A 54,084-nucleotide genomic window follows, 5' to 3' on the forward strand; every position below is an offset into this window, starting at 1 on the left:
ACGACCGGGTTGGTCAGCGGAAAGTTCGCCGGGCTCAGCGCCTCGGTCAGCGTGCGGGTGGCAAAGCGGAGCTGCTCCTTGCGGTCAGGCTCCAGCCCCTCGGCCTTGTCGGCCAGCTGGGTGAGCTGCTCGGAAAACAGCAGATAGGCCTGATGAATCAGCGCGAAGACCGGCTGTTCACGCCAGCGCGGGTCCTTGAAGCGACGGTCGGTGCGGGGTAGCTCAGGCCCGGCATCATCGTTTGGCTTGCCGCCGGTGAACTGGCCAAGCACGCCTTGCCACAGCTTGACGCTGTCATCCCACATGCGGCCCTGCGTTTCCGCATCGGCGAAAGGCATCTTCTTGTACCAGCCCTCGACCATTTCGAGCCACGTGGCCGGATCAGTCACCTGCTTGGGCGGATTGGCGAGCGACAGGTCGGGCCGGAATGCGAGCAGCTTGTCCTGCATCCGCTGCATCACGCTGGCCCATTGGGTGAATTCGGCCGGATCGGTGGCGAGCGGCGTGGCGGGAGGGGCGCCGGCAAAGCTGGCGAACCGGCCCAGCATGGCCTGAGTCGCCTCGGCCTGCATTTTGAGCATTTCGGCAAAGGGATCGCTACCGCCCGGTTCGCCCGGCTTGTCGCTGCTGCTATCGCCCATGATTGCCTCGCCCAGTTATGCTGCACTGCACAATTACGCGGAGGTAGCGCGAACCGCAATCCCGCATTTGCCTTGGCGGCGATAATGCAGCAAAGCGACATTTGCGGCAAATCCGCCGCGAGCAACGGAATTTCGAGGTCATGGAAGAAGAGTTCTACCGCATCAAGCGCCTGCCGCCCTATGTCATCGCCGAAGTGAATGACATGCGCGCCGCAGCCCGCGCGGCGGGCAAGGACATCATCGACCTCGGCATGGGCAACCCTGATCTGCCGCCGCCCCAGCACGTCATCGACAAGCTGTGTGAAGTTGCGCAGAAGCCTTCGGCGCACGGCTATTCAGCCTCTTCGGGCATCCCCGGCGTGCGCAAGGCACAGGCCAATTACTACGCCCGCCGTTTCGGCGTGGAGCTTGATCCGGCGACCGAAGTTGTCATGACGATGGGTTCGAAGGAAGGCCTTGCCAGCCTTGCCACCGCGATGACCGCGCCCGGCGATGTCGTGCTTGCGCCGAACCCCAGCTATCCGATCCATACCTTCGGCTTCATCATTGCGGGCGCGACGATCCGTTCGGTGCCGACCACGCCCGACGATAAGTACTGGGCCGCGCTGGACCGCGCGATGGCCTTCACCGTGCCGCGCCCGTCGATTCTGATCGTCAACTATCCCGGCAACCCGACGGCCGAGACGGTCGACCTCGCTTTCTACGAGCGGCTGGTGGCCTGGGCGAAGGAAAACAAGGTCTGGATCCTGTCCGACCTCGCCTATTCCGAGCTCTACTACGACGGCAACCCAACCGTTTCGATCCTGCAGGTGCCCGGCGCCAAGGATGTGGCGGTGGAATTTACTTCGATGTCGAAGACCTTCTCGATGGCTGGCTGGCGAGTCGGCTTCGCGGTAGGCAACCCGCGCCTGATCGCCGCGCTCAAGCGGGTGAAGAGTTACCTCGATTACGGAGCGTTCACGCCAATCCAGGCAGCAGCCTGCGCGGCACTCAACGGCCCGCAGGACATCGTCGAGAAGAACCGCGAGCTCTACCAGAAGCGCCGCGACGTGATGGTCGAAAGCTTTGGCCGCGCCGGGTGGGAAATCCCCAGCCCCAAGGCATCGATGTTCGCCTGGGCCCCGCTCCCTCCCGCGCTCAAGGAAATGGGCAGCCTGGAGTTTTCAAAGCAGTTGCTCACCCATGCCGATGTCGCGGTGGCACCGGGTGTCGGATACGGCGAGGATGGCGAAGGCTTCGTCCGCATCGCCATGGTCGAAAACGAGCAGCGGCTCCGTCAGGCAGCGCGCAACATCAAGCGCTATTTGTCCACAATGGGGGTAAATAGCTCGGCCGCATGATGGCGGAACATGGTTAATAGATTTGGGATTCCCGTGTCGCTGACAGCGTCTTCAGGGGAATCCCGATGCCATGGGCGCAGGATCCTGTTAGGCAGACTACCGTTTCCGGCGCGGCACACCATGCCGCGTACGGCAGGGCAAGACGTGCCTGACAATGCAGCGCTTCGGCTGGATCTGCGATGAGCCGCTACCTGCAGACTGGGACTTGCGGCAACGCGGCTGGCTGCTGGTCGAAGGTGATGATGCCGCCCCCTATCCTGCTCTGCTAAGCGATACGCAGCAGGCCCGGTCGATCGCGGCCCGGCGCCAGCGAGCGCAGGTGGTCCTGATCGGCATCGACGACAGCACCGAACGGGCAGATTGGCTGCGTGAGGGTTTTGGCGAAGTGCTACCGGCCAGGGTTTCCCTGAGCGAACTGGAAATGCGCGCCCTGCGCGTGCGCCTGGCCGCCGAGGCTGAGCCTCGCCGCAGTCGGCACGGCGCGCTCGAGCTCGACCTGCTCCTGCGCAAAGGCACCGTGGACGGGCGGCGGCTGGGATTGCACCCGCGCGAGTTTTCGCTGCTGTGGCGGCTGGCGCAGACCCCGGGTCGCTCGGTCGCACCGCAGGACCTGCTTGGCGAAGTCTGGCAGATGAGCTTCAAGCCCGAGACCAACAGTCTTGCCGTCCACGTTTGCCGACTGCGCGCCAAACTGGCCTCCGCAGGGTTGGGCAGAATCGTCTCGACCACGCCCGATGGCGGCTATGCGCTGTCACCCGAGCGTGATGGACCCGACCCGCTGCGACGCAGGCTTGCGGAAGGCCGGGATGCGCTGCAATCAGGCGCGGACCCCAGCGTCCGGAAGAACCTGCATGAGACATGACCTGCCGAGCAATGACCGTATCGCTTTCGCCCTCGCAGCGGACGGTGTCGGCCACCTGAAGCTCGCCCGCGCGGACAAGCTCAACGCGCTCGACTCGGCGATGATCGAGGCGCTGCTTGCCGCGGGTACCGCGCTCCATGACATGCCGGGGCTGCGCTGCCTCGTCCTGTCGGGCGAAGGGCGCGCATTTTGCGCCGGACTGGACCTCGCCTCGATGGCATCGGGCCTCGCCAATGCGGGAGACCTTGCCGCGCGCACCCATGGCAATGCCAATTCCTTCCAGCAGATGGCGATGCAGTTCCGCAAGCTACCCGTACCGGTCATCGCCGCGATTCACGGCGCGTGCCTTGGCGGCGGTCTGCAGATCGCCGCCGGGGCCGACATCCGCATTGCCGCCCCCGATGCCAAATTGAGCGTGATGGAACTGCGCTGGGGCATCGTCCCCGACATGGGTCACTTCGCCCTGTGGCGCGGACTGGTGCGCCCCGACCTGCTGCGCGAACTGACCTATACCCACCGCGAATTCAGCGGCGAGGAAGCATTGGCCATGGGTTTTGCCACCCGCTGCGACGCCGACCCTCTGGCCTGCGCCATGGCCCTTGCCACTGAAATCGCCGCCAAGAGCCCCACCGCGATCCGCGCTGCCAAGGCCCTGTTCGCCCGCAGCGATGATGAGGCGACCGACGCTATCCTGCTGGCGGAAGCCATCGAACAACAGCGTCTGATCGGATCACGCAACCAGATCGAGGCGGTAGCCAGCCAGATGGCCAAGCGGCCTGCGGATTTTGTCGATCCTTGAGAGCCACTTGACTGATGCACTCATATGCGCGCGGCTAGCCCGTCGACTCATCAACCCTTTGCTGGCGCTGAAGTATTGAGCCACACCGCGTCTAGGGAAGACGAACTTCGCTCTCGGAGGGCTAGCTGGATCCGACCGTCTGGCCTGCTGTTGCTGCTGGCCGGGCTGGTAGGAGTGGCTTTTTACGGAAGCACTCGCTTTGCGGGACTTTCCGTACTTGGCGGGCTGATTGTTCTCATTGAGCCTAACATAACTCGGCGAAGATAGTTCGGCTAATCCCGCTGCGCCCGCAAGGCCTCCACCCGCAAGCGCACCTGTTCGTTGAGGTGGCGGCAGAGCATTTCGTGCTCTTGAAAATGGATCACGTCGACCGCGCCGGAACCAAGGCCGCCCTGCCCGGCCTCAATCACACCGCGATCTTCGGCGTGGACGTCGCGGACCGAGGCCATGTTGAATTCGCGCGCGAACCGCGTTGAGGCGTCGGTCGCGCGATTGGGCCAGTAGAAGCGGATCACGCCGCGCGTCTTGTTGACGCTGACGGGATAGATCGTGTGGGTGAACACGTGGCTGGCAAGGCCGAGCACGAAGGTCGCCGGGAACAGTTTGAAATCGGTCTTGCGCGGCGGAAAGCCATCGCGTCCTGCTGCCCTGATGCCGCGCTCCATCGCCATGCGCAGCACCGGCGGCAACACCGGCGGTTCGGGATTGCGCCACAGCGTTTGCCCCCGATGCGCACCGGAAAAGCCGTAATGCGTGGGATAGGCCAGCGGGTTGTCCGGCCCGATTGCCGGGGCGCCGGTGCGCGGGTGGATGAATTTCAGGTGGTAGTTTTCCTGGAAATTGTCGACGTAGATCTTCCAGTTGGCGTCGATCTCGAACACGTATTCGTCGAACTCCACCGTGCGCGACAACGGCAGTTCCTCCAGCTCGTCGGCAATCGCGCCGAGGAATTCGCGCAGGCTTTCCTTAGGTGGCTTGGCGAAGTTGACGAACAGCAGCCCGGCGCAGCTTTCCAGCGCAACCTGTTTCAGCCCGCAGGCGCTCTTTTCCAGCCCGAAGCGTTCGAATTCGGGCGCGGACAGCAGCGCGCCGTCCAGCCCGAAGGTCCACATGTGATAGCGGCACGAAAAGGTCGCGCGCTTGCCTTCGGTGTCATCGGTGAGCTGGGTGCCGCGGTGGGTGCAGACATTGTGGAAGGCACGGACTTCGCCGTCGCGCCCGCGGACGATCAGCAGCGAGGCGCGCGCATATTCCAGATCGCGGCGGATGAAGCAGCCGGGTTTCGGCACTTCGCAGGCGTGGCCGACGTGAATCCATTCGGCCTTGAACACCGCCTCGCGCTCGTCCTCGAACCAGGCGGGGTCGTGATAGACGCTGGCATCGATCGGCCCGGAGCCGAGGCGCTTTGCCGCCTCTTCCGGGGTGAACATTTCCAGCGCTGGACGTTTCGCCATGGCCTGCTCCCTTGGAAAGGAGCCTGCCACAGCGACGGCGCGTTCAACAGCGCCGATCGTCCAGCCCGGATGCCCTCAGCCCCGCTTCATCGCGCAGAGCTTGTTCCCATCGGGATCACGCAGGTAGGCGAGGTAAAGCTTGCCGAAGCCGCCTTCGCGCCAGCCCGGAGCATCCTCGATCGATGTGCCGCCGTTCGCCACGCCAGCCGCGTGCCAGGCATCGGCCATTTCCGTGCTGTCCATACCGAAGCCAATGGTGCAGCCGTTGCCGACCGTAGCCGGCTTGCCATCGATCGGCGGGGTGACGATGAACACGCCGCCGTTGTGCATGTAGACCGTGCGGCCCTTTTCGTCAGCGAAGCCGGGCTTGCCGCCGATCGCCGTGAACAATGCATCGTAAAACGTCTTGGACTTCGCCGGATCATTGGTGCCGACTGTGTTGTGCGTGAACATAATGCTCTCTCCTCAAAAGACTACGACCGAGCGGATCGACTTGCCCGCGTGCATCAGGTCGAAGGCAGTGTTGATTTCCTCCAGCCCCATGACGTGGGTGATCATCGGGTCGATCTCGATCTTGCCGGTCATGTACATGTCGACGATCTTCGGCACGTCGGTGCGGCCCTTGGCGCCGCCGAAAGCCGTGCCGCGCCAGTTGCGCCCGGTGACCAGCTGGAACGGGCGCGTGGAGATTTCCTTGCCCGCTTCAGCCACGCCGATGATGATCGAGGTCCCCCAGCCGCGGTGGCACGCTTCGAGCGCGGTGCGCATGACTTCGGTGTTGCCGGTGGCGTCGAAGGTATAGTCCGCACCGCCGTCAGTCATGGCGACGATCTTGGCCACGGTGTCCTCACGGCTCAGCCCGCGCGAATTGAGGAAGTCGGTCATGCCGAACTTGCGGCCCCATTCTTCCCTGTCCGGGTTTATGTCGACGCCGATGATCTTCGCCGCTCCTGCCAACCGCGCGCCCTGGATCACGTTGAGGCCGATGCCGCCGAGGCCGAAGACCACGACATTGTCACCCGGCTGGACCTTGGCCGTGTTGAGCACCGCACCAACGCCCGTGGTCACGCCGCAGCCGATGTAGCAGCTCGTCTGGAACGGCGCGTCCTCGCGGATTTTTGCCACGGCAATTTCAGGCAGCACGGTGAAGTTCGAGAAGGTCGAGCAGCCCATGTAGTGGAAAATGGTCTGCCCTTTGTAGCTGAACCGACTGGTGCCATCGGGCATCAGACCCTGGCCTTGGGTGGCGCGGATCGCGGTGCACAGGTTGCTCTTGCCCGAAAGGCAGGTTTTGCACTTGCCGCATTCGGGCGTGTAAAGCGGGATCACGTGGTCGCCGGGCTTCACCGAGGTTACGCCGGGTCCGATTTCACGGACAATCCCAGCGCCTTCGTGGCCGAGGACCGAGGGGAACAGGCCTTCGCTGTCCAGCCCGTCGAGCGTGTAGGCATCGGTGTGGCACACGCCCGTCGCCATGATCTCGACCAGCACTTCGCCCGCCTTGGGCCCTTCAAGGTCAAGCTCGACGATTTCGAGCGGCTTTTTCGCTTCGAAAGCAACGGCGGCGCGAGTTTTCATTGAGCGATTCCTCCGGACTGTTCGCGCGTCCCGCTTGCCGTGCGGCTCGCCGCTTGGCAAGCGGGGAGGGATGAAAACACTGCGCGATCCCGATTGCCTGCTGGCCGATGGACTGAACGCCATCCGCGAGCAGTTCCAGGTTCCCCAAGACTTCGCGCCCGAGGTGGAAGCGGCGGCGCAAAAGGCAGCCCAGCGCGTGCCCAGCGGGCACCGCGACCGCGCCGACATGCATTACGTCACGCTCGATCCGGGCAACTCGACCGATCTGGACCAGGCCTTTGCAATTGAGCCGGCCGGCAGAGACTGGCTGCTGCACTATGCCATCGCCGATGTCGGCTTTTTCGTCGATCCGGGTGATCCGCTCGATCTTGAAGCATGGCGGCGCGGCACGACTTGCTACCTGCCGGGTGCCAAGGCCTCGCTCTATCCCAAGGCGCTGAGTGAAAAGGCGGCGAGCCTGCTGCCTGACGGTGATCGTCCAGCCACGGTCTTTGCCGTGCGCGTTGGCCCCGATGGTAGCACCCGGCTCGAGGGTGTCGAAAAGGCGCTGATCCGCAGCCGCGCCAAGCTGGCCTACGAAAACGTCCGCGATGATGAGCTGCCAGCCGGTTTCGCCGCAATTGCGGGTCGCGTAAAAGCGGCCGAGGAAGCGCGTGGGGCGATGCGCGTCGATCCGCCCGAACAGGAAGTCGCGCGCGACGCCCTTGGCCACTATATCCTGCAACTGCGTCCGCAGACATTGGCCGAGCAGCGCAATGCCACGCTCAGCCTGGCGACCAACCTCGCCGTCGCCGACGCGCTTTGGCAGGCGCAGACCGGGCTTTTCCGGGTGATGCCGGGGGCGAGCGATCGCGCCATCACCCGCCTGCGCGGCACGGCCAAGGCCTTTGCGCTCGACTGGCCGGCTGACATGGCGCTCGCCGAATTCGAGAAGCGGCTTAACCCTTTCGACCCGCGCGAAGCCGCCTTCCTGATGGCAGCGCGGCGTGGCGGCGGCGGAGCGAGCTACGTACCCTTCATGGCCGGCGAAAAGCCGTGGCACGCCGCCATGGCGGCAACCTATTGCCACATCACCGCGCCGCTGCGCCGGCTGGCTGATCGCCACGTCATCGCCGCCGCCATGGCCGTCGCGAATGGCCAGCCGGTGCCGGATTTCGCCGCCGACGCCTTTCCGCTCCTGCCCAAGGTCATGGCCAAGGCCGAGGCGCGCGATAACCAGGTCGACCGCGCGGTGGTCGACCTTGCCGAAGCGGTGATGCTCTCGGGCCGCGAGGGCGAACGCTTTGCCGCCGTCGTCACCGATCTGGGCGAAGCCGGAGCCCGCATCCAGCTTTGCGAGCACCCGGTCGTGTCGCGCGTCACGGCCAATGGCGTGGTGCCGGGAGCGGAAGTCACCGTCCGCCTGACCCGCGCCGACCCGGTGCGCCGAGAGATCGTGTTCGAGCAAATCGCGTGAATCCCGTTGCGCGCCAGCGCGCCTGTTGTTAGGGGCCGCCTTCCCGAAAGGGATCGTCTCGGAATCAGGCCCGATGGCGGAGTGGTTACGTAGCGGACTGCAAATCCGCGCACGCCGGTTCGATTCCGGCTCGGGCCTCCATCCGGACGAATTGCGCAGGGCCGCCACGCGGCGATTGGCCAGCCATGACTATGACGCCTCCTCCGACGAACCAGCCCGTCCGCGTTGCCGCGCTGTATCGCTTTGCACCGCTGGACGATTTCGCCAGCCACAAGGCGCCGCTTGAGGCCTTGTGCCGAGCGAATGGCGTGCGCGGCACGCTGTTGCTGGCGCATGAGGGCATCAACGGCACGATCGCCGGCCCGGACAAAGGTATTGCCGAAGTCGTCGCCCACATCCGCGCCCTGCCCGGCTGCGAAGGGCTCGACGTCAAGTATTCCGCCGCGCCGACCATGCCGTTCCACCGCATGAAGGTTCGGCTCAAGCGCGAGATCGTGACCATGGGCCAGCCCGGCATCGATCCGCTCGCCGTGGTCGGCACCTATGTCGAACCGCAAGACTGGAACGCACTGATTTCCGATCCGGGCACGATCCTGATCGATACCCGCAATGATTACGAAGTGGCGATTGGCACCTTTTCCGGAGCGATCGACCCGGAAACACCGACCTTTCGCGACTTCCCCGAATGGTTTCGTGAGCACCGGGGCGAACTGCTCGGCGATGGGCCGCCGCCCAAGGTGGCCATGTTCTGCACCGGCGGCATCCGCTGCGAAAAGAGCACCGCTTTCCTCAAGGCCGAGGGCGTGGGCGAGGTGTTCCACCTCAAGGGCGGGATCCTCAAGTACCTCGAGACCGTGCCCGAGGCCGAGAGCCTGTGGCAGGGCGAATGCTTCGTCTTCGACCAGCGCGTAGCCGTGGGCCATGGCCTTTCCCAAGGCACCCATGCCCTGTGTCACGCCTGCCGCCGCCCGGTGACTGTCGCCGATCAGGCATCACCGCTTTACGAGGAAGGAGTGAGCTGCCCCGCCTGCCACGCCGAGCGCAGCGACGAGCAGCGCTCCGCCTATCGCGAACGGCAAAAGCAGGAAATGCTCGCGGCCGAGCGCGGCGAAAGCCATGTCGGCGCCGTGCTGCCGCCGAGGCAGAGCGAGGACTGTGGGGGCTGATCCCATCCTCTACAGCTTCCGCCGCTGCCCCTATGCTATGCGGGCGCGGCTGGCCTTGGCGGTGAGCGGCCTGCGCCACGAGCGCCGCGAAATGAAGCTGGCGGCAAAGCCCGCCGAAATGCTCGAAGCCTCACCCAAAGGCACGGTCCCCGTGCTGGTCCTGCCCGATGGCGCGGTGATCGACGAAAGCATCGACATCATGGTCTGGGCACTGGGACACAGCGATCCCGATGGCTGGCTGGCCCGCCACGATCCGGCGCTCGTCGCCGCCAATGACGGGGGCTTCAAGCATGATCTTGACCGCTACAAGTACCCCGAACGCCATGACTCTGATCCGGCAGCGCACCGCGCGTCTGGGTTGGGATTTCTCGCAACGTTGGAAGCTCGACTGGCTACGAGCGCGAATCTCTGCGGCGAATCGGAAGGTCTGGCCGATGCCGCAATCATGCCCTTCGTGCGCCAGTTCGCTGCGTTGGAGCCCGAATGGTTCGCCGCGCAGCCCCTGCCGCACCTGCAATCGTGGCTCGCGCGTCACCTCGCCAGCCCGCGATTCGCGGCGGTCATGGATCGCCATGCGCCTTGGCAACCGGGCGATGTGCCTGTGATGGTCGGTGAGAAAGGCTGGAGCGGGTAAGGGGAATCGAACCCCTCTAGCTAGCTTGGAAGGCTAGTGCATTACCACTATGCTATACCCGCTTGTCCGGCGTACCGGCAGTACTTGGCCGCGTGCCGGGCGCACTGCCATCGGCGCGGCGCGAGGTCAACGATTTTGAACGCGCAGCGGCGCGACGAGAGGATGCAAAGACCATGGCAACCCAGCTTCACCGCCCGATCGAATGCAGCGCCGAGGAATGGGAAGCGCGCCAGCAGCTTGCCGCCTGTTACCGGATTTTCGACCTGCTTGGCTGGTCCGAATCGATCTACAACCACATCTCGTTGACCGTCCCCGGTGAGGACGGCGCGTTCCTGATCAACCCTTTCGGCCTGCTCTATTCCGAGGTTTGCGCCTCCAACCTCGTCAAGATCGACATCGATGGCAACACGCTGGATGGCAGCACCTATCCGGTGAACAAGGCGGGCTTCACGCAGCATGCCTATTTTCACCGCCACTTGCCGCAGGCCAAGGCGATCTGCCACGTCCACACCAGCGAGACGATGGCCGTATCCAGCTATGAACACGGCCTGCTCCCTTCGAACTTCTACGCCTGCGCCTTCGTCGGCCAGATCGGCTACCACGATTTCGAAGGCGTCACCGTGCGGGCGGAGGAGGGCGAGCGGCTGCTGACGAACCTTGGCCAGCACAAGATCCTGATGCTGCGCAACCACGGCCCGGTGGTCATGGGCAAAACGGTGCCCGAGATGTTCTTCACTATGTGGGCGCTGCAGCGCGCCTGCGAGATCCAGTGCGCCACGCTGGCCATGGGCAAGCCGGTTCTGGTCTCAGACGAGGTGCTGCGCGTACACCAGCGCGACCTCAGCCAGGTCCAGCTCCCCGGCGGCCCCGGTGCGCCCGATTTTGCCGCCTGGGTGCGCAAGGTGGACCGTGTCGACCGGAGCTGGCGGGACTAGGGCGGGGCTCCCCTTTCCTACATCGCGGCGACGTGTCATCGCTGACGGATGACAGTAATACGCCCAAATTCTCGCATCTTGGCAGCAACCTCTGGCAAGGTGACACGTTAACTCTGGACTGTGTCCATAGTGTCCAGCCCATGCTGACTCTTCCCCTTCGCTTCCGGATTCCCTAGACCGACTTCATGGCCGTCCTGCCAATCACCCCCGCGCCGTTCTTCGCCAACAAGAATCAGGCCTTCTGGCGACTCCAGGCAATCGGCTGGGGCGGGGCCATGCTGCTGCGCGCCATGTCGTCGATTGCCGGCGGGCAGGAGTGGTCGTTCCTCGTCTTCGTCGCGATCGAGGCGGTAACCGGCTTTTCGATCTCGCTGATCCTTTCGGTGATTTACCGCCAGATTATTAGCCGCCGCCCGCTGGTGACTTGGGGGGTAACCGCACTGGTCCTGCCACTGGCGGTGATGCTCTATGCCTTCATCGATGCCTGGGTGTTCAGCCTGGGCCAGACCGACGGAAACAACAACTTCGCGCGGCTGCTGATCGGCGTTTTCTACCTCAACGCCACGCTGCTCGGCGCATGGTCGGCGCTGTACTACATGATCAATTTCTACGTGCAGATTGAAGAGCAGAACGACCAGATGATCCAGCTGGAAAATCAAGCGACCAGTGCCCAGCTGGCCATGCTGCGCTACCAGCTCAACCCGCATTTCCTGTTCAACACGCTCAATTCGATCTCCACCCTGGTGCTGCTCAAGCAGACCGAGCCGGCCAATGCCATGCTGACGCGGCTGTCCTCGTTCCTGCGCTATACGCTGGCCAACGAGCCCGCGGGGCGGGTGACCGTGGCGCAGGAAGTAGAAACTCTGAAGCTCTACCTCGATATCGAACGGATGCGCTTTGAAGAACGGCTCCGCACCCGTTTTGAAATCGATGATGCCGCGAAACCCGGGCTGTTGCCTTCGCTGCTGCTCCAGCCGCTGGTGGAAAATGCCATCAAATATGCGGTCAGTCCGCAAGAGGCCGGGGCCGAAATCACGGTTACCGCGCAACTCGTCGGAACTGCGCTTCGCATCACCGTCTCCGATACCGGTCCGGGATTGCAAAGCGGCGGTATCGACAACAGGCTGGCCGGCGTGACATTCGATGGCGGCGAACAGGTATCGACAGGGGTTGGCCTCACCAACACGCGCGACCGGCTGGCTCAGGCCTATGGTCCGGCGCACCGGTTCGAGATCGTTGATCCGCCCGAAGGCGGCTTCAGCGTGCTGATCGAAATACCCTATGAGGAGCGCGAGGCGCCGGCGCCGTTTGCGAGTGCGGGGGCGGGCTCAGGGCCAAGCGCGGGAACGCCACGCCTTGCCGTTCCGGCCGGTTGACCCCACATGGGGCATCTAAAAATTCGGGGGCGTTTGGAAAAAGGACTGCAATGACCATCCGCACCATTCTGGTCGATGACGAAAAACTGGCGATCCAGGGGCTCATGCTCCGGCTCGAAAAGTTTGCCGATGTCGAAGTGATCGAAACCTGCTCGAACGGGCGCGAAGCGATCCGCAAGATCAAGACTGAAAAGCCCGATCTGGTGTTTCTCGACATCCAGATGCCCGGTTTCGACGGATTCTCCGTGGTCAAGGGCGTGATGGATATCGAACCGCCGCTGTTCGTCTTCGTCACCGCCTACAACGAATACGCCGTGCGCGCGTTCGAGGCGAATGCCGTCAATTACCTGATGAAGCCGGTCGACGAAGACAAGCTGGCCGACACGCTCGACCGCGTGCGCACGCGCCTCGCCGAAAAGCGCTCGTCCGAAGAGGCGGAGAAGCTCAAGTCGGTGCTGGCCGAAGTCGCGCCGGACGCGATGGATGCCATGCCCGAGGAAGAGGACCCCAATGCCGGCCACGGCGCGGCCCGCTTTGAAAAGCTCATCAATATCAAGGATCGCGGCCAGATTTTCCGCGTCGATGTCGATTCGATCGAACATATCGAGGCGGCGGGCGATTACATGTGCATCCGCACGGCCGATAACAGCCTGATCCTGCGCGAAACGATGAAGGACCTTGAACGTCGGCTCGATCCGCGCGTGTTCCAGCGCGTCCACCGCTCGACCATCGTCAACCTCAACCAGGTCCGTCAGGTCAAGCCGCACACCAACGGCGAATGCTTCCTCGTGCTCGAATCGGGCGCGCAGGTGAAGGTGAGTCGCTCCTACCGCGACGTTGTCGCGCGCTTCGTGCACTGATTCTCGGCCCCGGCTCCACCCGGGAGCCTATCATTTGCGGCCAAGGTCCAGCCTGACTGATAGTCATTCCGGCTTGCGCCGGGATGACTATCATTGGCGCAGCTTCAGGTCGTTTCCAGGTATTCTGCCTCTTCCATGGAGATCAGCAGTTCAGCCAGCGCCCAATAGGCCTCGCCCCATGCCGCTAGCACTTCGTCGGTCGCAGCTTCGCCCAGCACGTCGCGAATCGCGGGCAACAGGGCTTCGGCGACATAAGGATAGTGTTCGCGGCGCACGCCGGTTTCCACATGGCGGGCGACCATGCGCGAGACAGCTCCGGTCAGATTCTCCAGTTTGTCGATGTTTTGCGCATAGGCAAGGATCGCTGCGGCAAGGCGACGCGGTTGCTCACCCGATTCCTGAGCCGCCTGATCGAACAGGGCCTTTACCTCGGCGTTTTCGAACAGACGTTCGTACATCCGGGTGGTGATGGCAACGCCGTGCATTTGCAGGGCTGGAGCAGTCGACTTGATGATCGCCTTGGTTTCGGCACTTAGAATCTTGGACAAGTGGGAGTTCCTTTAAGATGCATGTGAAATGCATGTTTGCCTTTGGTCCCGTGCCACCGGTGTGTCAACTTAGATGAAATGCAGAGCCTTCGGTCTCGACAAGCGGGCTCGCGGCGGCAATGAAAGGTCATGAGCACCTTCGAACTGTCCGGCTTTGACCTGCACGCTTTCGTCACCGCCACGCTCGCCGAGGATCTGGGTGAAGGCTGGCCCGGTGGCGGGCATGACGTGACCAGCGAAAGCGTGATTCCCGCGGATGCGCGCTTTTCAGGCGTCATGGACAGCCGCGACGCCATCGTCGTCTGCGGGCTTCCAATTGCCGCGGCCTTCTTCCGCGCGCTCGACGCGGACATGGAGATCGAAATTCTGCATGAGGAAGGCGCGGAGGTGCCCGCCGGGACCGACCTGATGCGTTTGTCGGGCAATGCCCGCGCCATGCTCACGGCGGAGCGATCGGCCCTGAACACGGCGCAGCACTTGTCGGGCGTGGCCACGATGACGCGGGACTATGTCCGCGCCATGGGTGAAACGCGCGCCGTGCTGCTGGATACCCGCAAGACGATTCCGGGCCTTCGCCACCTTGAAAAGTACGCCACCCGCACCGGGGGAGCGCAGAACCACCGGCTGGGCCTGTGGGACGCGGCCATGATCAAGGACAACCACGTCCTTGTCGCCGGCGGCGTTGGCGAGGCTGTGCGCCGCGCCCGGGACGCCGGTGTTGCCCGGATCATCTGCGAGGTCGATTCGATCGAACAGATCACACCCGCGCTCGAAGCCGGGGCGAATCACCTGCTGCTCGACAACATGACCCCGCCAGAACTGCGCGCCTGCGTCGAATTGGTCGCCGGCCGCGTGCCATGCGAGGCATCGGGCGGAGTCCGGCTAGACACTATCGGCGCGATTGCCGCGACCGGGGTCGATTACGTCTCGGTCGGCCGGCTCACCCAAAGCGCCCCTGCTGCCGACATCGGCTTGGATTTCACACCGCTTTAGGGCAAACATTGCGTCATCGAACGCAATACAGGGGTTTCGCAATGCGTCCGGCTTCCATTGTCACATTCGACCGGCTTTACCTGGTCGCCACCGGCCTCGGGCTGGTCAATTCGTTCATGTCGATCGACCGCCTGCAGGCGCGAATTGAGGCCATGCCGCAATTGCGCGCCATCGGCGTGGGGTCCGGGGTCATTTACGGCTCCATCGCGGTTGGTGCGGCAATCTCGCTGCTGCTGTGGTTCGCCGTGGCCTACAAGCGCAGCGCGCTGGCCAAATGGATCCTCGTTGCCTTCACCGCGCTCGCCATCCTCAACCTGCCGAGCGCGCTGCGCCAACTGGGTTCGGGCGGACTGGGCGTGCTGGTCAGCGTGGCGGTAGAGGCCTTGCGGATCGTCGCGCTGTCGTTCCTGTTCCGCGCTGATGCCAAGGCCTGGTTCGCCGGGAGCGGCCAAGGCACCGATGCCGACGCCTGACGCGTTGTGCTGCGCGGCCTAGCCTATGCCTTGGCGCTGTGGCTGCCCGGCAGCGCCATGGCGCAGGCCTATCAGTGCCGGGTGCCCGATTCGATTAGCCAGCCCGCGCCCGCTCGGCCCGATGGACCCAGCCGGACTGCCCCCATCGGCGGCTTCATCCTCGCGGCGAGCTGGTCGCCTGAATACTGCAACGCCTCTCGCGGCGCTTCGGGTTCGATGCAATGCTCGGGCAAGGCGGGGCGCTTTGGTTTCATCCTGCACGGTCTGTGGCCGCAGTCGCGCAGCGGGGCACCGCCGCAGTGGTGCGGCACGGGCGCGCGGCCCTCGCTCGCCGAAATCCGCCGCAACCTCTGCATGACCCCCTCGCCGCAATTGCTTGAGCACGAATGGGCCAAGCACGGTTCGTGCATGGCGCCGACACCCGACGCCTATTTCTCGCAAGCCCGAGAAGCGTGGAACCGCATCACCTGGCCCGATGCCAATCGCCTGTCGCGCAAAAGCGGGCTGACAGCAGGCGATTTTCGCCGTGCTTTCGTTGTCGCCAATCCCGGCTGGCCGGCCAATGCGGTTGCCATTCGGCTGTCGCAATCGGGATGGCTGCGCGAAGTTCACCTATGCTTCAATGAACGTCGCAAGCCATCAACCTGCGCTCGCGGCGGCGCGCGCGATACGCAGGCGATGAAGATCTGGCGAGGCGTTTAAGGCTTGTTCTGCTGCGGACGCGGCACATTCTTGTTCATGCCGTAAGCGCGTTTGCGGCAGCAATCATGGCAGCGATGGCGATGCCGTTTATGGTGGCCTGCAAAACTTTCATGCTCAACTCCTCTCGACGAATCGGTTCAAGAGGTCGTCGCTGCACCTAAAATCGAGCACCCCTCTGGAGCGTCAATCTGTTTTACCGAAGCCGCTGGAAAAAGCCCTTGAGTAATGCGGACGCCTCCGCCTCGCCCATGCCCGAATAAACCTCTGGCCGGTGCAGACACTGCTCCTGTTCGAAGACGCGCGCACCGTGCTCCACCGCGCCGCCCTTGGCATCGGCCGCGGCATAATAGACCCGCGCGATTCGCGCGTGGACGATGGCACCGGCACACATCGCGCAGGGTTCAAGAGTGACCCACAGCTCGCAGCCGTCGAGCCGTTCGCTGCCCAGCGCCTGTGCCGCGGCGCGAATCACCAACATCTCGGCATGGGCAGTGGGGTCACAAAGGCCGCGCGGGGCGTTGTGGGCGGCGGCAATCACCGATCCGTCCTTGACGATCACCGCGCCGATCGGCACTTCACCCGCAGCCACGGCTTTCCCGGCCTCTGCCAGCGCAAGCACCATCGGTTCGGGAAGCGGCCAGCGGTTCATTTGCCCGAATTGGCCGGGATAACTTGACCATACAAGGGTGAATCGGTAAGGGCGCGCCTTCATCCGGAAACGGCACAACGATTCAAGCGAGTAACTCACATGTCCCGCATTTGCGAACTGACCGGCAAGGGCCGCATGACTGGCCACAACGTCAGCCACGCCAACAACAAGACAAAGCGCCTGTTCTTGCCCAACCTGCAGAACGTCACGCTGATGTCTGAAGGCCTTGACCGCAGCTTCAAGTTCCGCGTTTCGACGCAGGGCCTGCGTTCGGTCGAGCACGTTGGTGGCCTCGACAACTGGCTGCTGAAGACCTCGGACGAAAAGCTTTCGACCACCGCAGTCAAGGTAAAGCGCGAGTTGAAGAAGAAGGCCGCAGCCTGATCCTTCAAATTTTGTGAACGCATCGGGCGTCCGGTTTTCCGGGCGCCTTTTTGCATGGGCGCGGCCATTTGCCAGCGGCCCGGCGCAGGCGGATTGACGCTGCCGCGCGCTTCTGCCAGCCATTCGCGCATAGCATCTGTCGCTGGGGGAAATGCCGTGGCCAAGACCGCCCGTATCGCGCTTTATTCGCTTGTTTTCGCGTCGCTGTGCGCTCCCGCCGGGGCGAAGGACAAGGACAAGGACCTCTCCACCGCGCCGCCGCCCGTCTATCAGGGTGTGCTCGATTGCCGCACCATGGCCGATCCCGCCGCGCGGCTCGCCTGCTTCGACAAGTCGGTCGCAGCGATGGCCGATGCGACCATCAAGAAAGACCTTGTCGTCATCGACCGCGCGACGATCCGCGAGACCAAGCGCGGCCTGTTCGGCATCAGCCTGCCCAAGATCAAGATCTTCGGCGGCAATGACGATGTCGAGGTCAACCAGATCGAATCGACCCTGACCTCGGCCTATTCTTCGCGGGACGGCATGGCCGTATTCGTGCTCGCCGATGGTTCGCGCTGGAAGCAGACCGAGGGCCGCGACACCTTTCCTAAGGCCGGCCAGAAGATCGTGGTGAAGCGCGGCACGCTGGGCGGCTTCATGGCCAACGTCAACGGCCAGCCCGGCGTGCGGGTGATTCGCCTGGCTGACTGAGGCCCGGCCGAGGCTGATTGCCTCAGTTTGTGTTAGTCGCCTTGCTGGTCATCGCTTCGACCGTGTCGCGAGCGTTCTGGTTGCCGGTCTTGTCGGCCAACGCCCATTGGCGATTCGTCCGGCACGAATAGGTGCGCTTTGACAGCGTGCCGATCTCTGTCGAGGCGACGCAGCGGATGTAATAGGGATGCTTGCGATCCAGCGAGGCGTTGAACGCGCGGATTTCCTTCTGCGTCATGGCCTTGGGGTCCGGCTCGCTGACGGGGGCCGGGGCAGGAGCAGCCGCTTCAGGGGCGGCGGCGGAAAGCAGCAGGGCAAGGGCGATGGTCGTCATGGGTTTCCGTTCGAGAATGCAGGCCGTTTCAGCCGTGATCGCGCCATTCTAGCGCCGCCCGCGCGAAATGCCACAGCCACCGCTGGCGCCAGTCGGGAAACCCGACATGGGCACCCGTGACTGCCTCAGCCGCCTTCCTGATTCCACGACTTGCTGGTCATGGCATCGTAGGTTTCGCGGGCATTATCGTTGCCGATCCGGTCCGCAAGCGACCACTGGCGATTGGTCCGGCAGGAATACTGCCGCTTGGACAGGGTGCCGATCTCGATCGTGCTGACGCAGCGGATGTAGAACGGGTGCTTCCTGTCGAGAGAGGCGTTGAACGCGCGGATTTCCTTCTGCGTCATGACCTTGGGATCGGGTTCGACAAGCGTCTGGGCAGATGCGGGAATCACGGCGTCGGCGCTGCCAAGCAGCAGGGCAAGTACCAGCGACATCCTGGGTCTCCTTTCGGTATCAGTTGTTCGAGCCGATTGCCGGTCCGACTGAACCGGCAGGCTCTTCACTTATGCTGAACTGGCGCAACCGGGCGTCATTCACCCAGGCCATGGCATCGTCATTGCCGATCTGTGCGAGCCGCTCCCACTCGCTCCGCGTGCGGCAGGTCGTGCGCAGGATGACCGATCCGGTCGGTGCGGATTTCAGGCAAACGATGTAGGCCGGATCGGTGGGCTTCAAGAGCGCGTTGTAGGCCCGGATGTCGCTCGGCCGCATCTTGACCGGGCCTTGGACCGTTTCAGGTGCCGCCAGGGCCGGGGACGCAAATGCCATTGCCAGGACAAGCAGGAATAAACGCATGGGTCATGCACCTCGTGCAGCTGATCGCGCGAGAATATGCCTGAAAGCCGCTCGGCGCAAGCGGCTCAGACCAGCGGCGAGGACCCGGCGAGCGCGCCATCGGCTGCGGCAAAATAATCCACCAGCGCCGCGCGTTCGCCCTCGCTAAGGTGAGGGTTCCAGGTATCAACAATCAGCACCGCGCGGCGGCGGTTGCTGGGGTTCACCGCCTCGTGATCGATGGTGTCGTCAAAGGCGAAAGCCTTACCTTCCTCCCATTCGCGAGTCTCATTGCCAACGCGGAACCAGCAGCCCGGCGGCACGTCGAGCGCGAGATGGATGATCGCCCGGGTATTGGTGACGCCGGTGTGCGGCGGGATATGGCTATGCGGCTTCAGCATCGAGAAAAAGGCATTGGGCGCGCGCCCAGGAATGCGCGCCAGCGGCAGCCTTTCCAGCAGCGCTGCGGTCTGCAGGCAGCGGTCGGTAACGGCGAGGTTCTTGCGACCGTATTCCCACAGGAAGCAGGCTGCCCAGTCGAGCGATCCATCGAGCTGGCTCCACGCGCTTTCCGGTGTTCCCGGCTCCATCTGGACATAGGGCCTGATGGCATCACCCGGATCGGCGAGCAGCGCTTCCAGCTCGGCCTTGATCGCGCCGTGGTGTGCCTCCAGCTCATCGAGCCAGGGGAAGTGGCGGCGGTCGAAATATTCGTCTTCGGGCAGGAAGGGATAGAACACCCCCGCGCACTGATTGTGGTACACCTGCCGCTTGCCGAGCGCCGTGTCGACAAAGGCGCGTATGCGGCGGTTTTCCGTCTCATCCCACGAGGCCGCCGCCTTGCCCAGCGCCGCATCGACCCGCTCATAGAGCCGGGCCTGCAAGGCTTCGGCATAGGACCGGCCGGCATCCAGTTCAGCGGTCACATGCGGCGCCAGATTGGGCATCTGCATGGCAAGCTGCTGCACACCGCCCCAGGCGACCAGCGCCTGCGTTTCCTCGCCCAGCCGTTGCAGCAATTGCGCCAGACGCAGGTTGGCGGTGAAATCCGTGCGGTCGAGCGACAGCGCCCGGTCCAGCGCCGCGCGCTCCGCCTTGTCCTCGCCAGCGAGCCGGCAGGCATGGGCCAGGTTGATCCACAAAGGCAGGGCGCCGGGATCGGCCCGCGTCGCCCGCGTGAACTCCGCTATTGCCGCAGCGGCATCCCCGCTTCGCAGCGCGGCCATGCCAGCGGCATTTGATTCCTGCGCAAGCGCCGGATTGCTCATCAAAACTGTCCCCCTGGCACATGGATATTGCACAGGCTGCACCGGAGCAAGGGAGTTGCGGGCGCGCGTGCCCCACCCTAGGGTCGCGCCATGGTCTATTTCCCCACACTTCTGGCCGAGCCTGAATGGCTGGCGCACCGCTTCGTCGAGAGCGATGACACGTTCCGCTTCATCCGCGTGCCCCGAGAGGACCATGCGGCCACGACGTTCCTGATCGACGATTACCTTGGGACCCGCGAAAAGGGTGGCGACGTACCGGTGGCCCAGTGCCTGCAGTTGAGCGCCGACGTACCGCTGCACTTCCTGTTCCATTCGGCGTTCTGCGGATCGACCATGCTGGTGCGCGGCCTGTCGCAGCCGGGCGTGGCCATGGGGCTGAGCGAGCCGCAGGCGCTCAACGACGTGGTCGGGTTCCGCCGGCGCGGCGCCGATCCGCGGGCGGTGGCGCGCGCTGCCGATGCCGCCACGCGCCTGCTCGGCCGGCCTTTCGCTCCCGGCGAGGCGGTGGTGGTCAAGCCATCGAACGTGATCAATCCGCTGGCGCACCTGCTGATGGCGCTGCGTACCGAGGCGCGCGCGGTTTTTCTCCACGCGCCGCTTGAAACCTATCTGATCTCGGTGGCGAACAAGGGGCTGCACTGCCGCATCTGGACGCGCGAACTGCTGCAGGGTTTCCTGATCGAGGGCGCAGTCGAAGGCATGGGCTTCAGCCGCGACGACCATTTCCTGCACAGCGATCTGCAGGTCGCCGCCATCGGCTGGCTGGCCCAGCAGCGGCTGTTCGCCTCGATGGCGCGGACCGTGGGCGACCGGCTCGCGAGTCTCGACAGTGAGCGGATGTTTGCCGATCCGGCCGGAGCCTTGGCTGCGGTGGCGGCGCATTACGGCCTATCACTCGATATTGGCGCCGCGCTTGCCGGTCCTGCGTTCACCCAGCACTCCAAGTCCGGCGTCGACTATTCGGCCGAGGTTCGCGCGGCGGACTATGCCCGCGTCCGCGCCGCGCATGGCGAGGAGATCGACATGGTGCTGACCTGGGCGAAGGCAGTGGCCGACACCGCCGCGATCAGCATGGACGCGCCCAATCCCCTGCTACAGGCCCCGCTGCTCCAGCTTCACTGATAGCCGAAACGCTCGATCCACGGCTGGAGGATGGGCATCACAGGCTCCAGCCAGCGGGCGTAGGGTTCCCACTGGCGCGTACCGTCATAGAGCCCGCGCCGGACCTGACTGACGCTGGCAGTCGCCACGCCGCGCGTCCGGGCGGTGCGATCGAAGCGCAGGACAGCGTCGCTCCATTCCAGTCCGACGAAGGCGCAAATTTCTCGCGTGGCCGCCTCGAAATCGCGAACGAGGCGGTGGTAATGCACATCGAGCGCATGCACCGGCAGGCGGTCCAGCGCGTGGCTGGTGAGGGTCATCAGCGCATCATAGTGCCGCGCCGTGTCTTCCAGCGTCGTGAAATCGAGCGTCCCGCTGGTCATCGCGAATTGTGTCTTGAAACACGACCACACGACATCGCGCGGATCGCGGCGCATCACCAGCACGCGCGCCTCAGGAAACAGGCGCGCGATGATCGGCAGGCGCGTGCCCTTGAGCGGGTCCATATCGACGAAAGCCGCCGCGCCGGGGGTGATGCCGGAGCCGGTGACCTTGTCCCAATAGGCATCGCGCCATGGGAGCAGGACCTCGTCCGCTGCGCCGGCAAGGCGGACCATCCCCGCGACGATAGCCCCGCGGTCGCCCGAGAGCACCGCATCATCGGCGACAGAAAGCGTGGGACGCTCCTCCAGCGCCTCGCCCCCGGGGAGCGAGGCAAGGACGTTTTCCAGCAGCGTCGTGCCTGAACGGGGATAGCCAAGCAGAAAGACATGACGCTGTGCCGCGAGGGGTGAGGGGGGCAAGTCAGCCGGTCCCATCGGCGGTGCCGCGCGCAGGCCTTCGTCGATGGCTTCGACGAATTCGCGGTGGCGCATCCGGCCACCCGCAGGATCTGCATGAATCGCCGCGAAATCAGCCTTGCAGGCGCTGTAGGCTGCGAAGGCCCCGGCGTGGTCGCCCAGATTGTGCCTGGCATCACCAAGCAGGCCCAGCGCGAGCGAGCGATCGAAAGCCGGTGCAGTGCGGGCGTCGATCACCGGTTGCAGAAGATCGACGGCGGCTTGCGGATTGCCCGCCTCGTTCGCCAGCGTGGCCAGCGCACTCGCCGCTATGGCATTGAGCGGGTCTATCGCCATTGCCTTCTGCCCATGGGTTCGGGCAAGGGCTCCATCTCCGTTGCGCGCGGCAATGGCGGCGATGCCGGCATGGGCCGGAGCGGCCTGCGGGTTGAGCGCCAGCGCGCGTTCGTAGCTATCCGTCGCGGCGCGAGACGATCCACCGGCACCGAGGATGGCGCCGCGCTCAATCCAGGCATCGGGATAGTCGGCAGCTATGGCGATGGCGGCATCACAGGCGGCGAGGCCTTCGCTGAGGCGGCCGCTTTCGCGTAGAAACTTGGCCCGCCCGGTCAACACCGATGGGTCATGCGGAGAAAGCGCCTGCGCCTGCCCGAAAAGGTCTTCGGCGCGGGCGGTGTCGCCCTTGGCCTGTGCCAGCAGCGCGAGGATCATGTGATCGTAGCCATCGCCGTGCCCTGCGGCGATGGCCGTTTCGGACTGAGCGGCGGCGGCGGCAAGTTCGGGTGTGATCACCCCGCCACTTGGGATTGGCCGTGCAGACCTGTCAAGCGTGAGCCCGTCTGCAGCGCCCACGAAAAAGGGGCGGGCATTGCTACCCGCCCCCATTCCATTTCGTCTCGCCTAAGCGATCAGAACTTGACGCGTGCCGAGAAGGCAAAGCGGCGGCCCAGCGCGTCGTAGGTCGACGGATAGGTGTTGCCGCTGTTGTACGAGGTCGAACCAGCAGTGTTGCCGACGACCGGCGGCTGCTTGTCGAACAGGTTCTGCACGGCTGCGGTGAAGGTGAAGTTGTCGTTCACGTTCCAACGCAGGGTCAGGTCGAAGTAGTCGTAGGCCGGGATCTTGTTGAAATCGACCTGCGTGCCGGCGATCGGACCAGTGCCAGCCGGGGCGGTTCCGCTGAAGAACGCACCCTGATCGATGATGTCGAGCGGTTCGTGCTCAACACCTGCGATGTGGCGCCAAAGCACCGACACATCCATCTTGCCGTATGTGAAGGTGTTGCGGAGCGACCACTGGTACTTCGGCGGGATCGAACCCGTGAAGCCGCAGTTGACCGAGAAGTAGCCAACGCAGTCACGATCGATACCGGTCGGGGTAGCCTTGAACTTCTGGTGCAGCGTGTAGTTGCCGACGAACGAGGCATTCCACTTCACTGCGCCGAAATCGTGGCTGTAGTTCATCACGAGATCGATACCGTCGGACTTGAGAGTGCCGAGGTTATCGAGCGGTGCGAACAGGCCCTGCGTGATCGCCGGATCGCCGTCGAGGCCACCGGTGATCGGGTTACGACGGATGACCGTGCAAGCCGGGTTGGTCGCGCTGGCAGCGGAGACCGAACCGAAGCAGGCGCCGATCAGATCGCCCGGCAGCGGAGCACCGATAACGTCGGTTACCTTGATGTTGTAGTAATCGAGCGTCATCGAGAAGCGCGGCAGGAACGAAGGCTGGATAACAGCGCCGATCGTCCAGGTCGTTGCCTTTTCCGGCGTGATGTTCAGGTTACCGCCGGTAGCGATGTTGGCCTGACCTGCAGTCGGGTTGGTGATCGAACCGATCGTGCCGAGCGGAGCGCCCTGCGCAAGGCAGATGGCGCGCAGGTTGGCATTGGTGGTCGGAGCAGCGCCGGCGCAAGGATCGACGCCGAGGTTGGTCAGACCCACCGTAACCGGGGTGAACAGTTCGCCGATGTTCGGAGCGCGGATAGCCCGGGCATAGTTACCACGGATCTTGAGATCATCCATCGGTTCCCAGCTAAGGCCAGCCTTGTACGTCCAGGTTTCCGGCTTGCCGCCGCCGCGTACGTTGTACTTCGAATAACGCGCGCCAGCTTCAAGGGTCAGGCTCTTGAACCCGGGCTTGTCTTCGATCAGCGGAGCGATGATTTCGCCGTAGGCTTCATAGACGTTGTAGGCACCGTCGATGTCCGGAGCTGCACCGCCAGCGCCGCCGAGTTCACCCGGGGTCTTGGCGAGAAGGTCCGAAGCCTGTTCGGCGGTGTACGAACGGTATTCGGCACCAAGTGCGAAGTTCACCGGGTTGTTGGCGCCCGGCGAGGAAACGCCGAGTTCACCGCTGACTAGGCCGCGCAGCTGCGTCAGCGTGGTCTTGACGCGGGTCGAGCTGTCAGCCGTGAGGAAGGCAGCCTGAGCCGGCGTGATCGAACCGTCGTCGCCGAACAGGTTGACCGGTACGCAGCCATTGGAGCTGTCGATGCAGGTCGTCGTGTTGTTGGCGAGTGCAGCCTGCCGCCAGCGCGACTGCAGGGTGTAGTTCTTGATCGTCTGCAGCTTTTCCGATTCGCCGTACGAACCGTTCACGTCCCAGTTGATCGTATCGGTGATACGACCGCGCAGGCCGACGCGGTAGTCGAAGATCGTCGTGCTGTAGTTGCTGATGCGCGGACCAACTTCGGTGGCGCGGCGGTTGTAGGTAACCGTCACGGTGCGATAGCGAGCATCCGTCGGGCCAGTGGCCAGAGCAGCGGCAGCGCAAGTCGCGGGGTCGAAGCGAGCGACGTAGGCAGCGCCCGAATCCGTATCGAATGCGCAGAACTGGTTGCGCAGGGTCGACGGGAGGTAGGGGTTGTTCAGGTTGATGGTGACGGTACCGCCGAACGAGCCCGAAGGCGCGATGATGGTATCGACAGTGTTCTTCGAGAATATGCCGCGCGTGTAGACTTCAACCGAATCCGACACTTCGTAGTTCGCCTGAGCGAAGATGTTATAGCGCTTGAACGGCGTCTGGAAGACGTTGTACGGGTTGAAGTTGAAGGTTGCGAAGGTACCAACAGCCTGACCGGCCGAGTTCACCTGACGGACGCCGCCGTTGGCGGTGAGCGGATTGGTGTCAGGCGTGCTGGTGCCGGCGATCAGCGGGCGGGTGCCCGAGAAGCGCCCTGGAACGCCAGTGCCCGAACCGGCGGGACCGCCGGTGAACGAGCTGACCTGACGCAGCGAGAAGTCACGGTCGCCCTGATAGACGGGGTCCGACTTCTGGTAGCCTAGCGACAGCACAGCGTTACCGCGGCCATCGTCGAAGTTTGCACCGACGGTAAGGTCGGCACGGAAGAAGGCGCCGTCACCGCGCTCGGTGATCTGCTGGCCCAGCGAAAGGTCAACGCCAGCGAAGTCCTTCTTGGTGATGAAGTTGACAACGCCGGTGATGGCGTCTGCGCCGTAGGTCGTCACGGCGGCGCCGGTCTGGGCGTCAACGCGGCTGACCAGTGCAAGCGGGATGTTGTTAAGGTCGACGCGGCCAGCAAGGTCAGCAGGGACGATGCGGTTGCCGTCGAGCAGAACGACGTTGCGGTTGGAACCCAGACCACGAAGGTCGACGTAGGACGAACCGCCGTTGCCGTTGTTCACGGCCGAACCGATGTTCGGAACGACGCCCGGGATTTCGCGAAGAACTTCTTCAGCGAGGTTGGACTGCTTCAGCTCGATTGCATCAGCCGTCGTCACATTGACCGGGTTGGCCTGAACGAGGTTCGGGTTCTTGATGAGTGAGCCGGTGACAACAATTACGTTGCCATCTTCGGGTGCTTCTTCGGCAGCATCCTGCGCGAAGGCTTGGGTGCTGAGGAGCGCGAGGCCGAGCACGACAGGTGCCGAGCCCGCCTTCAGAGCAGAAAGAGTGGTTTTTTTCACAGTCCAGTCCCTTTGTTTCACGGTCACCTGACGGCTCATCCGCCAGGCTTCCGGTGCAATCCCGGTGAGTGGATAGGGAAGCTGCCCCCTGTCGCCAAATGGCTACGCGCAGCTGTCCCAACCGGGAAAGATGGGGTTTATTGGCGGAAACGCGTGGTATCAGCAAAGATTTTGGTTGCGGGCGAAAGCAGATTCCACCGACCTGTGGCCATTCTACAACATGGCTGCCACGTGAACGGCGGGGGCCAAGGCGGTGTAAACGGCGGCAATTGTAACTTTCTTGCCCCGGGCCGCCTCGTTGCAACATTTATATTCAGGCTATGCGCCAAATGTTTCAGTTCGTTTCCGAAACTTGTTATGGCCCTTGCGATGCACGCTTGCACCTCAGGGTTGCGGTGACACAAAAAGCAAAGGGTCCAGTTTCGCCTCGCGCCACTTGATCGCCCAGTGGAGGTGCGGCCCGGTGGCGCGTCCGGTCCGTCCGACCCAGCCAATGACCTGCCCTTGCCGCACATGGCCCCCCGGTCGCACGCCGAGCCGCGAGGCGTGGAGGAACGCGCTCGACAGGCCGGAGCCGTGGTCGAGGATCAGCAGGTTCCCCTCAAGCGTGAAGGGCGTGGCTGCGGCCAGCACCACCACGCCATCGGCGGGGGCCATGAACGGCGTGCCTTCTGCCCCGGCAATATCGAGACCGCCGTGGTACGATCCCGGTTTGCCCTGATAGACGCGCTGCGCTCCAAAGCGCCCGCGGATGGCGCCGCGCAGGGGCCAGGCGAAAGGTTGCCGCCACCCTGCCGCATCGGTCGATTGCGCACGGGCAGCGCCGATCTGGGCGAGCTCTGCGGCGCGTCGGCGGGCGAATTCGGCATCGGCCATGCCGCTGGGCCGATAGGGTGCGTTGACGTGTTCAATCTGCCAGCCACGCGGCGCGATTACGAGCACTTTGCGGACGGTCGGCAAGTCCCCCCGGCGGGCGACAAGCTCGCTCGAAGGCCCGGAATCGCGATCGAAAGCGACGAAAAAACTGCCGTCAGGTTCGATCTCGACCGGCCTTCCCGACAGGGCCAGCGAGAGAGTTCCGGTGGGGGCAAAACCGCGCAGCCAGCCGCCCTGGACTTGCTGACCAAACAGCGAAAAGTCGTTGGTCTGGCGAGCCAGGGCCGGCTTTGCCACGGGAACGGCGGAAACCTGCGCAACTGCAGGGGCCATGTTGAGGTTGCAGCTCCCCATTGCGAGCATGGTCAGGCCGGCCAGCGAGCCGAGCCCCGTCGCCCGCGCCATGTCAGCCGTTTTCCGCGAGCCGCATCGTGGCAAGGGCGCAGTTGGCATAGGCTTCCTGGTGCTCGGCGCTCCAGTAGCGGAGCACCTCAAGCTGAATCGATTCGCCGGAAACCGCGCACTTCACGTGGGTTCCGGGCGCGATGACGCGGAAACCGTTGGGTTCGTAGCGCAGCACGGCGAGGCGTTCGGAGGAGGACATCAGCATGGGTTCGCGTTAGCGCCTTCGGCCGGTCAAAGCAATTTCGGCTGATCGGGACTGGCTTTCGCCTGCACGGGTTTGACCGCCGGTCGCGGCGGGGGAGCGCCATCTGAAACCGGTGTGACGGAGACAATTCCGTCGGCGAAATGGAGGCCCAGCGCCGCCTCTCCGCGCGCTGCCTCGGCAGTGGTGAGCGTGTGACCCGAAGCGCCTGTAACCCGCGCATATCCGCGCTTTAGCACGTTGTCGGGATTGAGCGAGGCCATGACCCGGACGGTCCCGGAGAGCCTGTCCCGAGCTGCTGCTATCCCACGTTCAACCAGAGCCGGGGACAAGCGCAGCGCGGCGAGGCGTTCGGCGGCGCGGTCGCGGCGGGACAGGAGCAGCGGGGCGGATAATTTCCCTGCCGATTCAGCGAGTTTGTGTCGGGCGAGGACAATCCTGTCACCCAGCCCGCGGCGCAGTTTCTCTCCGGCCTCGTCAAGCTGCTGCGCGGGGAGGGCCAGCAATGCCTGAGGTTGCGGCAGGCGCTGGGCGCGCGCTTCCAGCCGTTCCCGGCCCAACTGCAACGGCCTTGCAACGGCCTTGCGAGCGCGTAGCGCCAGTTCTGCAATGCTATTGGCAAGGTCTGCCCGCACCGGAACGGCCAGTTCCGCCGCTGCCGTCGGAGTTGGCGCGCGCAAGTCGGCAGCAAAATCGGCGAGCGTGGTGTCGGTTTCATGCCCGACAGCCGAGATCACCGGGATCGGCGATTCGGCAATCGCGCGAACCACGACTTCCTCATTGAAGCACCACAGGTCCTCGATCGACCCGCCGCCGCGCGCAACGATGATCACGTCGGGACGCTGCACGGAGGAGTCCGGACCCAGTGCCCCAAATCCCCGCACCGCCGCCGCAACCTGCTCCGCCGCGCCCTGTCCCTGGACCAGCACCGGCCAGACGATCACCCGGCTTGGCATCCGGTCGGCAAGGCGGTGGAGGATATCCCGGATCACCGCGCCGGTGGGCGAAGTGACGACGCCGATGACGCCGGGCAGGAACGGGATCCGCCGCTTCCGCTCCGGCGAGAACAGGCCCTCGGCCTCGAACCGCGCCTTGTTCTTCGCCAGCAGAGCGAGCAGCGCGCCTTCGCCGGCGATTTCCATGCGTTCGATAACGATCTGGTAGTTCGAGCGCCCGGGATAGGTGGTCAGCTTGCCGGTGGCGATCACCTCGATCCCGTCCTCGGGCCGGAAGGCGAGCCGCTGCACGGTGCCGCGCCACATCACCCCGTCCAGCCGCGCGCCTTCGTCCTTGAGCGCCAGATAAAGGTGCCCCGACGCCGCCAGTTTCACGCCCGAAAGCTCGCCGCGCACTCGCACATAGGCGAAGCGTTCCTCTACCGTGCGCTTCAGCGCCGAGGAAATCTCGGTGACCGACAAAGGCTCGGCGTTGCTGGACCGGCCTTCCTTCGCTACCAGCCCGCCGGAATCCATGGAATCTGTATCGAAAGACGAGGGCGGCGACATGAATATCCTGCTGATCGGAAGTGGTGGCCGCGAACATGCGCTGGCGTGGCGACTGGCGCAATCGCCTTTGTGCGAAACGCTTTACGCCGCCCCCGGAAATCCGGGGATGTTCGAACACGCGAAGCTGGTCCAGCTCGATAGCGCCGATCATGCCGCCGTCGTGCAGTTCTGCGCCGACAAGGCGATCGGCCTCGTCGTCGTCGGTCCCGAAGCGCCGCTGGTCGATGGTCTGGCGGATAGCCTGCGCGCCGCCGGTGTGGCCGTGTTTGGACCCAGCAAGGCTGCCGCCCAGCTCGAAGGCTCGAAGGGCTTCGTCAAGGACCTCTGCGCGGCTGAGAATATCCCTACCGCCGCCTATGCCCGCCATACCAGCAAGGCCGCCGCGCTGGCCGACCTCGCCCGCTTCGGCCTGCCCGTTGTGATCAAGGCCGATGGCCTCGCCGCCGGCAAGGGCGTGATCATCGCCGAGACTGCTGAAGAGGCTAATGAGGCCATCGAATTCATGTTCTCCGGCGGCTTCGGAGATGCCGGGGCTGAAGTGGTGATCGAGGAATTCATGCGCGGCGAGGAAGCCAGCTTTTTCGCGATCAGCGACGGTAGCAACGTGATCCCCTTCGGATCGGCGCAGGATCACAAGCGCGTCGGCGACGGTGACACCGGCCCCAACACCGGCGGCATGGGCGCCTATTCCCCGACCGGCGTCTTCACCCCCGAAATCGAGGCCGAGGTCATGGAGCGCATCGTGCGCCCGACCGTGGCCGCCATGGCGCGGGACGGCATGCCCTATCAGGGCGTACTGTTCGCCGGGCTGATGCTGACCGATGAAGGTCCCAAGCTGATCGAATACAACTGCCGCTTCGGCGATCCCGAATGCCAGGTTCTGATGATGCGCTTTGAAGGCGATCTGGTTGACCTGCTGTCGAAGGCCGCGCAGCCCGGCGGCCTTGCCACCGCCGCCCCAGTTCGCCTGCGCCCGCAAACCGCTCTAACCGTGGTCATGGCGGCGAACGGCTATCCCGCCACGCCAGAAAAGGGCGGCGAGATCATGCTCGGCAACCCCAACAAGGGCCGCGTGTTCCACGCCGGCACGGCGATTGCCGATGGCAAACTGGTGGCAAACGGCGGGCGCGTGCTGAACGTCACTGCCATGGCCGAAAGCGCCAAGGCGGCGCAGGCGCTCGCCTATGCTGCGGTCGACGCGATCCAGTTCCCGTCAGGCTTCTGCCGCCGCGACATCGGTTTTCGTGAGGTTGCGCGAGAGGAGGGCTAACAGGCCCCCGACCGCGCCCCGTCTTCCGGCGGCACCAGCAATTGCCACGGATCTGCCCCGGCGCTGGCGCGGACTTCGCTGAGCAGCCATTCTCGGAAGGCGCGGACCTTGGGGCTGCGGCGCTTGTGTTCGGGATAGACCAGCCAGAAGGCACGCGCCTCAGTTGCGGCGCAGGGGAACAAGGGTTTCAATCGGCCCGCCGCCACCGCGCCTTCGAACATCACCGGATTGAGCACCGCCACGCCGTGTCCGGCGAGCGCCGCCTGTCCGTCGAGCACTTGCGAATCGAAGCGAATGGCATTGGCCGGCATGCCGATCTGGCCGCCATGTTCGACCTTGGCGAACCACATGTCCCACCAGATGTCGCCGGGTGACAGGCGCGGCACGTGAGCGAGATCGTCCGGTTTTTCCACCGGGTGACGTTCGAGGAATTCCGGGCTGGCCATCGGCAGGAAAGCCTGCCGCATGAGGAACTGCGAGACGAGCCCCGCGCCCGGACTGACCGCGCCGCGAATGGCCAGGTCGAACTCGCCGCTTTCAAGGTCGACGAAGCGGTCCGAGACGTCGAGCTGCACGGCAAGGCCGGGCCGCGCGAGCTGAAACGCGCCGAGCTTCCCCGCCAGCCAGTTGGTCGCCAGCGTATGCGGGGCAGAGACGCGCAGGACGGCATCGTCCTCCGCCCGCAACGTGGCGAAGGCCGATTCAATCTCGGCAAAGGCAGCGGCGATGCGGGGGGCGATGCGTTTTCCCGCTGCGGTGAGCACCCGACCGCGTCCCTTGCGCATGAACAGTGGTTCGCCGAGCCGGTCTTCGAGCAGTTTGATCTGATAGGAAACCCCGGCCTGGGTCATGCCCAGTTCTTCTGCCGCGCGGGTGTAGTTTTCGTGTCTTGCCGCAGCCTCGAACACACGAATGGCAGCTAACGGTGGAATTGCGGTCATGGTTCTATCATAAAGAGGACTTATGTTTCGTGTCTATGCTTTTGTTGGAACGACAGCAGCAAATGCGTCAGTTTCATGTCATCGACAGCAAGCAGGAACCCTCCGATGAAAAAGCTTATCTTCTCGTTCGCCCTTTCACTGGCCGCCGTTTCGGCACCGGGAGCGGCGCAGACCTCCACGGGCGCCATCGCCATCAATCACAGCGACCTCGCGCTCTCTACCCCGGCCGGCATCGAAGCGCTCGATGCGCGGATTGCCCATGCCGTGCGGCTGGCTTGCGGGTTCGACAAGAGCGAGCGCAACCTGACACTCAGCGTCGCGCAGAAGCGCTGCCTCGCTGCCAAGCAGGCCGAAGTTTCCGCAAGCCGTCAGGCTGCCATCGCGGCAGCCACAGTTACCCCCCGCACGCTTGCGGCGCGCTGATCGGGCGCTTCAGTCCCGTCCGATCCGACAGGGAGCGGCAACCCAGTGGGGTTGCCGCTCCCCCTTTATTGTGATCAGGCCATCTTCTCGGCGACGAGCGCCTTCAAGTTCGCTTCGGGCCGCGCGCCGTAGTGCGAAATGATTTCCGCCGCGCAGATCGATCCCAGCCGCAGGCAGTCTTGCAGCGAGCGCCCGCGCACGTGGCCGAACAGGAAGCCGGCGGCGAACAAGTCGCCCGCGCCGGTGGTATCGACAACGCGTTCGACCGGTTCGGCGGAAACGCGGGCCAGTTCGTAACCCTCTGCGGCGATGGCGCCTTCGGGTCCGCAGGTGACGACCAGCGTCGGCACCTTGGCGCGCAGCTGGGCAACGCCGGCGTCAAAATCGTCGCTGCCGGTCAGCGCGGCCAGTTCGACGTGGTTGGCGAACAGGATGTCGATTTCACCCGCATCGATAAGCGCGCGGAAATCGTTGCCATGGCGGGCGATGACGAAAGCGTCGGACAGGGTGAAGGCGACCTTGCGGCCAGCCCCGCGGGCAGCGGCGATGGCGCGGCGCATGGCGGCGCGCGGTTCTTCCGGATCCCAGAGGTATCCTTCGAGGTAGAGCACCTTGGCATCAGCAATCGCCGCTTCATCCAGCGCGTCCGCCGGCAGGAACTGCGAGGCGCCAAGGAAGGTGTTCATCGTGCGCTGGCCATCGGGCGTGACGAAGATCAGGCAGCGCGCCGTCGGCGGATCACCCGCGCGGGCGGCAGTTTCAAAGGCGATGCCGCCGGCGCGGATATCGTGCGCAAAGACTTCGCCGAGCTGGTCGTCGGCCACCTGACCGATGAAGGCGCAGCTGGCACCGAGCGCGGCGAGGCCGGCCAGCGTATTGGCCGCCGAACCGCCCGAAATCTCGCGCGCCGGGCCCATGGCGCCGTAAAGGGCGTGCGCCTGATCGGTATCAATCAGCGTCATGCCGCCGCGCGTCATGCCGAGCTGGTCGATCAACGCTTCATCGCAAGGGGCCATGACATCGACGATGGCATTGCCGATAGCGACGACGTCGCGGGTGGGCTGGGACATGAAGGGCCTTCCTATTGAAGCACTGCGGCTTCGTAATGAATTGATCGGCGCCGACTAGCGCCCACCCGTGCCGGGGGCAAGGCCGGCGGCGTTGACAGACATGGGGCAGATCGGGGATGCGCTCACTTGTGAGAGCATTTTCCAAGATCGCGCCCGCCTTGGCGCCTGCCTTGCTGCTTGCCGGCTGCGGCGGCGCGGGCAATTCAGTCAAGAGCGTGAGCACGGCTTCGCTGCCAATACCGCCGACGGTAACGCGCCCGGGGCCGGCGCGACCGGCGATTCGCCCCCGGGTGATGGCCGGACCGGGGCTGGAAGGCGTGATTGGCGGAAATGCGGGCGATTTGCAGCGCCAGTTTGGCGCGGCGCGGCTCGACGTGATCGAAGGCGATGCCCGCAAGCTGCAGTTTTCCGGCAATGCCTGCGTGCTCGACGTGTTTCTCTATCCCGAAACCGTGGGCCGCGAGCCTACCGCGACCTATGTCGAGGCGCGCCGCTCCAGCGACGGCAAAGACGTTGACCGGGCGAGCTGCGTTGCGGCGCTAAGGAAACGTTAGCCCAATTTCGCTAGGCATTGCCCCGTATTCAACAAGGGGCCCTTGCCGCAATGACCATGCAATTCCGCGCGCTTGCCGAGCAGGCTGCTGCCGACGGCGCGATTTCGGCCGAAGAAATCCTGACCCTGCGCCGCGCGGGCTGGGGTGACGGAGCGATTTCTCCCGAGGAAGCCGAGGCGATTTTCGCTGTCAACGACCAGCTTGAGGACCCGTCCGTCGAATGGGCCGAGTTCTTTGTCGAGGCGCTGGGTGAATTCGTCGTCAACGGCGTCAAGCCCAAGGGCTATGTCTCGCAAGACCAGGCCGACTGGCTGGTGACCCGGGTCGATCACAACGGTGCGCTGCAATCGATGACCGAGCTGGAACTGCTGGTGAAGATCATCGAAAAGGCGCTCAATGTGCCGCAGAGCCTGAAGGACTATGTCATCGCGCAGGTCGAGCGCGCCGTGCTGACCGGCGAAGGCCCGACCCGCGGCGGTCACCTTGAGCGCGGCAACGTCAACGCCGTCGAGGCCCAGATCCTGCGCCGGGCGGTTTTCGCTCAGGCAGGAGATCGCCCTGCAGCCGCCAGCCGCAGCGAGGCCGAGATGCTGTTCCGGCTGAAGGATGCCACGCTGGGCGGCCGGAACGCGCCCGAGTGGAAGCAGCTCTTCGTACAGGGCGTCGGCAGCTACATGTCAGGCTATACCAGCTACACCCCGCTCGACGCCCCGCGCGCGGCCGAGCTTGATCGGTTCATGGATGCCAATACGCCGAGCCTGCTGCGCTTCGCCGGACGCATGGCGAAGGCGGACGTGGAATCGGGGATCGGCCACACGTTCCGCACGCTGTTCGGCCGCAAGGGTCTGGACAAGGCACCCGAAATTGCCGCCGCTGCTGCGGTCACGACGGAAGAGAATACCTGGTTGCAGGGCCAGATCGATGGAAACAACCAGGTCGACGAATACGACGAGGCGCTCTTGGCGTTTCTCGCGGAAGAGAAATCCGGGCTTTAAGCCGAGTAGCTCCGGAACACGCGATAGCCCGTCTCCTTTCGGGGAGGCGGGCCGTTTCGCGTTCTAGACAGTGAAGCTTTCGCCGCAGCCGCAGCTGCCTTTGGCGTTCGGATTGTTGAACACGAAGCCGGCCTGAAAGTCGTCCTCGACCCAGTCCATCGTCGATCCGACGAGGTAGAGCACCGAAGCGCCATCGATGAAGAACAGCCCGCCGGGTGTCTCAATCTTTTCGTCGAACGGCGCCGCCTCGGTCACGTAGTCGACCGAATAGGCGAGGCCCGAGCAGCCCCGGCGCGGGGTGGACAGCTTGACCCCAATCGCGTCTTTGGGCGCTTCGCTCATCAGATGAGCGATCCGCGCTTCGGAAGCGGGGGTGAGCAGCACGGCGGCGGGCCGTGCGCGGGTCTTGGTTGCGGTATCGGTCATAGCATTCCCAGCTCCAGCCGCGCTTCATCGCTCATCTTGGCGGGATCCCATGGCGGATCCCAGACGAGGTTCACTTCGGCATCGCGCACGCCCGGCACCGAGCTGACGCGCAGTTCAACCTCGCCCGGCATCGATTCGGCGACCGGGCAGTGCGGCGTCGTCAGCGTCATGGTCACGACCACGCCGCTGTCCGCATCGACATCGACGCCATAGATCAGGCCGAGGTCATAGATGTTCACCGGAATTTCCGGATCGAAGATTTCCTTCAGCGCGCCGACAACCGCTTCATAGAGATCGCCGCCTGGAGCAGCAGGGTCCACGCCCTCAGGCTTTTCCGCGAGGAAGCCCTCAAGATAGTCGCGCTTGCGCACCAGTTTCTCTGCAGGCGCCTCGGCATCTTCCACGCGCGCCTTGGGCGGCGGGGTGACGCTGTCGACTTCCTCGATGGTGAATTTCGCTTCCTCGTTCACGAGAAAATCCTTTTCGTCCGTTCGATGCCGCGGACCAACGCCGCCACATCGTCTTCATCGTTGTAAATGCCGAAACTGGCGCGGGCTGTGGCCGGTACGCCAAGGTGGTCCATCAGCGGCTGGGCGCAGTGGTGCCCGGCACGGATGGCCACGCCTTCCTCGTCCAATATGGTGCCGAGGTCGTGCGGATGCACCCCCTCCAGCGCGAAAGAGACGATTCCGGCGCTGTCTTCCGGCCCGAACAGCGTCACCGAATTCATGGCCCTCAACGCATCGCGGCACTGGGCGACCAGCGCGGTTTCGTGCGCGTGGATCGTGTCGAGCCCGATGGCCGAGACATAGTCCACCGCCGCACCCAGCGCGATCGCCTCGACAATTGCCGGCGTCCCTGCCTCGAACCGCGCGGGTGGCGGGGCGAAGGTGGTTTCGGCAAAAGTCACCCGGTCGATCATCGCGCCGCCGCCCTGCCACGGCGGCATGGCATCAAGAATCTCGGCCCGCGCCCAGAGCGCGCCGATGCCGGTGGGGCCGTAAAGCTTGTGCGCCGAGAACACGTAGAAATCACAGTCCAGCGCCGCGACATCGACGGCAAGACGCGGCACGGCCTGGCAGCCGTCGATCAGGATCTTTGCGCCAACACCGTGTGCCAGGTCGGCAGCGCGCTTCACATCGAGCGTCGATCCCAGCACGTTCGAGACATGGGCCAGCGCCACCAGCTTGTGCTCGCGGGTCAGCATCCTTGCCGCAATGTCGAGATCGATGCGGCCATCCGGCGTCAGCGGGCAGACGTCGATTTCCACCCCGGTGCGGGCGCGCAGCAATTGCCACGGCACGATGTTCGAATGGTGCTCCAACGTGGAGAGCAGTATCCGGTCGCCGGCTTTGAGATTCGCCAGCCCCCAGGTCTGGGCGACGAGGTTGATCGCCTCGGTCGCGCCGCGGGTGAAGACAATCTCGCCCTCCGCCGCGCCGATGAAGCGCGCAACCTTGCGCCGCGCTGCCTCGAAGGCCACCGTCATGTTCGCCGAGCGCGCGTAAACGCCGCGATGCACGGTCGCATAGTCGCGGCCCATCGCGTTCGATGCAGCGTCGATCACCGCCTGCGGCTTCTGCGCGGTGGCGGCGGTATCGAGATAATGCCAAGTGCCGGCAAGACCGGGAAAATCGGCCCTGAGCGCGGCCAGCGGCGATGCGAGCGTGGTCACAGCAGCGCCTCCAATGCGGCCTGCGATGCCGCATCCAGCGCTTCCTCGTCCGCCGCGCCAACGAAGGCCTCGGCCACGAAGGCCTGCAGCATCAGCCGCTTCGCCGTTTCCGGCGGCAGCCCGCGCTGGGCCATGTAGAACAGCGCCTGCCCATCAAGTTCGCCCACCGCGCAGCCGTGCGCGCACTTCACATCATCAGCGTAGATCTCAAGTTCCGGGCGGGCATTGGCCGTGGCTGTCCGGGTCAGCAGCATGGCTCGGACCGACTGGCTGGCATCGGTGCCGTCCGCCCCGCGCGCCACGGCGACCTTGCCGAGATAGGTGCCCACGGCTTCACCGCCTAGCACGGAGCGCACGATCTGGCGGCTGACCGCATCGGGCGCGAGGTGCGCGACTTCGGTGACCAGTTCGAGGTTGGCGCTTTCGCCGCCAAGCTGCGCCGCGCCGAGCGTGAATTCGCTCTTCGCACTCAGCCGGGCATCGACCGCCACGCGGGCAAAGCCGGTGCCAGTGTTCAGCACACGCAGATCAAAGGAAGCGCCATCGGCAATGTCGATCACGAGATGACGCGCGCTCGCCTCATAGCCGCTGAGGACGATGGACAGGGTTCCGCTTTCACCCGGCGCAACACGAATCTTCTCGCGCGCCACCGGCCACAGCGGCGCGAGCGCATCGAGGTCCGCATAGCGGTAATCCTCGTCGCGGTGAGTGGGGAGGGCGGCGATCTGGTTCACGCTGCCACGGCCTCATAGCCATGCTCTTCAAGCTCAAGAGCCAGTTCCGGCCCGCCGGTGCGGACGATGCGGCCGCCGGCCAGAACGTGGACGAAGTCCGGCTTCACGTAGTCGAGCAGGCGCTGGTAATGGGTGATCAGCAAGACCGCCTTGTCGGGCCGGCGCATGATGCCGTTGATACCGTCGCCGACGATCCGCAGGGCATCGATGTCGAGCCCGGAATCGGTTTCGTCGAGGATCGCCAGCTTTGGATCAAGAATGCCCATCTGCACCATCTCGGCGCGCTTCTTTTCTCCGCCCGAGAAGCCGACGTTGACCGGCCGCTTGAGCATCTCCATGTCCATCTTGAGCAGCGCGGCCTGTGTCCGGGCGAGCTTTAGAAATTCGCCGCCCGACAACGGAGCATCGCCGCGCGATTTGCGCTGGGCGTTGAGGCTTTCGCGCAGGAACTGGACGAAGGACACGCCGGGGATCTCGACCGGATACTGGAAGCCGAGGAACAGCCCGGCAGCGGCGCGTTCGTGCGGTTCGAGACCGAACAGGTCCTCGCCGTTGAAGGTGGCGGTGCCGCCGGTCACTTCATACCCGGGCCGCCCGCCAAGCGTATAGCCCAGCGTCGATTTGCCCGCGCCGTTCGGGCCCATGATGGCATGGACCTCGCCCGCGTTGATCTGGAGCGAAAGGCCCTTGAGGATGGGCTTGTCAGCGACAGTGGCCTGCAGGTTGTCAATCGTGAGCATGGTTCAATATTCCCGGCGTGGCGGCGCGCCGCGTGTCTGGAAGTGCTGTTTGCGCGCGCGGCCGCGTTCGTCGTAGCTGGCCTTCATGGCGGCAACGATTTCGGCGACCACGGCATCAGGTTCCTCAAGCACGCGGGTCGCGGTGAAGCGCAGCAGCTTCACGCCAACCGCCTCAAGGCTCTTGTCGCGCCGCGCAGTGACCGCCGGATCGCCGCCCTCGTCAATCGACACCACGATCCGCAGCGGGTTGCAGGCGAAGTCGACAATGGCCGAGCCGATCACCTGCTGGCGGGTCATCTTGAACTTGCCGAGATTGGCCTCCACCAGCTTTTCGCCGAGCAGCTTCTGGGCCTGGGTAGGCTCCATTCGGTTGCGCCGCGCCTGGTCATGGATCGCGTCGAGCCGCTTGTCCGAAATCGTCCAGCCGCGCCCGCGCTTCTCGATTGCGGGGGCTTCGGTACGCTCGTCGAGCGGGCGAACGGTGAGGGTTTTTTTGGTCATGAATTAGGTCCTGTGGGGGCCGATATTGAGCCGTCACCCTGAACTCGTTTCAGGGTCCATTTCTCACCGCACGCCTTAGCTCTATCAGTCATCAAGACGTTGCCGTTGCGCTTTGTGACAATGCTCCGATTGTGGGGCTCGATGGATCCTGAAACGAGTTCAGGATGACGAAGGGTTGGAGCTTGCTTGATCACCCCACGCTCCCTTCAAGCGAAATTCCCAGCAGCTTCTGCGCCTCAACCGCGAATTCCATCGGCAGCTGCTGCAGCACTTCCTTGGCGAAACCATTGACGATCAGCGCCACGGCCTCTTCAGTGCCGAGGCCGCGCTGCATCGCGTAGAACAGCTGGTCGTCGCTGATCTTGGAGGTGGTCGCCTCGTGCTCGATCTGGGCCGAGGCGTTCTTCACCTCGATATAGGGCACGGTGTGTGCACCGCAGTCCTTGCCGAGCAGCAGCGAATCGCACTGGGTGAAGTTGCGCACGCCTTCCGCCTGCGGGGCGACGCGGACAAGGCCGCGGTAGGTGTTGTTGCTCTTGCCCGCCGAAATGCCCTTCGAGATGATCGTCGAGCGGCTGCCCTTGCCGTTGTGGATCATCTTGGTGCCGGTATCGGCCTGCTGGTAATTGTTGGTCACCGCGACCGAGTAGAATTCGCCGACCGAATCCTCGCCATTGAGCACACAGCTTGGATACTTCCACGTGACCGCCGAGCCGGTTTCAACCTGGGTCCAGCTCACCTTGCTGCGCGCACCCTGACAGAGCGCGCGCTTGGTGACGAAGTTGTAGATGCCGCCCTTGCCCTGCGCATCGCCGGGGTACCAGTTCTGCACAGTCGAATACTTGATCTCGGCATCGTCGAGCGCGACAAGTTCGACCACGGCGGCGTGGAGCTGGTTTTCATCGCGCATCGGCGCGGTGCAGCCTTCGAGGTAGGAGACGTAGCTGCCCTTGTCCGCCACGATCAGCGTGCGTTCGAACTGCCCGGTGTTTTCCGCGTTGATGCGGAAATAGGTGGAGAGCTCCATCGGGCAGCGCACGCCTTCGGGAATGTATACGAAGGTGCCATCGGAAAAGACCGCGCAGTTGAGCGCGGCGAAGAAGTTGTCGCGCACTGGAACGACCTTGCCCAGCCAGCGCTTCACCAGATCCGGATATTCGCGGATCGCCTCGCTGATCGACAGGAAGATGACGCCCGCCCGCTTCAGCTCTTCGCGGAAGGTGGTGGCGACGCTGACGCTATCGAACACGGCATCGACCGCAACCTTGCGCGCGCCTTCAACGCCGGCGAGCACTTTCTGTTCTTCCAGCGGAATGCCGAGTTTCTTGTAAACCTCGAGAATGTCGGGATCGACCTCGTCCAGGCTGGCGAGCGTCTTCTTCGGCTTGGGCGCCGCGTAGTAATAGGCGTCCTGATAATCGATCGGCGGGATCTTGAGCTTCGCCCAGTCCGGCATCGGCATGGTCTGCCATTGGCGAAAGGCCTTGAGTCGCCAGTCGAGCATCCATTCGGGCTCGTTCTTCTTGGCGCTGATGAAGCGGACGGTCGATTCGTCGAGGCCCTTGGGGGCGAAATCGGTTTCGATCTCGGCCGACCAGCCGTGTTCGTAATCGGCAACCTTGGCGGCGGCATCGCGCGCGGCCTGATCCTTGATGGCGACTTCCTCGTTCATGCCGGAACTCCCAGGACCTGGTCCTGCATCTGCAATGGGGGCGGCTGCAACTGGGCGAGCCGGGTAAGCGGCACCCCGGCAAGTGCGCCGCGCAGCGCTTCGTTGACGATCGGCCAGTGCGGACGGACCGCGCAGCCGCTTTCGAGGTTGCAATCGTGCCCGTCGATGCAGGCGGTGATCGCGATCGGGCCTTCGACGGCTTCGACAATGTCGGCCAGGGTGATCGCCGCCGCGGGCCGCGCCAGCTTGAAGCCGCCGCCCGCGCCGCGCACCGACTTGATCAGGCCGGCCGCCGAAAGCTTCGACACCAGCTTCTGCACGGTGGGCGCTGGCAGGCCGGTTTCCGCCGCCAGCTGCGCCGCCGAAACGCGCGCGTGGCCGCAATGGCGCGCGGCGGCGCTCATCGTGACGACGGCATAATCGGCCATGCTCGAAAGGCGCATTGAGCGAGCTCCAGACAAATCGGACTGATTCGTTCCGGTTTCACCTAGGCGCGTGTCTGGCGCTTTTCAATCGCTGTAGCGCCGGAGCCCAAAAAAAGGGCGGACCTGGGATCAGATCCCAGGTCCGCCATATAAGTTGAGAACTCGCTGCAAAAAAGCCACGAGCCCTTCGGGTCGCAGAAGCCGGGTAGACCCATAGGCCGGCGAAAGAATTGTAAGAATCCGACACCCCCTCCCTCCTAAAAATGACAAATGGCGTCAGGAACCGGTGTCAATGTTGCTTTAGGGGCGTGTGTTGCCCATTCGACACGCCTTTCCCGCTCTGCCATAGGCCGCGCCATGCTCTACCCCTTGCTTCGACCGCTGATCTTCCGACTCGATGCGGAACGCGCGCATCGCCTCTCGATTCTCGCGCTCCAGCTTGGCCCGGTCGCCCCGCCGCCTGCCGATGGCCCGCTGGCGACGACCGTAGCCGGCATCCGCTTCCCCAATCCGCTCGGCATGGCGCCCGGTTATGACAAGGATGCCGAAGTGCCCGACGCAGTGCTCGGCCTCGGCTTCGGATTGGTCGAGATCGGTACGGTCACCCCGCGCCCACAGCCCGGAAATCCGCGTCCGCGCCTGTTCCGGCTGGAGGAAGACCGCGCGGTGATCAACCGCATGGGCTTTAACAACGGCGGGCTGCAGGCGGCGCACCTGCGGCTCTCGGCGCGCAAGCGGCAAGGGATCGTCGGGGCCAATGTCGGCGCGAACAAGGACGCGGCGGACCGAGTGGCAGACTATGTCACCGGGCTGACCACCATGGCCACGGTGGCCGACTACCTGACGATCAACATATCTTCGCCCAATACGCCGGGCCTGCGCGACTTGCAGGGCGACAAGGAGCTGCAAGACCTGCTCTCCGCCGTTGCCGCCGCGCGCGAATCGGGCTGGCCGCCAATCTTCCTCAAGGTTGCCCCCGATCTCGATGACGATGCCCCGGCGCGAATCGTCGCGGCTGTCATGAAGCACGGCATCGACGGGATCATCGTCTCGAACACCACGATCACCCGGCCAACTCTCCACTCGCGCCACGCCGGCGAAGCGGGCGGCCTGTCGGGCGCGCCGCTGCACGACCTCGCGCTCAAGCGGCTGCGCGATTTCCGCAAGGCGAGCGAGGGCCGACTACCGCTGATCGGCGTCGGCGGCATAGCCACGGCCGAGCAGGCGTGGGCTCGCATCCGCGCCGGGGCGAGTCTTGTCCAGCTCTACAGCGCGATGGTCTATGAAGGGCCGGGGATCGCGCGGGTCATTACGGCAGGTTTGGAGGCGTGCATGAAACGCGATGGCTTCACCTCCATTGCCGAGGCGGTCGGGAGCGAATAGGCTGCGGTCCATGTACCGCCGTATATTCCTGTTCGCCAGCGCCCTCGCGCTCGCCCCCGTCTTCGCCCCTGCCACCATTGCCAAGCCCCCCTCCGGCCAGGTCCATGAAAAGGGCATGGTCTCTTCCGCCGATCCGCGCGCGACCGAGGCGGGGCTGGAAATGCTGCGCAGGGGCGGCAGCGCTACCGATGCGGCCATCGCGACGATGTTGGCGCTTACCGTGGTCGAACCGCAAAGCTCGGGCATTGGCGGCGGCGGGTTCTACGTCACCGCAGACGCCAGGGGCCGGGTCGAGACGATTGACGGCCGCGAAACTGCCCCCGCTGCCGCGCACCCGAAATGGTTCTACAAGGACGGCAAGGTTCTGTCCTTCCGTGAGGCGGTTCCCGGCGGCACCAGCGTTGGCGTTCCGGGCAACATCGCGCTCGCCGCAAAGGCGCACCGCCGCCACGGCAAGCTGAAGTGGTCGGCTCTGTTCAGACCGGCGATCCGCCTTGCGCGCGAAGGCTGGACGATCACCCCGCGCACCCGCCAGTTCCTCGATTTCGCCAAGGGGTCCGCCGCCTTCACGCCGGCAGGCATGGCCATGTTCTATGGCGCGGATGGCAAGCCGCTGCCCGCCGGCACGCGGGTGACCAATCCTGACCTGGCCAAGACCATGGAAATGCTCGCCCGAAAAGGCGCACGCGGTTTTTACACCGGGGCCAATGCCAAGGCGATTGTCGGCGCCGTGACCACCGCTGCGCGCAATCCCTCGCCGATGACGCTGAAGGATGTCGCGAGTTACAAGGCCAAAGATCGCAGCCCGCTCTGCGGTCAGTACCGCGAATACCGCGTCTGCGGCATGGCCCCGCCAAGCTCTGGCGAGACGACCGTCTTCGCCGTGCTCAAGCAGCTCGAACGCTTCGACCTCAAGGCGCTCGGCCCCGATTCGCCGACCGCATGGCACCTGATCGCCGAATCGATGCGGCTCGCTTATGCGGACCGCGCCAAGTACCTTGGCGACGCGGACTTCGTGAAAGTCCCAGTCGCCGGGCTGATCGACGCGCAGTATCTCGCCAGCCGTTCAGCGCTGATCGATCCCACGCGCTCGCTCGGCCTAGTGACCGCCGGTTCGCCTCCGGGTTCGGAAAAGCTGGCGCGTGCCGAGGGTGCTTCCGGTCCCGAACACGGCACCTCGCACTTCGTCGCGGTCGACCGGCGCGGCCATGCCGTGACCTATACCTCGACCGTCGAGAGCGCCTTCGGATCAGGGCTGATGGCGGGCGGCTATTACCTTAACAACGAACTCACCGATTTCGACATGGTGCCTGAGCGCGACGGCAAGCCCGCTGCCAACCGCGTCGAAGGCGGCAAGCGTCCGCGTTCGTCGATGGCGCCAACGTTGGTCTATGGCCCGGACGGCAAGCTGCGGCTCGCCATCGGTGCCGCGGGCGGCACTACCATCCCGGCGCAGGTCGCCAAATCGATCATCGCCGTGCTCGACTGGGGCATGAGCGCACAGGACGCGATCGCCCAGCCGCTGATTTTCGCCCCCGAAGGCCCGGCGGTCTTTGTCGAATCGGGGACGCGGCTGGAAGGCATGATCCCGGCGCTGAAAGCGCTGGGCCATGCCGACGTTCGCACGCGCCCGGGCGGCAAGGCCAATGCCATCGAAGTGGTGGGCGGCACCTTGCGCGGCGGGGCCGATCCGCGCAGCGATGGGGTGGCCGCTGCGGAATGAACACTTGTGGGCCTTGCCGCTAGGGAAAGGCCCTACTAGTCTCCCGGACAACCGCGCAGACGGCAAAACGAGAGGCATGGCCACGTGCAGATTACCGACTTCGATGCAGCCCCCAATCTGGTGTCGCTGTTCCTCCAGCGCGCCGACGAACTGGGCGACCGCGCGTTCCTGACCGCACGGGTCGACGGGCGCTGGCAGTCGATCTCCTATACCGAGGCGGCGCAGCGCGTGTGCCTGATGGCCGAGGCGCTGCGCAAGATGGGTCTGAAGGACGGCGAGCGCGTGCTGCTGGTCTCCGAAAACCGACCCGAATGGTGCATGGCTGACCTTGCCATAATGGCGGCAGGGCTGGTCACCGTGCCGGCCTATACGACCAATACCGAGCGCGACCACCGCCACGTGCTGGAAAATTCCGGCGCCTCGGCGGTGATCGTGTCCGATGGCAAGCTGGCCAAGCCCCTGCTGCCCGCGGTGATGGGGACCGACAAGGTGCGCCACCTCATCACCTTCGAAAGCTTCAAGCTGCCGCAGATGTCCGCCCAGCCCCATGTCTGGGCCGCGCTGCTTGATGGCGATGCACAGGCGGCTCGCGCGGCGGTGGACAAGCGGATCGCGAAGATCGGCCGCAAGGACCTTGCCTGCATCATCTACACTTCAGGCACCGGCGGCGCGCCGCGCGGGGTACGTCAGCATCACGGCATGATCCTGATGAACGTCGACGGAGCGGCGCGCATCCTGGTCGAGGATTTCGGCTGGGGCGAAGAGGTGTTCCTCTCCTTCCTGCCGTTGTCGCACAGCTATGAACACACCGGCGGCCAGTTCCTGCCCATCGGCATGGGCGCAACGATCACCTATTCCGAGGGCCTCGAAAAGCTCGCCTCCAACATTGAGGAAGTGCGACCCACAGTGATGGTCGTCGTGCCGCGCCTGTTCGAAGTGTTGCGCACGCGCATCATGAAGCAGGTCGAAAAGCAGGGCCGGCTCGCCAATTTCCTGATGGAACGTGCGCTGAGCATCGGCACTCTGAAGGCCAAGGGCAAGATTCGCCTGCGCGACAAGCCGATGGACCTGATCCTGGAAAAGACACTGCGCCCCAAGATCCGCGCCAAGATGGGCGGACGGATGAAGGCCATGGTTTCGGGCGGTGCGCCGCTCAATCCCGATGTCGGCGTGTTCTTCGAGGCCATGGGGCTGACCATGTTGCAGGGCTATGGCCAGACCGAGAGCGGCCCGGTGATTTCGTGCAACCGGCCCAAGGTTGGCGTCAGCATGGACGCCGTCGGCCCGCCAATGCGGAACGTAGAAGTGCGCATCGCCGAGGACGGCGAGATTCTGGTGCGCGGTGAGCTGGTAATGGACGGCTATTGGCACAACAAGGAAGAGACGGCCAAGGCGCTCGAGCCCGATGGTGAGGGTGGCCATTGGCTGCACACCGGCGACATCGGCCACATCGACGACAAGGGCCGTATCGTCATTACCGACCGCAAGAAGGACATGATCGTCAACGACAAGGGCGACAATGTCTCGCCGCAGCGGATCGAGGGGATGCTCACGCTCCAGCCGGAGATCGCGCAGGCCATGGTCGTAGGTGACAAGCGCCCCTACCTCGTCGGGCTGGTCGTGCCCGATGCCGAATGGGCGCTGGAATGGTCGCGGCGTGAGGGCGAGAAGTTCGACATGAAGGCGCTCGAACACCTGCCCGCCTTCCGCTCTGCCGTGCGCGCCGCGATTGACCGGGTGAACGCGCAGGTTTCGGTGATCGAAAAGGTCCGCCAGTTCGCTTTCGCCGACGAACCCTTTGCCATCGATAACGAGGAAATGACCCCCAGCCTCAAGATTCGCCGCCACAAGCTGAAAGAGCGCTACGGCGAGCGGCTGGACGGGCTCTACAAGGGCTAAGGTCTTTTGCAGGCAAGGCTACCTTCAGCCCCCTGCCTTGAAGGACCGGGTGAGGCGTGGTAATCCTGCATTGAGAACAAAGTTCTCGGGGAGAAGACATGGACACCGAACTGCTTACGCAGCTTGCCAGCCAGTGGCAGGGATTACTTTCACTTTACGCTTTTGCGGGAATCATCGCGCTGTCGCTCGCCGGAGGCTGGCTGATCACGCGCATTCCGGCGGTGGGTGCCGAGGCACGGATCAACCGCGAAACGCTGGCGAAACGGCGCGAGAAGCCTAGCTATGTCGAGAACCAGAACTGGAACCGCAAGTGGGCGCTCTTCTTCCAGCTGATCATCTTCACCGCGATCCTGCCGTTCTGCCTGAAGCCCGGCTTGCCGAGCATCGGTGCCCTGCTGCTCGACTGCTTCGTGATCCTGATGGTCTATGACTTCTTCTATTACCTGACGCACCGCTTCCTGTTCCACGACAGCGACTTCCTCGGCGGGCCGCTCAAGTGGATGCACGCGATCCACCACCGCCAACATAATCCCTGCCGCATGGATTCAAGCTATATCCACCCGCTGGAAGTGGCGATCGGGCTGGGGCTCTACGTCGCGACAATCGCGGCGCTGGCGGCGATCATGGGCCGGTTCGACGTGGTAACCGTGACGGTGACCTTCGTCGCCTTTTCGCAGATCAACCTGCACAACCACAACCTGTGGGGCGAGGGGCGGTTCCTCTGGGGCTATGCCAAGTACGCCTCGGACATGCACCATTACCACCACGCCAAGTTCACCGGCGGCAACTTCGCGACGATCACCCTGCTTTACGACTGGATGTTCGGCACGCTGGACAAGGGCGAGGGCGGCTATTCGGGAGCAGCGCGCCCCGTGAAGAAGGCGTGAGTTACGCCGCTTCCTTGTCCACCCATTCCGGATAGAAACTGGGTGTGCGAGCGGACCAGCCAGGCGCGGTTGCGGCGGCTTCGCTGATCGACTGGAGCAGCACCTTGCGGCGCGAGGGGTGAATCTGGGGAAGCGCCGCCGCGCCACAGAAGGCGCTCGGCAGCCACGGACGGACATCTGGGCCGAGCAGCCGCTCATACAGGAAGCGGTAAGAGGAAAAGCAGGCGATGCGGCCCTGGCTGAGGTCAAAGGCGGTGACCAGCATCAGCCGGCCCATGAACGCCTCCACGCCGTCGAATTCCGCCTCATCGGGGAGGACATCGCGCAGGCCCTTGAGATCCTGGTAAGCGACATACTGCCGGCGGATCGCCGCGCTTTCATCGGCATCGCGCGCCCACAGCTTGAAAGCGTCCCGCCGGCCCAGCCCGATGTCGAGGCTGCGCTTGATGTAGCGCTGCTCGCAGGGGCTGAAACTGGCGAATTCGCGCAGTTCGGCAATGGTCAGCGAGGCGGAGGCAAGATTGGCCATGTCCGGTATCCTGTTGCATGGGATTTTCCCACACAGGCAGTTCACCAGACTTTGGTTACCATCCGATTAACCATGAAGCTTAGATCAGCCCTGCCAGCGGGCTAGAAGGATCCGCGTATTTGCGGGTCGCCATGCGGCCGGAAAGATAGGCGTGCCGCCCGGCTTCGACCGCGAGCTTCATTGCGCGGGCCATGCGGATCGGGTCCTTTGCCTCGGCAATCGCGGTGTTCATCAGCACGCCGTCGCAGCCCAGCTCCATCGCTACCGCCGCGTCGCTTGCTGTGCCGACGCCGGCATCGACCAGCACCGGCACATTCGCGCCTTCAACGATCAGCCGCACGGTGACGCGGTTCTGGATGCCTAGCCCCGAGCCGATCGGCGCGCCCAGCGGCATGATCGCCACCGCGCCGGCTTCTTCCAGCTGCTTGGCGGCAATCGGATCATCGACGCAGTAGACCATCGGCAGGAAACCTTCGCCCGCCAGCACTTCGCAGGCCTTCAGCGTCTCGCGCATGTCGGGGTAAAGCGTGCGCGCCTCGCCCAGCACCTCAAGCTTGACGAGATCCCAGCCGCCGGCCTCGCGCGCCAGCCGCAGCGTGCGGATCGCGTCTTCGGCGGTGAAGCAGCCGGCGGTGTTCGGCAGGTAAGTGATCTTCTTGGGATCAATGAAATCGGTGAGCATCGGCGCTGTGGGATCGCTGATGTTGACCCGGCGCACGGCAACCGTGACGATCTCCGCTCCGCTGGCTTCGACGGCCGCCGCGTTCTGCGCGAAGTCCTTGTACTTGCCTGTGCCGACGATCAGCCGCGAGGTGAAAGTGCGACCGGCAACGGTCCAGGTATCTTGCGACAAGGGTTCAGCCTCCACCAACGAAATGTACGATTTCCAGCATATCGCCATCGGTCAGCACGACCTTATCGTGCGTGCCGCGCGGGACGATTTCACCGTTGCGCTCAACCGCGACCTTGGCCGGGTTGAGGCCGATCTCCGCGACTAAGCCGGCGAGCGTGATACCTGCCGAGGTGCGGCGCGGCTCGCCATTGACGGTGAGGGCGATTTGCTGGCTCATGACCAGCGCCTTAGCGTTCAACGCGCGAGGCGCAAGTTCATGATGTGCGCTGATGCGACCATGCCGACGCCGGCGATGGTCAGGATCGCCTCAGCGGGACCATGCGGCACCAGTAAACCGCCGGTCATCAGCACAAGGCCGACACTGCCGACCAGCAAGGGCCAGATCTGGCCATGACGGAAAACGCCGATGCCGAGGGTCACCGCGCCGACGGCGATCGCCAGCCCTAGCCCAACCCGGTGAATCGCCGGAGCCAGCAGCAATTGCCCGCCCAGCCCCAGCGCGCTGACCAGCACCAGGCTGACCAGACAATGCACGGCGCAAAGCCCGGAGATGAATATCCCCGTGCGGTCGAGCCGGTCACGAATCGAGAACTGAGCCTTGGCCATGTCCCGCTCAGATATGATACCTTGTAACATTGCGCAAGGCTGCAGCGTCAAACATTGCGACGAACCGTGCTTTCTTCACTTGCGCATCGCCGTGTCCCAGCGCAGGGAGCGAGCGATATGACAGGGGTTGCAGACACGATGTCTGGCAGTATTCGCAGCGGCAAGCCGGCATTGCTGGCACGCTGGCTTTGGCTTGTGGTGGCGATCATCGTCACCGTGGTGGCAGTTGGCGGGATTACCCGCCTGACCGAATCGGGCCTGTCGATCACCGAATGGAAACCGGTTACCGGCGTCATTCCGCCACTGAATGATGCGCAGTGGCAGGCCGAGTTCGACGCCTACAAGCAGATCCCGCAATATATCCAGGTCAACGGCCCCGCCGGCATGACGATGGACGATTACAAGTTCATCTATTTCTGGGAGTGGTTCCATCGCTTCCTCGTCCGTACCGGACTGGGGCTGGCCTTCGTCTTGCCGCTCGGCTGGTTCTGGGCGCGCGGCGCGATTCCCGCTGGCTTCAAGCCGCGCCTGCTCGGCCTGCTCGGACTGGGTCTGCTGCAGGGCGCGGTTGGCTGGTGGATGGTCAAGTCGGGCCTGACCGGCGATGCCGACGTCAAGGTCAACCATTTCCGGCTCGCAACGCACTTGCTGCTGGCCCTGTTTACCCTGACCTATGCCACCTGGACCGCGCTCGACATGCAGGCGCTGGCACGGGGGAAGGCGCCCGCGCGCTTCACCCGCTTCGGACTTTTCGCGCTGGCCGCACTGTTCCTGCAGTTGTTCCTCGGCGCCTTGGTGGCGGGACTGCGCGCGGGCCATGTCGCCAATGACTGGCCGCTGATGATGGGGCGGTTTTTCCCGGTCGGCGTCGACTGGTCGCAGGGACCAATCCATGCGCTGCTCCACGATCCCTTCCTGCTGCACTTCCTGCACCGCTGGTGGGCCTGGGGAGTTGTCGCGATCCTGATCGTCCTTTCCCGCCGCGTGCGCCAGCAGTGCCGGCCCGCATCAATCGCGATCCACACGGCGTTCGGCGTCCAGATCGTCCTGGGAATCGTCACGGTCATGAGCGGGGTCGCGCTGTGGCTCGCGGTCCTGCACCAGTTGGTGGGCGCGCTAGTGGTCATCGCCACGGCCTGGGGTGCCCATGCCCTTGGACGCAAAACATGAGCGCAAAAGGCCCCGCTTTGGCCTGGCCCCGCTTTGGCCTGGCGCCCATTTCGTGATACCGAATCGGCAGATGCAGGTATAAACACTGTGCTTGACGAAGGTCTGGGAGCCTGCGCCAATATGATTGTGATGCAGTCGCGCTTTGTCGGGGAGGGCAACAGGGAAGAGGCCGAGACCGTGGGGGTTCTGTTCAAGACCGATCTTGCACTGCCCGAAGCGCAAGGGATGGGGGCGCTGGCGGCATGAGGAGCCCGGGAAACGGCCTGCGCGCTGCCCTTCTGGCCGGATGCGCCTTTGCCCTTGCCCCCTCGGCAAGCGCCGAAACGGTGGCACAGGCATCAGGCGCAGCGGCATTTTCCGCCCCTGCCGGCCCCATTGTCCTCACGCGTGAGCTGCGCCGGACGATGGGCCGCAGCAAACAGATCGTCACCCGGCGCAGTTACGAGATCCGCTTCGTGCCCGAAGGCAAGGGCTGGCGGGTCGACGGAACTCTGATCTCCAGCGAAGTCGAAGCCCCGGCAGAACTTGCCGAACTGGCGGCGCTGGAAAAGGCGCGCAAGGACGTTGGCCTGTTTCCGCTAACGCTCGATTCGCAAGGCCTGATCGTGGCCCAGCGCGCCCCGACGGATGCCGTCGCCACCGACAAGGCGCGTATCGTGGCCAACGAGGCGGTCGAAAAAATCCCCATGAGCTCGACCGACAAGACGGTCGCCAAGCAGATGATCCAGACGATCGCGACGCAAAGTCAGGCATCCGGCGGCAACTGGCCGGTCGACCTTTTCCGTCCCCCGGCGGAACCCGTGATCGACGTGCGTAACATTCTCTTGCCCGGCGGCAATCAGGGCCGCGTCACCGTAACGATGCAGGCCCGGCCCGCTTCCGCCGGCGGGCTGCGGCAGCTTGATCGCCGCATCCTGACCGAGATCGACGGCACCAGCCGGCTGAGCGAGGAAACCTGGTCAATGACCGGCGATCGCTGAACGGAAACTCGGGCAGAATTACTAAAGGTATTATTTTACCTCTCCGCAAAACCGCGGTTCAGCTTGACTTTCACCCCCCATTCGCACATTGGCGCGCCTTCCCGGCCGGCGGACATCTGCTGGCACACCAGAAATTCAGGGATTCACAAGCCATGAAGGCGTTGAGCAAGCAGACCCGGTCGATCAAACCGGCCGAGGTCGAAAAGAAGTGGCATCTCATCGATGCCGAAGGTCTGGTCGTCGGTCGCCTAGCGGTCGTCATCGCCAACCATCTGCGCGGCAAGCATAAGCCGAGCTTCACCCCCCACGTCGATTGCGGCGATCACGTTGTCGTGATCAACGCCGGCAAGGTGCGGATGACCGGCAACAAGCTGACCGGTAAAGTCTATTACAAGCACACCGGTTATGCCGGCGGCATCAAGGAAACGACCCCGGCCAAGATCCTGGACGGCCGTTTCCCGGAACGCGTGCTTGAAAAGGCTGTTGAGCGCATGATCCCCCGCGGTCCGCTGGGCCGTGACCAGATGCGCGCTCTGCACCTCTACGCCGGCACCGAGCATCCGCATGGTGGCACCCAGCCCCAGCCGCTCGACGTTGCTGCCATGAACCGCAAGAACAAGGTGGGCGCATAATGTCCGAGAACACCGTCACCGATCTCGCCGATCTCGGCAATCTCGCTGAAGGCGTCGCTGTTGAAGCGGCTGTCCCTGCTGCTGAAGCCCCGGTCCGCACCGGTCCTGCCGCGCCGATCCGCGACAAGGAAGTCGATGCCCAGGGCCGCGCCTATGCCACCGGCCGCCGCAAGGATGCCGTTGCCCGCGTGTGGCTCAAGCCCGGCACCGGCAAGATCACGGTCAATGGCCGTGACCAGGCCGTCTACTTCGCCCGCCCGACGCTTCGTCTCGTGATTGACCAGCCGTTCCAGATTTCGGACCGCGTTGGCCAGTACGACATCGTTGCCACGGTCAAGGGTGGTGGCCTTTCAGGCCAGGCCGGCGCCGTCAAACACGGCATCGCGCAGGCTCTGTCAAAGTTCGAACCGCTTCTGCGCAGCACGGTCAAAGCTGCTGGCTTCCTCACGCGCGATCCGCGCGTCGTCGAACGCAAGAAGTACGGCCGCGCCAAGGCTCGCCGCAGCTTCCAGTTCTCGAAGCGCTGATCAGGGGCGAAAGCCTTTATCGAATTGGGGGCTAGCCGAAAGGCTGGCCCCTTTTTCTTGGAACCAGCATCACGGCATGGACCGCTCAGTTCAAAGCAACTTTCCGCATGGCGCACGTGCCACGCCGCAGGCCATGGCGGCCGGCGGTCGTCTGGGCTGGCTTCCCGGCGCTGTGGGAGCATTTCTGGCGCTGACGCTGACCGGATTGGTCAGCCATGCTGTTGTTCTCGGCGATCCTGCGATTCCCTGGCTGCTCGCGCCGATGGGGGCGAGTGCCGTGCTCGTTTTCATCCTGCCAGCAAGTCCGCTGGCCCAGCCATGGCCGGTGCTGGGCGGACATATGGTTGCGGCAGCAATAGGACTGCTGTGCCACGCGCTCGTCCCGGAACCATGGTTCGCGGCTTCGCTCGCCGTGGGCGCTTCGATCGCGGTGATGAGCATGGCGCGCTGCCTCCATGCTCCTGCGGGCGGCACAGCCCTGCTGACCGCGCTGGCACCACCGGTCATTGCCGCAATGGGACCACGCTTCCTGCTGCTGCCCCTGGGGCTGAACGTCGTCCTGCTGATTGCCTGCGCCTGGGTTTGGCATCGGTTCAGCGGACATTCGTGGCCGCACCGTCCCGCTCCGGCACCCATCGTGCCAGCCTGGGCCGGCCATATCGAGGATGCCGATCTCGATGCCGTGCTTGAGGAATGGGACGAAGTGCTCGACGTCGGCCGCGAAGACCTGCTCGCCCTGATCCACGCGGTCGAGGCGCGGGTCCGCGCACGCGCTTTCAGGTAAGGCTGCGCGGCTCCACGACGAGCCCGTCTTCGCCAGACCAGCTCAGCCGGTTATATCCGGGCGCAGTGGTCCGCACGCGTTCCGACAGCGTGCCCGCGCCGATCATGCGGATGGCGTGGCCGTCGATCTCGACCACCTTGTCGAAGGCATCGTGGACGTGGCCCGAGAGCACGGCATCGGCGCCTGCGCGCGCCAGCGCCGCCAGCGCCCGCTTGCCGCCGTGGGTCGACGCCTTGGAATGGGTGTCAGCCTCGATCAGCGGATGATGGCAGGCGACCAGACACAACGGCTTGGCCATGTGCAGCGACACCCGTGCCAAGGCGGCTTCAAGCCTGTCTCCACCAACATGGCCCTTTGACTGGTCGAGCCGAAACTGGAAGCGCGTGATCGTGCGCAGTGAAACGATTTCGACGTCCGGAAACGTCAGCTCGCTCGACAGCTCCGCCCGCAGCGCGTCGTAATGGCGATAAGGCCAGAGCAGGCGGCCAATCGGGTTGTAGTAATAGGGCATGTCGTGATTGCCCGGTTCAACCAGCATCGGCACGCCGAGACCCTTGAGCCATTCGCGCGCCGCAGCAAACTCGCGCCGGGTGCCGCGCATGGTCAGATCGCCCGTGCAGATCACCGCATCGGGCTTCTCCTCAGCCACTTCGCCCGCAAACCAGTCGAGCGCTTCGCGGTCTTCCTGCCCGAAATGCAGGTCGCTGACATGGAACAGGCGCATGGGTCAGATCCGCTGCGACAGGATCAGCCAGGCCGACAGGGCGTTCATCGCCGAATAGGCGACATAGCCCCAGACCCACTGGCTCGCGCCATTGGCGACGACCAGCATCGTGCCGAGCAGCATCAGGAATTCGACGATAAGGCTCATCCTGCCGCCCGGGCTGCGAAAGATCGACGGCAGCTGCACCAACATGGGATGCCCGCTTTCGAGGACAGCCTTGTGCATGGCGAAGTTCGCCACGCCCATGATGAAGATGAAAACCAGTGCCATGTGCGGCTTAATCTAGGGCGAAGCGTGCCAAATGCCAGCGAGCAGTGACGTTCGTCGGTCTTGGTAGGCGTCTTATCGATGTAACACACCTCTGGTCGGCGCGATGAACGCTTCGGTCGAGCCCTGCTCGCGGAGGCACCCTACTCGTCCTACCTCAACATTGCGCGGACACCCCCACCGTGCGGAAAACCAAGGAAGTGACGATGAAGACCATCTTTGCCCCCGCTCTCGCGCTGGCCGTTCTGGCCGCCCCCTTTGCTTCAGCCATGGCCGCATCGCCGCCGCAGGCGCAGTCGGTCCAGTTCAACGACCTCGACCTCGAATCCGCCGCCGGCCAGAAGACGCTGGACGCCCGCATCCGCAATGCCGCGCGCCGTGTCTGCGACGGCGAATCGCGCGTCGGCACCCGTCTCGCCCGTGGCATGTGCATTGAAGACGTGCGCCGCCAGGTGCTCGCGCAGGTCGAATCCTATCAGAATCGCGTCGGCAAGGGCGGCTGAGACCGCCACCACAACGACCGGCGACAATCGCCAGACTGACCCGGGCCGAATTGTCCCCTTGGCCCGGGTTGCTTTTTATCCGAAGTCAGCGGCCCGCCATCGCCTTGGCCTTAGCCAGATAGGTCCGCCCGATCCGCACCGCCGAGCCATCGGCCAGTTCCGCCGACCAGACGCCCAGCCCGTCGTGCCGCAGCCCGACGATGCGATCACGCCGCAGGATGGTCGAGCGGTGGAGCCGGATGAACATCGCCGGATCAAGCCGCGCCTCAAGCCCCGAAACCGTCTGCAGCAGCAGGTACGAACGTCCCTCGCCTTCCTTGGCCCCCACGTGGAGCCGCACATAGTCACGCTCGGCATCGATGCGGTCGACATCGGCGGCGGCAACGCGAAGCAGCTCGGAGCGGTAAGGCACCCAGAATTCCGCGATCCACGGACTGGCCGATTCGCTGCG

General features: G+C 64.5%; 60 protein-coding genes, 2 tRNA genes and 1 pseudogene (2 of these 63 running past the window's edge). 31 read left to right on the forward strand and 32 right to left on the reverse strand.

The window, feature by feature from the left end:
* Positions 1-641, reverse strand: partial view of a PHA/PHB synthase family protein gene (locus WG900_RS09650; RefSeq protein WP_339966681.1) — the 5' end (the start) only. It extends 1,255 nt beyond the left edge of the window; the window shows 641 of its 1,896 coding nt (coding positions 1-641); it begins with the start codon at positions 639-641; the stop codon falls past the left edge of the window.
* Positions 642-781: 140 nt separating this feature from the next.
* On the opposite strand from WG900_RS09650, the gene WG900_RS09655 reads away from it, so the two are divergent.
* The 3 genes from WG900_RS09655 to WG900_RS09665 all read left to right on the forward strand — a co-directional run bounded on the left by WG900_RS09655 (position 782) and on the right by WG900_RS09665 (position 3,642).
* The gene (locus WG900_RS09655) at positions 782-1,981 is read left to right on the forward strand and encodes an LL-diaminopimelate aminotransferase (RefSeq protein ID WP_339966683.1); all 1,200 of its coding nucleotides are present in this window, start codon (positions 782-784) and stop codon (positions 1,979-1,981) included.
* A 154-nt stretch (positions 1,982-2,135) separates the two neighbouring features.
* Complete coding sequence (locus WG900_RS09660) at positions 2,136-2,843, forward strand: winged helix-turn-helix transcriptional regulator (protein ID WP_339966684.1); 708 nt, start codon at positions 2,136-2,138, stop codon at positions 2,841-2,843.
* On the forward strand, positions 2,833-3,642 hold the full coding sequence (locus tag WG900_RS09665) for a crotonase/enoyl-CoA hydratase family protein (RefSeq protein WP_339966685.1): 810 nt from the start codon (positions 2,833-2,835) through the stop codon (positions 3,640-3,642). Before WG900_RS09660 ends, WG900_RS09665 begins: the two co-directional genes overlap by 11 nt.
* Positions 3,643-3,914: 272 nt before the next feature.
* On the opposite strand, the gene WG900_RS09670 is transcribed toward WG900_RS09665, so the two are convergent.
* The 3 genes from WG900_RS09670 to WG900_RS09680 form a co-directional block, all read right to left on the reverse strand.
* Positions 3,915-5,096, reverse strand: coding sequence for an aromatic ring-hydroxylating oxygenase subunit alpha (locus tag WG900_RS09670; protein ID WP_339966686.1), 1,182 nt, complete (start codon positions 5,094-5,096; stop codon positions 3,915-3,917).
* Positions 5,097-5,171: 75 nt separating this feature from the next.
* A complete protein-coding gene (locus WG900_RS09675; RefSeq protein ID WP_339966687.1) occupies positions 5,172-5,549 on the reverse strand; it encodes a VOC family protein in 378 nt (125 codons plus the stop codon).
* A 12-nt stretch (positions 5,550-5,561) separates the two neighbouring features.
* Positions 5,562-6,674 (reverse strand): S-(hydroxymethyl)glutathione dehydrogenase/class III alcohol dehydrogenase, encoded by a 1,113-nt coding sequence (locus WG900_RS09680; RefSeq protein WP_339966688.1) that lies wholly within the window; start codon positions 6,672-6,674, stop codon positions 5,562-5,564.
* A gap of 70 nt (positions 6,675-6,744) precedes the next feature.
* Between WG900_RS09680 and WG900_RS09685 the strand changes: the two genes are divergently transcribed.
* From WG900_RS09685 to WG900_RS09700, 4 genes are all read left to right on the forward strand, one after another.
* The gene (locus tag WG900_RS09685) at positions 6,745-8,130 is read left to right on the forward strand and encodes an RNB domain-containing ribonuclease (protein ID WP_339966691.1); all 1,386 of its coding nucleotides are present in this window, start codon (positions 6,745-6,747) and stop codon (positions 8,128-8,130) included.
* A 67-nt stretch (positions 8,131-8,197) separates the two neighbouring features.
* Positions 8,198-8,271, forward strand: a tRNA-Cys gene (locus tag WG900_RS09690).
* Between the two features lie 44 nt (positions 8,272-8,315).
* Entirely contained in the window at positions 8,316-9,296 is a 981-nt protein-coding gene (trhO, locus tag WG900_RS09695) for an oxygen-dependent tRNA uridine(34) hydroxylase TrhO (RefSeq protein ID WP_417597447.1), read from the forward strand.
* Positions 9,286-9,930, forward strand: coding sequence for a glutathione S-transferase (locus WG900_RS09700; RefSeq protein ID WP_339966693.1), 645 nt, complete (start codon positions 9,286-9,288; stop codon positions 9,928-9,930). Before trhO ends, WG900_RS09700 begins: the two co-directional genes overlap by 11 nt.
* Here WG900_RS09700 and WG900_RS09705 read toward each other — a convergent pair.
* Positions 9,919-9,992, reverse strand: a tRNA-Gly gene (locus tag WG900_RS09705). The two genes, WG900_RS09700 and WG900_RS09705, sit on opposite strands and share 12 nt — an antisense overlap.
* Positions 9,993-10,103: 111 nt before the next feature.
* On the opposite strand from WG900_RS09705, the gene WG900_RS09710 reads away from it, so the two are divergent.
* The 3 genes from WG900_RS09710 (at position 10,104) to WG900_RS09720 (ending at position 13,101) form a co-directional block, all read left to right on the forward strand.
* Positions 10,104-10,865 (forward strand): class II aldolase/adducin family protein, encoded by a 762-nt coding sequence (locus tag WG900_RS09710; RefSeq protein WP_339966976.1) that lies wholly within the window; start codon positions 10,104-10,106, stop codon positions 10,863-10,865.
* A gap of 185 nt (positions 10,866-11,050) precedes the next feature.
* Positions 11,051-12,241 carry a sensor histidine kinase gene (locus WG900_RS09715; RefSeq protein WP_339966694.1) on the forward strand — a complete coding sequence of 397 codons (1,191 nt, stop codon included), beginning with the start codon at positions 11,051-11,053 and terminating at the stop codon, positions 12,239-12,241.
* Between the two features lie 50 nt (positions 12,242-12,291).
* A complete protein-coding gene (locus WG900_RS09720; protein ID WP_310534640.1) occupies positions 12,292-13,101 on the forward strand; it encodes a LytR/AlgR family response regulator transcription factor in 810 nt (269 codons plus the stop codon).
* A gap of 104 nt (positions 13,102-13,205) precedes the next feature.
* Here WG900_RS09720 and WG900_RS09725 read toward each other — a convergent pair whose 3' ends face one another.
* Positions 13,206-13,649: a globin domain-containing protein gene (locus tag WG900_RS09725; protein WP_339966696.1), complete on the reverse strand. Its 444-nt coding sequence runs from the start codon at positions 13,647-13,649 to the stop codon at positions 13,206-13,208.
* Between the two features lie 129 nt (positions 13,650-13,778).
* Here WG900_RS09725 and nadC point away from each other — a divergent pair, with 129 nt between their 5' ends.
* The 3 genes from nadC to WG900_RS09740 are packed head-to-tail and all read left to right on the forward strand — an operon-like array spanning position 13,779 to position 15,817.
* The gene (gene nadC, locus WG900_RS09730; RefSeq protein ID WP_339966697.1) at positions 13,779-14,642 is read left to right on the forward strand and encodes a carboxylating nicotinate-nucleotide diphosphorylase; all 864 of its coding nucleotides are present in this window, start codon (positions 13,779-13,781) and stop codon (positions 14,640-14,642) included.
* Between the two features lie 41 nt (positions 14,643-14,683).
* Entirely contained in the window at positions 14,684-15,115 is a 432-nt protein-coding gene (locus WG900_RS09735) for a hypothetical protein (protein ID WP_339966699.1), read from the forward strand.
* A 6-nt stretch (positions 15,116-15,121) separates the two neighbouring features.
* Positions 15,122-15,817 (forward strand): ribonuclease T2 family protein, encoded by a 696-nt coding sequence (locus WG900_RS09740; protein WP_339966702.1) that lies wholly within the window; start codon positions 15,122-15,124, stop codon positions 15,815-15,817.
* 193 nt (positions 15,818-16,010) lie between these two features.
* Here WG900_RS09740 and WG900_RS09745 read toward each other — a convergent pair whose 3' ends face one another.
* Positions 16,011-16,466 (reverse strand): nucleoside deaminase, encoded by a 456-nt coding sequence (locus WG900_RS09745; RefSeq protein ID WP_339966703.1) that lies wholly within the window; start codon positions 16,464-16,466, stop codon positions 16,011-16,013.
* Between the two features lie 99 nt (positions 16,467-16,565).
* On the opposite strand from WG900_RS09745, the gene rpmB reads away from it, so the two are divergent.
* Positions 16,566-16,850 (forward strand): 50S ribosomal protein L28, encoded by a 285-nt coding sequence (gene rpmB / locus WG900_RS09750; protein WP_310534635.1) that lies wholly within the window; start codon positions 16,566-16,568, stop codon positions 16,848-16,850.
* 156 nt (positions 16,851-17,006) lie between these two features.
* A complete protein-coding gene (locus WG900_RS09755; protein WP_339966705.1) occupies positions 17,007-17,543 on the forward strand; it encodes a hypothetical protein in 537 nt (178 codons plus the stop codon).
* A gap of 22 nt (positions 17,544-17,565) precedes the next feature.
* Here WG900_RS09755 and WG900_RS09760 read toward each other — a convergent pair whose 3' ends face one another.
* The 4 genes from WG900_RS09760 to WG900_RS09775 all read right to left on the reverse strand — a co-directional run bounded on the left by WG900_RS09760 (position 17,566) and on the right by WG900_RS09775 (position 19,922).
* Entirely contained in the window at positions 17,566-17,877 is a 312-nt protein-coding gene (locus tag WG900_RS09760) for a hypothetical protein (protein WP_339966707.1), read from the reverse strand.
* A gap of 125 nt (positions 17,878-18,002) precedes the next feature.
* The gene (locus tag WG900_RS09765) at positions 18,003-18,314 is read right to left on the reverse strand and encodes a hypothetical protein (protein WP_339966709.1); all 312 of its coding nucleotides are present in this window, start codon (positions 18,312-18,314) and stop codon (positions 18,003-18,005) included.
* Between the two features lie 19 nt (positions 18,315-18,333).
* The gene (locus WG900_RS09770) at positions 18,334-18,648 is read right to left on the reverse strand and encodes a hypothetical protein (protein WP_339966711.1); all 315 of its coding nucleotides are present in this window, start codon (positions 18,646-18,648) and stop codon (positions 18,334-18,336) included.
* 92 nt (positions 18,649-18,740) lie between these two features.
* Positions 18,741-19,922 (reverse strand): aspartyl/asparaginyl beta-hydroxylase domain-containing protein, encoded by a 1,182-nt coding sequence (locus WG900_RS09775; RefSeq protein WP_339966714.1) that lies wholly within the window; start codon positions 19,920-19,922, stop codon positions 18,741-18,743.
* A 90-nt stretch (positions 19,923-20,012) separates the two neighbouring features.
* Between WG900_RS09775 and WG900_RS09780 the strand changes: the two genes are divergently transcribed.
* Complete coding sequence (locus tag WG900_RS09780) at positions 20,013-21,044, forward strand: hypothetical protein (RefSeq protein WP_339966716.1); 1,032 nt, start codon at positions 20,013-20,015, stop codon at positions 21,042-21,044.
* Here the strand turns inward: WG900_RS09780 and WG900_RS09785 are convergent.
* The 5 genes from WG900_RS09785 to xseA form a co-directional block, all read right to left on the reverse strand.
* Positions 21,038-22,615 (reverse strand): tetratricopeptide repeat-containing sulfotransferase family protein, encoded by a 1,578-nt coding sequence (locus WG900_RS09785; protein WP_339966718.1) that lies wholly within the window; start codon positions 22,613-22,615, stop codon positions 21,038-21,040. The genes WG900_RS09780 and WG900_RS09785 overlap by 7 nt on opposite strands.
* 116 nt (positions 22,616-22,731) lie before the next feature.
* Positions 22,732-25,752, reverse strand: coding sequence for a TonB-dependent receptor domain-containing protein (locus WG900_RS09790; RefSeq protein WP_339966720.1), 3,021 nt, complete (start codon positions 25,750-25,752; stop codon positions 22,732-22,734).
* Between the two features lie 384 nt (positions 25,753-26,136).
* A complete protein-coding gene (locus tag WG900_RS09795; RefSeq protein ID WP_339966721.1) occupies positions 26,137-27,033 on the reverse strand; it encodes a M23 family metallopeptidase in 897 nt (298 codons plus the stop codon).
* Between the two features lies 1 nt (position 27,034).
* Positions 27,035-27,238: a DUF2093 domain-containing protein gene (locus WG900_RS09800; RefSeq protein WP_339966722.1), complete on the reverse strand. Its 204-nt coding sequence runs from the start codon at positions 27,236-27,238 to the stop codon at positions 27,035-27,037.
* A 26-nt stretch (positions 27,239-27,264) separates the two neighbouring features.
* Complete coding sequence (xseA, locus tag WG900_RS09805) at positions 27,265-28,707, reverse strand: exodeoxyribonuclease VII large subunit (RefSeq protein WP_339966724.1); 1,443 nt, start codon at positions 28,705-28,707, stop codon at positions 27,265-27,267.
* 31 nt (positions 28,708-28,738) lie between these two features.
* On the opposite strand from xseA, the gene purD reads away from it, so the two are divergent.
* Positions 28,739-30,010 carry a phosphoribosylamine--glycine ligase gene (gene purD / locus WG900_RS09810; protein WP_339966979.1) on the forward strand — a complete coding sequence of 424 codons (1,272 nt, stop codon included), beginning with the start codon at positions 28,739-28,741 and terminating at the stop codon, positions 30,008-30,010.
* Here the strand turns inward: purD and WG900_RS09815 are convergent.
* Positions 30,007-30,951 (reverse strand): LysR substrate-binding domain-containing protein, encoded by a 945-nt coding sequence (locus WG900_RS09815; RefSeq protein ID WP_339966726.1) that lies wholly within the window; start codon positions 30,949-30,951, stop codon positions 30,007-30,009. The two genes, purD and WG900_RS09815, sit on opposite strands and share 4 nt — an antisense overlap.
* 105 nt (positions 30,952-31,056) lie before the next feature.
* Here WG900_RS09815 and WG900_RS09820 point away from each other — a divergent pair, with 105 nt between their 5' ends.
* On the forward strand, positions 31,057-31,374 hold the full coding sequence (locus WG900_RS09820; protein WP_339966727.1) for a UrcA family protein: 318 nt from the start codon (positions 31,057-31,059) through the stop codon (positions 31,372-31,374).
* Positions 31,375-31,448: 74 nt separating this feature from the next.
* On the opposite strand, the gene WG900_RS09825 is transcribed toward WG900_RS09820, so the two are convergent.
* Positions 31,449-32,444, reverse strand: a complete 996-nt coding sequence (locus WG900_RS09825; protein WP_339966729.1) for an adenosine kinase — start codon at positions 32,442-32,444, stop codon at positions 31,449-31,451.
* A 116-nt stretch (positions 32,445-32,560) separates the two neighbouring features.
* On the opposite strand from WG900_RS09825, the gene WG900_RS09830 reads away from it, so the two are divergent.
* On the forward strand, positions 32,561-32,998 hold the full coding sequence (locus WG900_RS09830) for a hypothetical protein (RefSeq protein ID WP_339966730.1): 438 nt from the start codon (positions 32,561-32,563) through the stop codon (positions 32,996-32,998).
* Positions 32,999-33,048: 50 nt separating this feature from the next.
* A complete protein-coding gene (locus tag WG900_RS09835; RefSeq protein WP_339966731.1) occupies positions 33,049-33,993 on the forward strand; it encodes a tellurite resistance TerB family protein in 945 nt (314 codons plus the stop codon).
* 63 nt (positions 33,994-34,056) lie between these two features.
* Here WG900_RS09835 and WG900_RS09840 read toward each other — a convergent pair whose 3' ends face one another.
* The 8 genes from WG900_RS09840 to WG900_RS09875 all read right to left on the reverse strand — a co-directional run bounded on the left by WG900_RS09840 (position 34,057) and on the right by WG900_RS09875 (position 40,184).
* Complete coding sequence (locus WG900_RS09840; RefSeq protein WP_339966732.1) at positions 34,057-34,419, reverse strand: HesB/IscA family protein; 363 nt, start codon at positions 34,417-34,419, stop codon at positions 34,057-34,059.
* Complete coding sequence (locus WG900_RS09845) at positions 34,416-34,889, reverse strand: SUF system Fe-S cluster assembly protein (protein ID WP_339966736.1); 474 nt, start codon at positions 34,887-34,889, stop codon at positions 34,416-34,418. Before WG900_RS09845 ends, WG900_RS09840 begins: the two co-directional genes overlap by 4 nt.
* Complete coding sequence (locus WG900_RS09850; RefSeq protein WP_339966737.1) at positions 34,886-36,094, reverse strand: cysteine desulfurase; 1,209 nt, start codon at positions 36,092-36,094, stop codon at positions 34,886-34,888. Before WG900_RS09850 ends, WG900_RS09845 begins: the two co-directional genes overlap by 4 nt.
* The gene (locus tag WG900_RS09855; RefSeq protein ID WP_339966739.1) at positions 36,091-36,828 is read right to left on the reverse strand and encodes a SufB/SufD family protein; all 738 of its coding nucleotides are present in this window, start codon (positions 36,826-36,828) and stop codon (positions 36,091-36,093) included. The genes WG900_RS09850 and WG900_RS09855 overlap by 4 nt, the downstream gene beginning before the upstream one ends.
* Entirely contained in the window at positions 36,825-37,568 is a 744-nt protein-coding gene (sufC, locus tag WG900_RS09860; protein WP_339966741.1) for a Fe-S cluster assembly ATPase SufC, read from the reverse strand. The genes WG900_RS09855 and sufC overlap by 4 nt, the downstream gene beginning before the upstream one ends.
* A 3-nt stretch (positions 37,569-37,571) precedes the next feature.
* Positions 37,572-38,069 carry an endonuclease domain-containing protein gene (locus WG900_RS09865; protein ID WP_339966742.1) on the reverse strand — a complete coding sequence of 166 codons (498 nt, stop codon included), beginning with the start codon at positions 38,067-38,069 and terminating at the stop codon, positions 37,572-37,574.
* A 190-nt stretch (positions 38,070-38,259) separates the two neighbouring features.
* A complete protein-coding gene (gene sufB, locus WG900_RS09870) occupies positions 38,260-39,741 on the reverse strand; it encodes a Fe-S cluster assembly protein SufB (protein ID WP_339966743.1) in 1,482 nt (493 codons plus the stop codon).
* Positions 39,738-40,184 carry an SUF system Fe-S cluster assembly regulator gene (locus WG900_RS09875; protein WP_339966744.1) on the reverse strand — a complete coding sequence of 149 codons (447 nt, stop codon included), beginning with the start codon at positions 40,182-40,184 and terminating at the stop codon, positions 39,738-39,740. The genes sufB and WG900_RS09875 overlap by 4 nt, the downstream gene beginning before the upstream one ends.
* A gap of 339 nt (positions 40,185-40,523) precedes the next feature.
* Here WG900_RS09875 and WG900_RS09880 point away from each other — a divergent pair, with 339 nt between their 5' ends.
* The 4 genes from WG900_RS09880 (at position 40,524) to WG900_RS09895 (ending at position 46,058) form a co-directional block, all read left to right on the forward strand.
* On the forward strand, positions 40,524-41,549 hold the full coding sequence (locus tag WG900_RS09880) for a quinone-dependent dihydroorotate dehydrogenase (protein WP_339966745.1): 1,026 nt from the start codon (positions 40,524-40,526) through the stop codon (positions 41,547-41,549).
* Between the two features lie 10 nt (positions 41,550-41,559).
* Positions 41,560-43,272: a gamma-glutamyltransferase gene (gene ggt, locus WG900_RS09885; RefSeq protein WP_339966746.1), complete on the forward strand. Its 1,713-nt coding sequence runs from the start codon at positions 41,560-41,562 to the stop codon at positions 43,270-43,272.
* Between the two features lie 84 nt (positions 43,273-43,356).
* A complete protein-coding gene (locus WG900_RS09890) occupies positions 43,357-45,171 on the forward strand; it encodes an AMP-dependent synthetase/ligase (RefSeq protein ID WP_339966748.1) in 1,815 nt (604 codons plus the stop codon).
* A gap of 98 nt (positions 45,172-45,269) precedes the next feature.
* Positions 45,270-46,058: a sterol desaturase family protein gene (locus tag WG900_RS09895; RefSeq protein ID WP_339966750.1), complete on the forward strand. Its 789-nt coding sequence runs from the start codon at positions 45,270-45,272 to the stop codon at positions 46,056-46,058.
* Between the two features lies 1 nt (position 46,059).
* On the opposite strand, the gene WG900_RS09900 is transcribed toward WG900_RS09895, so the two are convergent.
* From WG900_RS09900 to WG900_RS09910, 3 genes and pseudogenes are all read right to left on the reverse strand, one after another.
* Positions 46,060-46,587: a hypothetical protein gene (locus tag WG900_RS09900; protein WP_339966751.1), complete on the reverse strand. Its 528-nt coding sequence runs from the start codon at positions 46,585-46,587 to the stop codon at positions 46,060-46,062.
* Between the two features lie 79 nt (positions 46,588-46,666).
* Positions 46,667-47,657 (reverse strand): annotated as a pseudogene (gene thiS / locus WG900_RS09905) (sulfur carrier protein ThiS).
* A gap of 17 nt (positions 47,658-47,674) precedes the next feature.
* The gene (locus WG900_RS09910; protein ID WP_339966753.1) at positions 47,675-48,046 is read right to left on the reverse strand and encodes a MerC domain-containing protein; all 372 of its coding nucleotides are present in this window, start codon (positions 48,044-48,046) and stop codon (positions 47,675-47,677) included.
* A gap of 117 nt (positions 48,047-48,163) precedes the next feature.
* Between WG900_RS09910 and WG900_RS09915 the strand changes: the two genes are divergently transcribed.
* From WG900_RS09915 to WG900_RS09940, 6 genes are all read left to right on the forward strand, one after another.
* Positions 48,164-49,216, forward strand: coding sequence for a COX15/CtaA family protein (locus WG900_RS09915; RefSeq protein WP_339966754.1), 1,053 nt, complete (start codon positions 48,164-48,166; stop codon positions 49,214-49,216).
* Between the two features lie 33 nt (positions 49,217-49,249).
* Complete coding sequence (cutA, locus tag WG900_RS09920) at positions 49,250-49,462, forward strand: divalent cation tolerance protein CutA (protein ID WP_339966755.1); 213 nt, start codon at positions 49,250-49,252, stop codon at positions 49,460-49,462.
* The gene (locus tag WG900_RS09925; RefSeq protein WP_339966756.1) at positions 49,459-50,196 is read left to right on the forward strand and encodes a hypothetical protein; all 738 of its coding nucleotides are present in this window, start codon (positions 49,459-49,461) and stop codon (positions 50,194-50,196) included. The genes cutA and WG900_RS09925 overlap by 4 nt, the downstream gene beginning before the upstream one ends.
* Before the next feature lie 152 nt (positions 50,197-50,348).
* The gene (gene rplM, locus WG900_RS09930; protein WP_339966757.1) at positions 50,349-50,828 is read left to right on the forward strand and encodes a 50S ribosomal protein L13; all 480 of its coding nucleotides are present in this window, start codon (positions 50,349-50,351) and stop codon (positions 50,826-50,828) included.
* Positions 50,828-51,355 (forward strand): 30S ribosomal protein S9, encoded by a 528-nt coding sequence (gene rpsI, locus WG900_RS09935; RefSeq protein WP_339966758.1) that lies wholly within the window; start codon positions 50,828-50,830, stop codon positions 51,353-51,355. The genes rplM and rpsI overlap by 1 nt, the downstream gene beginning before the upstream one ends.
* Positions 51,356-51,431: 76 nt before the next feature.
* Positions 51,432-52,139 (forward strand): HPP family protein, encoded by a 708-nt coding sequence (locus tag WG900_RS09940; protein ID WP_339966759.1) that lies wholly within the window; start codon positions 51,432-51,434, stop codon positions 52,137-52,139.
* Here WG900_RS09940 and WG900_RS09945 read toward each other — a convergent pair.
* Complete coding sequence (locus WG900_RS09945) at positions 52,132-52,863, reverse strand: metallophosphoesterase family protein (RefSeq protein WP_339966760.1); 732 nt, start codon at positions 52,861-52,863, stop codon at positions 52,132-52,134. The genes WG900_RS09940 and WG900_RS09945 overlap by 8 nt on opposite strands.
* Before the next feature lie 3 nt (positions 52,864-52,866).
* On the reverse strand, positions 52,867-53,133 hold the full coding sequence (locus WG900_RS09950; protein WP_339966762.1) for a hypothetical protein: 267 nt from the start codon (positions 53,131-53,133) through the stop codon (positions 52,867-52,869).
* 203 nt (positions 53,134-53,336) lie between these two features.
* On the opposite strand from WG900_RS09950, the gene WG900_RS09955 reads away from it, so the two are divergent.
* Positions 53,337-53,633: a UrcA family protein gene (locus WG900_RS09955; RefSeq protein WP_339966764.1), complete on the forward strand. Its 297-nt coding sequence runs from the start codon at positions 53,337-53,339 to the stop codon at positions 53,631-53,633.
* A gap of 85 nt (positions 53,634-53,718) precedes the next feature.
* Here WG900_RS09955 and WG900_RS09960 read toward each other — a convergent pair whose 3' ends face one another.
* Positions 53,719-54,084, reverse strand: the end of a protein-coding gene (locus WG900_RS09960) for a LytR/AlgR family response regulator transcription factor (protein WP_339966765.1). 378 nt of this gene lie beyond the right edge of the window; 366 of the gene's 744 nt are visible here — the last part of the coding sequence; its start codon lies off the right edge, out of view — the gene reads right to left on this strand; it ends in the stop codon at positions 53,719-53,721.

The organism is Novosphingobium aquae (assembly GCF_037572715.1).
Taxonomy (GTDB): domain Bacteria; phylum Pseudomonadota; class Alphaproteobacteria; order Sphingomonadales; family Sphingomonadaceae; genus Novosphingobium; species Novosphingobium aquae.

Bases quoted from the DNA above. Each gene is read 5' to 3' on its own strand.
- purD (WP_339966979.1), top strand. From the start codon at position 28,739: ATGAATATCCTGCTGATCGGAAGTGGTGGCCGCGAACATGCGCTGGCG.
- WG900_RS09685 (WP_339966691.1), top strand. From the start codon at position 6,745: ATGAAAACACTGCGCGATCCCGATTGCCTGCTGGCCGATGGACTGAAC.
- WG900_RS09735 (WP_339966699.1), top strand. From the start codon at position 14,684: ATGCGTCCGGCTTCCATTGTCACATTCGACCGGCTTTACCTGGTCGCC.
- WG900_RS09900 (WP_339966751.1), bottom strand. From the start codon at position 46,587: ATGGCCAATCTTGCCTCCGCCTCGCTGACCATTGCCGAACTGCGCGAA.
- WG900_RS09945 (WP_339966760.1), bottom strand. From the start codon at position 52,863: ATGCGCCTGTTCCATGTCAGCGACCTGCATTTCGGGCAGGAAGACCGC.
- WG900_RS09835 (WP_339966731.1), top strand. From the start codon at position 33,049: ATGACCATGCAATTCCGCGCGCTTGCCGAGCAGGCTGCTGCCGACGGC.
- WG900_RS09800 (WP_339966722.1), bottom strand. From the start codon at position 27,238: ATGCTGATGTCCTCCTCCGAACGCCTCGCCGTGCTGCGCTACGAACCC.
- WG900_RS09655 (WP_339966683.1), top strand. From the start codon at position 782: ATGGAAGAAGAGTTCTACCGCATCAAGCGCCTGCCGCCCTATGTCATC.
- WG900_RS09680 (WP_339966688.1), bottom strand. From the start codon at position 6,674: ATGAAAACTCGCGCCGCCGTTGCTTTCGAAGCGAAAAAGCCGCTCGAA.
- WG900_RS09840 (WP_339966732.1), bottom strand. From the start codon at position 34,419: ATGACCGATACCGCAACCAAGACCCGCGCACGGCCCGCCGCCGTGCTG.
- WG900_RS09715 (WP_339966694.1), top strand. From the start codon at position 11,051: ATGGCCGTCCTGCCAATCACCCCCGCGCCGTTCTTCGCCAACAAGAAT.
- WG900_RS09925 (WP_339966756.1), top strand. From the start codon at position 49,459: ATGAGGAGCCCGGGAAACGGCCTGCGCGCTGCCCTTCTGGCCGGATGC.
- WG900_RS09940 (WP_339966759.1), top strand. From the start codon at position 51,432: ATGGACCGCTCAGTTCAAAGCAACTTTCCGCATGGCGCACGTGCCACG.
- WG900_RS09765 (WP_339966709.1), bottom strand. From the start codon at position 18,314: ATGTCGCTGGTACTTGCCCTGCTGCTTGGCAGCGCCGACGCCGTGATT.
- WG900_RS09660 (WP_339966684.1), top strand. From the start codon at position 2,136: ATGCAGCGCTTCGGCTGGATCTGCGATGAGCCGCTACCTGCAGACTGG.
- WG900_RS09825 (WP_339966729.1), bottom strand. From the start codon at position 32,444: ATGTCCCAGCCCACCCGCGACGTCGTCGCTATCGGCAATGCCATCGTC.
- rplM (WP_339966757.1), top strand. From the start codon at position 50,349: ATGAAGGCGTTGAGCAAGCAGACCCGGTCGATCAAACCGGCCGAGGTC.
- WG900_RS09915 (WP_339966754.1), top strand. From the start codon at position 48,164: ATGACAGGGGTTGCAGACACGATGTCTGGCAGTATTCGCAGCGGCAAG.
- WG900_RS09780 (WP_339966716.1), top strand. From the start codon at position 20,013: ATGGTCTATTTCCCCACACTTCTGGCCGAGCCTGAATGGCTGGCGCAC.
- WG900_RS09950 (WP_339966762.1), bottom strand. From the start codon at position 53,133: ATGGCACTGGTTTTCATCTTCATCATGGGCGTGGCGAACTTCGCCATG.
- nadC (WP_339966697.1), top strand. From the start codon at position 13,779: ATGAGCACCTTCGAACTGTCCGGCTTTGACCTGCACGCTTTCGTCACC.
- WG900_RS09795 (WP_339966721.1), bottom strand. From the start codon at position 27,033: ATGGCGCGGGCGACGGGGCTCGGCTCGCTGGCCGGCCTGACCATGCTC.
- WG900_RS09955 (WP_339966764.1), top strand. From the start codon at position 53,337: ATGAAGACCATCTTTGCCCCCGCTCTCGCGCTGGCCGTTCTGGCCGCC.
- WG900_RS09675 (WP_339966687.1), bottom strand. From the start codon at position 5,549: ATGTTCACGCACAACACAGTCGGCACCAATGATCCGGCGAAGTCCAAG.
- rpmB (WP_310534635.1), top strand. From the start codon at position 16,566: ATGTCCCGCATTTGCGAACTGACCGGCAAGGGCCGCATGACTGGCCAC.
- WG900_RS09830 (WP_339966730.1), top strand. From the start codon at position 32,561: ATGCGCTCACTTGTGAGAGCATTTTCCAAGATCGCGCCCGCCTTGGCG.
- WG900_RS09910 (WP_339966753.1), bottom strand. From the start codon at position 48,046: ATGGCCAAGGCTCAGTTCTCGATTCGTGACCGGCTCGACCGCACGGGG.
- WG900_RS09720 (WP_310534640.1), top strand. From the start codon at position 12,292: ATGACCATCCGCACCATTCTGGTCGATGACGAAAAACTGGCGATCCAG.
- xseA (WP_339966724.1), bottom strand. From the start codon at position 28,707: ATGGATTCCGGCGGGCTGGTAGCGAAGGAAGGCCGGTCCAGCAACGCC.
- sufC (WP_339966741.1), bottom strand. From the start codon at position 37,568: ATGCTCACGATTGACAACCTGCAGGCCACTGTCGCTGACAAGCCCATC.
- WG900_RS09710 (WP_339966976.1), top strand. From the start codon at position 10,104: ATGGCAACCCAGCTTCACCGCCCGATCGAATGCAGCGCCGAGGAATGG.
- WG900_RS09865 (WP_339966742.1), bottom strand. From the start codon at position 38,069: ATGACCAAAAAAACCCTCACCGTTCGCCCGCTCGACGAGCGTACCGAA.
- WG900_RS09820 (WP_339966727.1), top strand. From the start codon at position 31,057: ATGAAAAAGCTTATCTTCTCGTTCGCCCTTTCACTGGCCGCCGTTTCG.
- ggt (WP_339966746.1), top strand. From the start codon at position 41,560: ATGTACCGCCGTATATTCCTGTTCGCCAGCGCCCTCGCGCTCGCCCCC.
- WG900_RS09670 (WP_339966686.1), bottom strand. From the start codon at position 5,096: ATGGCGAAACGTCCAGCGCTGGAAATGTTCACCCCGGAAGAGGCGGCA.
- WG900_RS09745 (WP_339966703.1), bottom strand. From the start codon at position 16,466: ATGAACCGCTGGCCGCTTCCCGAACCGATGGTGCTTGCGCTGGCAGAG.
- WG900_RS09665 (WP_339966685.1), top strand. From the start codon at position 2,833: ATGAGACATGACCTGCCGAGCAATGACCGTATCGCTTTCGCCCTCGCA.
- sufB (WP_339966743.1), bottom strand. From the start codon at position 39,741: ATGAACGAGGAAGTCGCCATCAAGGATCAGGCCGCGCGCGATGCCGCC.
- trhO (WP_417597447.1), top strand. From the start codon at position 8,316: ATGACTATGACGCCTCCTCCGACGAACCAGCCCGTCCGCGTTGCCGCG.
- WG900_RS09880 (WP_339966745.1), top strand. From the start codon at position 40,524: ATGCTCTACCCCTTGCTTCGACCGCTGATCTTCCGACTCGATGCGGAA.
- rpsI (WP_339966758.1), top strand. From the start codon at position 50,828: ATGTCCGAGAACACCGTCACCGATCTCGCCGATCTCGGCAATCTCGCT.
- WG900_RS09875 (WP_339966744.1), bottom strand. From the start codon at position 40,184: ATGCGCCTTTCGAGCATGGCCGATTATGCCGTCGTCACGATGAGCGCC.
- WG900_RS09775 (WP_339966714.1), bottom strand. From the start codon at position 19,922: ATGAGCAATCCGGCGCTTGCGCAGGAATCAAATGCCGCTGGCATGGCC.
- WG900_RS09760 (WP_339966707.1), bottom strand. From the start codon at position 17,877: ATGACGACCATCGCCCTTGCCCTGCTGCTTTCCGCCGCCGCCCCTGAA.
- WG900_RS09895 (WP_339966750.1), top strand. From the start codon at position 45,270: ATGGACACCGAACTGCTTACGCAGCTTGCCAGCCAGTGGCAGGGATTA.
- WG900_RS09815 (WP_339966726.1), bottom strand. From the start codon at position 30,951: ATGACCGCAATTCCACCGTTAGCTGCCATTCGTGTGTTCGAGGCTGCG.
- WG900_RS09770 (WP_339966711.1), bottom strand. From the start codon at position 18,648: ATGGCATTTGCGTCCCCGGCCCTGGCGGCACCTGAAACGGTCCAAGGC.